Genomic DNA, 57671 nt, shown 5'->3' with positions numbered 1-57671 from the left:
TGGAAAAAACCATCGGTGGTATCAAAGACATGGGCGGCCTGCCGGACGCTCTGTTCGTGATCGACGTTGACCATGAGCGCATTGCTATCCAGGAAGCGAACAAGCTGGGTATTCCGGTCATCGGCGTTGTCGATACCAACTCCAACCCGGACGGTGTTGATATCGTCATTCCGGGTAACGACGACGCTATCCGCGCCATCGAAATCTACGCCAGCTCTGTTGCTGACGCGATTCTGGAAGCGCGTGCTGCAAACGCAACCGAAGCAGATGAGTTTGTTGAAGTGGCTGAAGAAGCCGCTGACGAACCGGCTGCCGAGTAAGCAGCACAGGCACCGGCCGCACAACAAAGGGGCCACGGCCCCTTTTTGTTAGCTCGGTCACCGGGTGGTCACCGACCGGTGTCATTATCGAATTGAACCGAACCTCGAGGAAATGAACATGGCTACTATTACTGCGGCCCTGGTAAAGGAACTGCGTGAGCGCACTGGCCTGGGCATGATGGAATGTAAGAAGGCCCTGGTTGAAGCCGACGGCAACATCGAAGCGGCCATCGACAACCTGCGTAAGGCTTCTGGTCTGAAAGCGGCCAAGAAAGCCGGTCGTACTGCAGCTGAAGGCGTCATCATCACTCGCCAGTCTGCCGACAACAGCGAAGCGCTGCTGCTGGAAGTGAACTGCGAAACTGACTTCGTCGCTCGTGACGAAAACTTCCTGAACTTCGCCAACAAAGTTGCTGATCAGGCGATGGCTGACAAGCAGACCGATATCGCTGCGCTGATGGCGGCGGGTCTGGAAGCTGAGCGTGAAGCGCTGGTTCAGAAGATCGGTGAGAAAATCGACGTGCGTCGTGCTTTCCTGATCGGCGGTGCTGGCAAAACCGTTGCAACCTACGTTCACGGCGGCCGTATCGGCGTTGCTGTTGAAATGGAAGGTGGCAACGAAGAGTTGGGTCGTGACGTTGCCATGCACGTGGCTGCGATCAACCCGCAATACGTTTCTGCCGACGACGTTCCTCAGGACGTGCTCGACCGCGAGAAAGAAGTGGTTGCGGCTCAGGCTGAGAACTCTGGCAAGCCGGCTGAGATCATCGAGAAGATGGTTGGCGGTCGTCTGAAGAAGTTCGTTGCTGAAATCTCTTTGCTGGAACAGCCGTTCGTTAAAGACCCGGACACCAAAGTGGGTAACCTGGTTAAGAACGCTGGCGCTACTCTGACCGGTTTCACTCGCTTGGAAGTGGGCGAGGGCATCGAGAAAGAGGAAGTTGACTTCGCCGCTGAAGTCGCCGCCGCTGCCAAGGGCAGCTAAGTAAGAAAAGGGCAGCTTGACTGCCCTTTTTTTTGGCTGGTGCAGACCTCGACGAGGTCACTGCCTTCGCGCAGTTCGATCGCTATACTGCACTGGCCAAGCCTGAGCTGCTCAAAGCGAGCTCATTCATTTTCCCAAAGGACGAGTTGCCATGCCGACCAAAGATTCCCACCCTCGTTATAAACGCATCTTGCTCAAACTCAGTGGCGAAGCCCTCTCGGGCGAGCAGGGTTTTGGTATCGACCCGAAAGTGCTGGATCGCATGGCGCTGGAGATTGGTCAGTTGGTGGGTATTGGTGTGCAGGTGGGTCTGGTGATCGGTGGCGGCAATCTGTTTCGAGGCAAAGCATTGCACGAGGCGGGCCTCGATCGCGTTACCGGCGATCATATGGGCATGCTGGCGACCGTGATGAATGCACTGGCGATGCGCGATGCGCTCGAACGTTCCAATATCCGCAGCCGGGTCATGTCGGCCATTCCCATGTCGGGCATTGTCGAGCACTATGATCGTCGCAGCGCGATTCGTTACCTGACTCAGGGCGATGTGGTCATTTTCTCCGCCGGTACCGGTAACCCCTTTTTCACCACCGACTCCGCTGCCTGCTTGCGTGGCATCGAGGTCGAAGCTGATCTGGTACTGAAAGCCACCAATGTGGATGGCGTTTACAGTGCTGATCCCCGAACCGTTCCGGATGCGGTAAAATACGACCGCCTGAGCTATGACGAGGCACTGGAGAAGCAGTTAGGCGTGATGGATTTGACGGCTGTCTGTCTGGTGCGGGATCATAATATGCCGGTTCGGGTATTCAACATGAACAAGCCAGGAGCCTTGGTGTCGCTGATGGTTGGCGGCAGTGAGGGTACGCTCATGGCAGAGGACATTACTGCATGATCGAAGACATTAAGAAGGAAACGGAAGCGCACAACAAAAAAGCTCTGGTCGCGCTAGACGAAGGCTTTAACCGCATCCGTACCGGCCGGGCCAACCCGTCCATCTTCGACGCGTTAAGCGTCAGCTATTATGGTGTCGACACACCCCTGCAACAGGTGGCCAATATCACCGTCGAAGACGGTCGCACCCTGGCCATTGTGCCCTGGGAAAAGAACATGGTGCCGGAAATCGAAAAGGCCATCATGAAGGCGGATCTGGGGCTGAACCCGGCCACCTCCGGTGACAAAATTCGTGTCGTTATGCCGGCGCTGACCGAAGAAACGCGCAAAGACATGATCAAGGTGGCGCGCGCCGAGGCCGAAAAAGCCCGTGTGTCCATCCGCAATGGCCGTCGCGATGCCAACGCCACGATCAAAGATCTGGTGAAGGAAAAAGAGCTGTCGGAAGATGAAGGTCGCAACGGTGAAGACGATATTCAGAAGCTGACCGACAAAGCCATCGCTACCGTCGAAAAGCATTTAGAAGAAAAAGAGCAAGAGTTGATGACGGTCTAAGACCTGACTCAAGCAAGAGAGGGGAGGCAGCATGGCAAAGCCATGTTGCCTTTAGTTTTTTCAGTCCCTGAGTGACGCTGGTTGTATGACCAGTGTGCCAAAACGCCAGGAGTTCGTTGCGCCGGGACGGCGTCGAACACTAACCGAACAATGGATCGCCTATGACCACTGCCCAAGATCAGGGAGAGCAGAGCATTCCTCGCCATCTGGCCATAATCATGGATGGCAATAATCGTTGGGCAAAAAAGCGATTGATGGGTGGGATTTCGGGTCATAAGGCAGGCGCCAAGTCCGTGCGTACCGTGGTGGAAGCCTCGGCGCGGGCCGGAGTGGAAGTGCTAACGCTCTACGCCTTCAGTTCGGAAAACTGGCGACGGCCGACGGAAGAAGTCAACGCCCTGATGGATTTGTTCCTGATGGCGCTGAACCGGGAAGTGAAAAAGCTGCACAAGAATAATCTGCGCTTGCGTATCATCGGCGATACCAGCCGGTTTAGCGCAGCCATCCAGAAAGCGATTGTTGCTGCTGAACAGCTGACGGCCGACAACACCGGCATGACGCTGGCGGTCGCGGCGAACTATGGCGGGCACTGGGACATTACCCAGGCCGCCCGTAGCTTAGCTGATGACGTCGCAGCCGGTCGGTTAACGCCGGCGGATGTGACCGAAGCAAGCTTGCAAGCGCGCGTGGCTCTGGGTGATTTGCCGCCGCCGGATTTGTGCATACGCACCGCCGGTGAGCAACGCATTTCCAATTTCTTGTTGTGGCAGTTTGCCTACACGGAATTCTATTTCACACCTGAGTTCTGGCCGGACTTCAACCAGGAATCACTGCAGCGGGCTTTTGCCAGCTATGCCAATCGAGTACGACGTTTTGGTCGAACCGATGAGCAACTGGAGCAGACGCTGAGTTCCTGATTATGTTTATACAACGCCTGATTACCTCCCTGGTACTGGCCCCGCTGATGCTGGCTGGCATTTATTTGCTGCCGGCTGACTATTTTTCGTTGTTTATTGGACTCATCGTCGTTTTGGCGGCCTGGGAATGGGCCAACCTCGCCGGCTACAGTCGGACCATCACTCGCCTGACCGTTGGTATTGCCGGTGCAGCTATATTGCTCGGTATCGATTGGTGGCGGCTTAGCGCACAGATCAGTTGGCAAACGCTGATGATCGTTGCCTTGCTCTGGTGGTTATTGGCTTTACTGCTGGTACTGACTTACCCCGGCAGCCAGACGGTGATCCGTCGTCGTTGGGTGCGCCTGTTGATGGGCGTGCCTGTGCTGGTACCGTTCTGGCTGGGCCTGAATGTTCTGAAAGGTCGTGAAGACGATGCGCTGGTGTTGACCTGGCTGATGCTGTTGGTCTGGGGCGCGGACATCGGTGCGTACTTTGCCGGCCGGGCTTTCGGAAACCGTAAGTTGGCGCCAAACGTCAGCCCCGGTAAGACCTGGGCCGGTGTTTATGGTGGTATGGCAACGTCGATTCTGGTGTCGGTGGTCGTGGCGGTGATCTTTTTGCCTCCGTTGATATCCCTGCAGTGGTTGGCGTTGGTACTGGTCAGTGCGGTGCTGGTGGCCATTTCAGTGCTGGGCGATCTGCTGGAAAGTTTGCTCAAACGCTATCGCGGTATTAAAGATTCCTCCCAATTGTTGCCCGGTCACGGCGGTATTCTCGATCGCATCGACAGCCTGTGTGCGGCAACGCCGTTGTTTTGCCTGTTATTGGTGGTGATTTCGGTATGAGTCCGGCGCGCCCGCAACGTGTCTGTGTATTAGGCGCCACCGGTTCGGTGGGCGTTAATACGCTGGATGTGATTGAGCGCCACCCGGATCGCTTTGAGTTGGTCGCCATCAGTGGTCACCGCAATATTGAACGTCTGGCGCAACAGACTCGGGCGTTTCAACCGCGTTGGGTGGTGGTGCCTGACGATGAGGCCCGCCACCAATTGCAGGATTTGCTGGGCCCGGTGACCACCGACATTCTGGTGGGCGAGGCGGCTCTGGCTGAGGTGGCTGCATCGCCGGACGTGGATGTGGTGATGGCTGCCATTGTCGGCTCTGCAGGTCTGACGTCGTCTTTGGCCGCTGCCCGCGCGGGTAAACGCTTACTGCTGGCGAACAAAGAAAGCCTGGTGGTTGCCGGTGATTTATTAATGCGCGCTGTGGCTGAATCCGGCGCGCAATTGCTGCCCATCGACAGTGAACACAACGCCATTTTCCAATGTTTACCAGCGGAGCATCGCCGTCAGGGCGTCGCGTCGGTGTTATTGACCGCCTCCGGTGGTCCCTTCCTGCATACGCCCGCCGCGCAGTTGGCTCGGGTCACGCCGGCACAGGCTGTGGCACATCCGAATTGGTCCATGGGTGCGAAAATTTCGGTCGACTCCGCCTCGCTGATGAACAAAGGACTGGAGCTGATCGAGGCCTGCTGGCTGTTTGGCCTCACGCCCGCTGACGTTGAGGTGGTGGTCCACCCGGAAAGCATCATCCATTCGATGGTGCGGTATCTGGACGGTTCGGTGATTGCGCAGTTGGGCACGCCCGATATGCGCACGCCCATCGCTTATGGACTGGGTTATCCCGAACGCATTACCAGTGGCAGTGCGCCGCTGGCATTCGATCCCACGTTAAAACTGACGTTTGATCAGCCCGACCGCCAGCGCTTTCCGTGCCTGCGTCTGGCCGAAGAGGCCATTGCGGCGGGTGGCACCTTGCCAACGGTGCTCAATGCCGCCAATGAAGTCAGCGTTGCCGCCTTTCTGGATGAGCGGCTGGGTTTTACCGATCTGGCCCGCATTAATGAGCAAACCATGGACCGGCTGGGCACCATGGCCGTGAGTTCGGTTGAACAATTGCTGGAGGTGGATCATCGGGCGCGACAAGTAGCGACCACGGTGATCAAGGAGATGAGCGCATGAGCGTGTTGAACTCTGTGGTGGGTATTCTGATTGCACTGGGCATTTTGGTGACGGTGCACGAATACGGTCATTTCTGGGTAGCACGGCGCAATGGCATTAAGGTGCTGCGTTTTTCCATTGGCTTTGGTCGGCCGTTGCTGCGCTGGTACGATCGCCACGGCACTGAATTTGCCATCGCCTGGATACCGCTGGGCGGCTACGTAAAAATGCTCGATGAGCGTGAGGCTCCGGTCGACCCGGCTGAGCGTGACCAAGCATTCAATACCAAGACGCCGCTGCAACGCATTGCCGTGGCCAGCGCCGGGCCAGCGGCGAATTTTTTGTTTGCCATTGTCGCTTTTGCCTTGTTGTACAGCCTGGGTGTGCGTGAACTGGCGTCCTATGTCGAAGCGCCTGCGCCTAACTCACCGGCAGCTGTGGCGGGGTTTTCTGAAGCGGATCGCATCACCGCCATTGACGGCCAGGATGTCGATTCGTGGCGCGGTATCAGCCTGGCGTTAGCGCGTCGGGTTGGCGACAGCGGTGCGCTGGAGTTTCAGGTTGAGCAAGCCAATGGCTCCCTGGCAACACGCTCCATTCCGGTTGAACGCTGGCTGGCGTCGGAATCTGAACCGAATCCGTTAGCGAACCTGGGGCTGTACCCGGATCGGCCGTCAACGCCGGCAGTTATCGGTGAGGTTTTTGCCGACGGCGCTGGTGCGGCAGCCGGCTTGCAAAGCGGTGATCGCATCGTCGCCGTGGATGGTCAAGCCATTGAAAATTGGCTGGACTGGGTGGCTGTGATCCAGCCCAATGGCGGGCTCGATTTGAATGTCGAGCTGATCCGCGACGGCCAGCCGATGCAACTGACACTGACGCCGAATGAGCGCCAGTTGGATGGTCAGACGCAGGGATTTATTGGCACAGCCGCCGCTCCGGTTGAGTGGCCCGAAGATCGTTTATTGACGTTTCGTGTGGCGCCCTGGACCGGCATTTGGTTGGGCTTGCAGGACACCTGGGAAATGGTGCACCTGAGTTTTGAAATGTTGGGTAAAATGCTCAGCGGCTTGGTCTCGGTTCAGCAAATTGGCGGGCCGATTTCCATGGCACAAATGGCGGGCGATTCGGTTCAGGGTGGCCTGGAAAGTTTTGTGCGTTTTCTGGCTTTTATCAGCATCAGCTTGGGCGTGGTGAATTTATTGCCCATTCCGATACTCGATGGCGGCCACATTCTTTTATACAGCATTGAGTGGTTACGCGGTCGGCCGTTGTCCGAGCGCGTGCAGATGATTGGGTCGCAGCTGGGTTTGTTGCTGGTGCTGGGGCTGATGATGCTGGCGTTTGTTAATGATCTCGGCCGTCTGGGCTGAATGTGATGGGTAGTAGGGGTAATCGTTTGAGAGTTGTTATGAAATCCGCCGGTGCAGCACTGATGACCATGCTGCTGAGTGTCGGCGCGTTGGCCGCCCCTTTTGAGTTGTCTGCTATCACCGTTAACGGACTGCAACGAGTTTCTTTGGGCTCGGTGCTGCAGGCGTTACCCATCCAGGAAGGGGATCGCGTTGATACGGATAATGCAGCCGACTGGCTGCGAGCAATTAACGATACCGGTTATTTCAATGACGCCCGCGTCTCGCGTGAAGGCGATGAACTCATTTTCGATGTGACCGAGCGTCCGGCCATTCACCGTGTGGAATTTTCTGGCAACAAATCGATCCCGACCGATTCACTTGAACGCGTTATGGAAAATGTCGGTCTGGATGAAGGCGAGATCTACAGTCAGTCGCTGTTGGAAGGCATCGAGCTGGAACTGGAGCGTCAGTACAGCCTTCAAGGCCGCTATAACGCCAGTGTTGATTTGGTGGTCACGCCCTTGTCGCTGAACCGGGTCGACATTGAACTGGATATCAGCGAAGGTCCGGTGGCGAAAGTCGATCACATTGAGATCACCGGTAACCGTATTTTCACCGACGCCGAACTGCTCGATGCCTTGCAAATGCGCGAAACCAGTTCCACGCGTTATCCGTTTCAATTTATTGCCCGTCGTAATCGCTTTGGTCAGGCTCAGCTGACCGGCGATGAATCGCGTCTGGAAAATTATTACCTGGATCGCGGTTATCTCGATTTCCGGCTGGAATCCACTCAGGTGTCCATTGCGGACAACAAATCCGCCATTACGCTGGTGTATAACGTTCACGAAGGCGAGCCCTATACGCTGTCGAATGTTGAGCTGACGGGCGATCTGGTGGGCCTGGACGACGAATTGAACGCTTTGGTAACCGCCGAACCGGGCGACACCTATTCACGTTTAACCATTGCCAATATCAGTTCCAACATCACCAATGAGCTGGGTGAGCGCGGTTATGCGTTTGCTGACGTGCGTCCGCAATTAGAACCCGATGCCGATACATTAACGGTGTCGGTGACGCTGCAAGTGAACCCGGGCCAGCCGGTCTATGTGAACCGCATTGAAATTCGCGGCAACACCGCGACCAACGATGAAGTAATTCGTCGGGAATTGCGTCAGTTGGAGCGGGGGCTGGTGATTAACCGCAATATTCGCCAATCGCGCGCGCGGTTGGAGCGACTGGGTTACTTCAGTTCGGTGAACATCAACACCCGACGGGTTTCCGGTCGTGATGATCTGGTGGATCTGGTTGTAGAGGTTGAAGAGACCACCAATTCGCAGATTACCGGTTCCATTGGTTTCTCCGATGCCAGCGGTATCTTTGCCGAGGCGCGGGTGGATCAGAAGAACTTCCAGGGTAAGGGTTATGACTTCTCAGCGTCAGTGACGGTGAATGAGAGCCAGCAGAGTTATAACCTGTCGTTCAACGATCCGTACTTCACCATCAATGGCGTCAGTCGCGGTATCGACTTGTTCTATCGTCGAACCGATTTCAGCAGTACTACCTTTGATACTTACGCCACGAACACCTTCGGTGGCCGTCTGACCCTGGGTTATCCGATCGCAGAGAATCAGCGTGTTAATTACGCCCTGGGTTACAGCCAGGACGAGCTCTTCGTCAGTGACTCAGCACCTCAGGAACTGACGGATTTTAAAGACAATAATCCAGGCACCTACGACATTGTGGATGCCCGTGTTTCCTGGGTGTACAACAGCCTGAACGGTACTTTCAAAGCCACGCGCGGCCGGCAGATGACGGTGGCTACTGAAGTGGCCACGCCCTTGGGTGATCTGACTTATTACCGTCTGACTGCCGGTGCGGAGCAGTATTTCCCTATTAACGATCAGTACAGCATTCGTCTGCACACCGATCTGGGTTATGGCGGTGGTTATGGCGAATCCAGCCAGCTACCCTTCTATAAGAACTTTTATTCCGGCGGTGTGCGGTCCATCCGCGGTTATCAGCCGAACTCGCTGGGCCCGCTGGGTACGCCACAAACCGTGGATGACGACGCCGATCCGATTGGTGGCAACATCAAAGTTGAGTATGGTGCGGAGCTGTTGGTACCGATGCCATTGGTGGAAGACCAGTCTACGTTCCGGACCTCGTTGTTTATCGATGGCGGTAATGTCTTTACCGATAACTGCCGCGCGGGTAACAGCGGTTGTGATGAAGGCGTCGACATCCGTGAAATGCGCTATGCCGCGGGTATCGATGTCACCTGGATTACGCCGCTGGCGCCATTGAGCCTGAGCTACGCCTGGCCGCTGAACGCCCAGGATGGGGACCAGGAGAAGAGCTTTGCCTTTACCATTGGTCTGTCATACTGACCGGGTTTGAGACGAAAACCATTCATCGCAAAGAAAAACGGGAGTCGCTGTGAACTTGAATCGAATCAAAGCGCCGTATGTTAGCGTACGCCGGGTTGTCCTGGCGGCACTGTGTTCTGTATCGCTGTTCGCCGGACCGGCACTGGCCGCTGAAATCGCCCTGCTGGATCAGGAATATGTGTTGTTCAACAGCCAGGTGGCGCAACAGGCCAGTGCGGCACTGAAGCAGGAATTTGCGGAAGAAGAACAGCAGGTGCAAACGCTGGAGCAATCCATTCGCCAGTTGCAAAGTCAGGCGCGTACCGATGCCGATGTTATGACGGAGCAGGAACGGTCGCGGTTGCAATCGGATTTGCAAAGCCGACTGCGTGAGCGTGAACAGCTGGTACGTCAGCTGCAACAGGTTCAGACCGAGCGTCGCAGTGCCTTTATTCGTCAGTACCAGCCTATTCTGGCGCAGTCTGTTGAAAACGTAGTGGGCGAACAGTACGACCTGATTCTGGACAAGGGTGCGGTCATTTATCATCGCAACTCGCTGGATATTACCGAAGCGGTATTGAACGAGTTTGACAGTCTGGTCGCTGAACAGGGCGGCGCGAACTGATGCTAACAGCGCGGACCTTGGCGCAACTGCTGGGCGCGCAGCTGCAGGGTGCGGCGGATCAATGGGATCAGCCGCTGACTAAGCCCGCTTCGCTCGACAAGGCCGTTAAGGGTGAACTGACCTTTTTGTCGTCGGCTAAGTACCGTCGTCAGTTAGCCGACTGCGCAGCCAGCGCGATATTGCTCAATGAGTCGGCCGTCAGTTCTGCACCGGCCGATGCCGCCTTGTTGGTGGTGGATGATCCTTATCGAGCCTATGCGCGCGCGTCCCGTGAATTTTCCCGTGAACCGCAGCCCTATGCCGGTGTACACCCCAGTGCTGTCGTCGCAGAGGGCGTTGTGATCGGAGACCAGGTTAGCATTGGCGCTCAGGCCGTCATCGAGGCGGGTTGTCACTTGGCCGACGGGGTCGTGATTGGTGCGGGTTGTTATGTTGGCGCGGGCGTCTTGATCGGTCAGCGCACGCGCTTAATGCCGAATGTGACCGTACATTACGGCGTGACCTTGGGCGAAGATTGCCGCATTCATTCGGGTACGGTACTCGGAGGCGACGGTTTCGGTTTTGCCCCCGCAGCACCCGGCTGGGAACGCATCGCCCAGCTGGGCGGCGTGACCATCGGTAATCGGGTGGATATCGGTTCTAACTGTACGGTGGATCGTGGTGCCATTGACGACACCGTGATTGACGATGATGTGATCATCGACAATCTGGTGCAGCTGGGTCATAACGTGCACCTCGGTCAGGGCGTCGCTATGGTCAGTCAATCGGGTGTTGCTGGCAGTACCGAAGTGGGCGCCGGTTGTACGATTGGCGGTCAGACGGGCGTTAATGGCCATATTAAAGTACTGCCCGGTACGCACTTTACCGGTCAGTCGATGGTGACCAAGGCGCCGGCTGAACCGGGTGTCTATTCGTCGGGTTGGCCATTGCAACCCAATACCGAATGGCGACGGACAGTGGTGCGCTTACAGAAGCTGGATAAACTGGAACAACGCTTAAAAAAATTGGAACAACAGGCGGCATCGGCCGCTGATGAAGAGGACTCCGAATGACGCTGTCGTTACCCCTGGATCATGAGGCCATTAAAACGTACCTGCCGCATCGCTACCCCTTTTTGCTGGTCGATCGGGTGACCGATCTGGTCGCGGGTGAAAGCGCTCAAGGCTACAAGAATGTCTCGGGTAATGAAGAGGTGTTCAACGGGCACTTTCCAGGTCAGGCCATTTTTCCGGGCGTGATGATTTGTGAAGCGCTGGCCCAGTTATCGGCGATTCTTGGTTTTGCCACCAGCGGCAATCGCCCGGCCGATGGCTACCTCTATTTGTTCGCCGGGTTGGATAACGTCAAATTCAAGCGTCAGGTGGTACCTGGTGATCGCCTGGAATTGCATTCCAAGCTGGTGTCAGAGCGCCGAGGCATCTTCCGCTTTGAGTGCCGGGCCGAAGTGGACGGTCAATTGGCCGCTACCGCCGATATCGTCTGCGCTGAACGGAAGCAAAGCTCGTGATTCATCCTACCGCCATTGTTGATCCATCGGCGCGTCTGGGTGAGGGCGTTGAAGTTGGCCCTTATTCCATCATTGGCGCGGATGTGGAAATCGGTGCCGACACTTGGATTGGTCCGCACGTGGTGGTTCAAGGCCCGACAGTGATTGGTCGTGGCAACCGAATTTTTCAATTCGCCAGTGTCGGTGAAGCTTGCCAGGATCTGAAATACAACGGTGAACCGACCAAGCTGATCGTGGGTGATAACAACACCATTCGCGAAGGGGTAACGCTGCACCGTGGCACCGTTCAGGATCAGGGCGAAACCCGGGTCGGCAGCAACTGTCTGTTAATGGCCTACAGCCATGTCGCGCATGATGTGGTGATGGGTGACCACGTCATCATTGCCAACGGCACTCAGTTGGCGGGCCATGTGCACGTGGGTGATCACGCCATCCTGGGTGGCAACTGTGGCATTCATCAGTTTTGTCATATTGGCGCACATGCCTTTTTGGGCGCTGGCACAACCTTGGTGAAAGACGTTCCCGCTTACCTGATGGTGCAGGGTAACCCCGCTGCGCCGCATGGAATGAATCTCGAAGGCCTGCGCCGGCGCGGATTCAGCGCCCAGGCGATCAGCGCTTTGCGCCGCGCCTACAAAACGGTGTACCGCGAAGGCCGTACGGTGCAAGACGCCCTGGTGGTGTTGGAACCTCAAGCGGCCGAGCATCCGGAAATCCAACCTTTTATCGACAGCATAGCGACGGCGACCCGAGGCATATTGCGTTGATGGCCACTGTAAAAAAGCCGACCAAGCTGCGTGTCGCGCTGCTGGCCGGTGAGGCCAGTGGCGATATTCTTGGCGCCGGTCTGATGAAGGCCTTGCGCCGCCAACACCCCAATATCGAATTTGCCGGTATCGGCGGCCCACGCATGATGGCCGAAGGTCTGGACAGCCGTGTGCCCATGGAGCGTCTGTCGGTTATGGGCTTGGCGGAAGTGCTGGGTCGATTGCGTGAGCTTTTCCGTATTCGCGCGCGCTATCGCGACTGGTGCCTGCACTGGAAACCGGACGTCTTTGTCGGTATCGATGCCCCCGATTTTAATCTGGCTCTGGAGCGGCAACTGCGCGAAGCCGGTATTCGCACCGTCCACTATGTGTCGCCGTCGGTTTGGGCCTGGCGTTCAGGTCGGGTGAAAAAGATTCGTGAGTCGGTCGACCATATTCTGACGTTGTTCCCTTTCGAGGCCGACTTTTACCGGGAACACGATGTACCGGTAACCTTCGTCGGCCATACGCTGGCGGACAGTCTGCCGCTGGAGCCTGATCAAAAAGCCGCTCGGCGCATTCTGGAAATTCCGGATGGCGAGCGTTGTCTGGCGGTCTTGCCGGGCAGTCGCGGTTCAGAAGTCAGTCGTCTGGCGCCGTTGTTTTTGCAGGCGGCCACGCAATTGCAGCATCGCACCGGGCCGGTTCGGGTGCTGATCCCTGCGGCCAACGAGCATCGCCGCGAACAGATTGAAGCGGCGGTTTTGCGTCACGGCAATGGATTGCACATTGATCTGATTGACGGTCAATCCGATACCGTTATGGCGGCAGCCGATGGCGTCTTGCTGGCATCGGGCACGGCAGCGCTGGAAGCCATGTTACTGAAACGACCCATGGTTGTGGCTTATCGGTTGAATGCGCTCACTCATCGTATTGTTCAGGCGCTGGCGACCAGTCGCTGGGCGTCGTTGCCCAATGTGCTGGCGCAGGCCGATTGGGTACCGGAGCGGTTGCAGTATGACGCCACCGTAGAACGGTTGTGTGAGGATTTGATTCATATTCTCGACAGTGCCGAATACCGTGACCAATTCGAACAACGGGCCACCTTTTTGCATCGCCAGTTAGCGCGCAACGCCGATGAACGGGCGGCTGAAGCGGTTCTGGCGGTGGCCGGTGCTGCGCCACAATGACCCAGGGCGGTTTCGATTTCGACGCAGGCATCCAGCGCGTTGCGGGTGTTGATGAAGTCGGGCGCGGACCACTGGCAGGCGATGTCGTCGCCGCCGCCGTCATTCTTGACCCACAACAACCCATCGCCGGTCTGGCTGATTCCAAAAAACTCACCGCCAAACGTCGCGAAGCCCTGGCAGAGCAGATCAAATCTCAGGCGCTGGCCTGGTGTGTGGCCCGGGCCAGCGTGGCGGAAATCGACGAGTTGAATATTCTTCAGGCCAGTTTGCTGGCCATGCGCCGCGCGGTGGCAGGCTTGTCCGTGGTGCCGGAATTTTGCCAGATTGATGGCAACCGTCTGCCCACCGGTTTGCCGTGCCCGGCCGAAGCCGTTGTCGGCGGTGACGGCAAGGTTGAAGCCATTAGTGCGGCCTCTATTCTGGCTAAGGTGCAACGCGATCAGGAACTGGTTGAACTGGATCAACGCTTTCCGCAGTATGGATTTGCGCGCCATAAAGGCTATCCGACCGCTGAACATTTGGCGGCATTGGCCGAACACGGCGTCACCGATCATCACCGTCGCAGTTATGCGCCGGTGCAGCGGGCTTTGGCCCGCGACCGCACTATCTGAACACCGCTTTATTGACACCTTTTAACGATTGGAGAGCAACGTGGCTCCGCAATTTGTTCACCTTCGAGTACACACCGACTATTCGCTGATCGACGGTCTGATCCGCCCCAAAGAGTTGGTCAAAGCGACCGCGAGTGCCGGTATGGGCGCGGTCGCCATGACCGACATCAGCAACTTTTTTGGCCTGGTGAAGTTTTATGGCGCGGCGCTGGGGTCGGGTGTGAAACCGATTCTGGGTGCGGATTTATGGATCGAAAACCCGGCGGATGAACAAGCGCCGTTTCTGATGACGGTGTTGTCGGTAAACCCGGACGGTTATCGCAATCTGACCGAGCTGATCTCCGCCGGTTACCAGCAAAATCAGCGGCATGATAAAGCGCAGGTCACGGTCGATTGGCTGATCGAGAAAAACGCCGGTCTGGTCTTGCTCAGTGGCGCCCGCCACGGCGATGTGGGCGATGCGCTCAGCCGCGGTAAGGCGGATTACGCCCGTGAATTGGCCGGTCGCTGGCAGCAGGCGTTTGGCGATCGTTATTACATGGAATTGCAACGCACCCACCGTGATCAGGATGAAACGCTGGTGCAGGGCAGCCTGCTGGTGGCACGGGAACTGGGCATTCCAGTGGTGGCGACCAACGATGTGATGTTCCTGACTCAGGACGACTTCGACGCTCACGAAGCGCGCGTCAGCATTAACGATGGTGTGGTGCTGGACGACCCGAAACGGTTGCGTCGCTATTCCGATCAGCAATACCTGAAAAGCGCGGCCGAGATGACCGAGCTGTTCAAAGACATTCCCGAGGCCATCGAGAACTCGGTGCGCATTGCCGAGCGCTGCTCGACCACAGTCAAGCTGGGTGAATATTTCCTGCCGGAATACCCGATCCCCGAAGGCATGACGATGGACGACTACTTCCGTCAGCTCAGCTTCGATGGTCTGGAAAACCGTCTGAAAACGATTCTGCCCGAAGGCACCGACGACCGCGAAGCGCGCAAGAAGGAATACACAGACCGGCTGGAATTCGAACTGGACATCATCATCCAGATGGGATTTCCAGGCTACTTCCTGATCGTGATGGATTTTATCCGCTGGGCCAAAGAACACGATATTCCTGTCGGCCCGGGCCGGGGTTCGGGTGCGGGTTCGTTGGTGGCCTATTCACTCGATATCACCGATCTGGATCCGATTGAATACGACCTGCTGTTCGAACGCTTCCTGAACCCGGAACGGGTCTCCATGCCTGACTTTGACGTCGACTTCTGCATGGAAAAACGCGACCGGGTGATTCAGTACGTGGCCGATCGCTACGGACGTCAGGCTGTGTCGCAGATCGTTACCTTCGGAACCATGGCCGCGAAGGCAGTGGTGCGTGATGTGGCTCGTGTTCAGGGTAAGGCTTACGGCCTGGCCGACCGCATTTCTAAGATGATTCCTGGTGATCCGGGCATGACGCTGCAAAAAGCGCTCGATGAAGTCGGCGAACTGAAAGAGTTCATCGCCGATGACGAAGAGGCCGGAGAAATCTGGGAGATGGCGCTTAAGCTCGAAGGGATTACCCGTCAAACCGGTAAGCACGCCGGCGGGGTGGTGATTGCACCGACCAAGCTGACCGATTTCTCGCCGCTGCTGTGCGAGCCGGACGGCACTGGCCTGGTGACCCAGTACGATAAAAACGATGTTGAAGAAGCCGGCCTGGTGAAGTTCGACTTTCTGGGCTTGCGCACGCTCACCATCATCGACTGGGCGCTGAAGATCATCAATCCGCGTTTGCAGGCCGAAGGCAAAGAGCCGATCGACATCAACACCATTCCACTGGCTGATGAACCGTCGTTCGATTTGCTCAAACAGGCCAAAACCACGGCGGTGTTCCAGCTCGAATCGCGCGGTATGAAAGACCTGATCCGTCGACTGCAGCCTGACTGTCTGGACGACATGATCGCTTTGGTGGCGTTGTTCCGTCCCGGCCCGCTGCAATCGGGCATGGTGGATAACTTCATCAACCGGAAACACGGTCGCGAGGAAGTGTCTTACCCGGACCCGCAATACCAGCACCAGTGGCTGAAAGACATTCTGGCACCGACCTACGGCATCATCCTCTATCAGGAACAGGTGATGCAGATTGCTCAGGTGTTGGCCGGTTACACGCTCGGTGGCGCTGATTTGCTGCGTCGGGCCATGGGTAAGAAAAAGCCCGAAGAGATGGCCAAACAGCGTGAGATTTTTGCCAAGGGGGCGGCCGACAAAGGTGTCGATGCCGATCTGGCCACTAAGATTTTCGATCTGGTGGAAAAATTCGCCGGTTACGGTTTTAACAAATCGCACTCGGCGGCCTATGCGCTGGTGTCGTACCAAACGCTGTGGCTGAAAGCGCACTATCCCGCCGCCTTTATGGCCGCCACGATGTCCTCGGAATTGGACAACACCGACAAGGTGGTGATCTTTATCGAAGATTGCCGTCAGATGGGCATTGATGTGCTGCCGCCGGACGTCAACGCCGGTGCTTATATGTTCACCGTGAACGATGACGATCAGATTATTTATGGTCTGGGGGCCATCAAGGGTGTGGGCGAAGGTCCGGTTGAGGCCATTGTGGCCGCGCGTGCGGACGGTCCGTTTACCGACTTGTTCGATTTTTGCCAACGCGTTGACAGCCGTAAGGTGAACAAACGGTGTATCGAAGCGCTGATTAAAGCCGGCGCTCTGGACAATTTAGCGCCGCATCGCGCCATCATGCTTGAAGCCATGGAAGACGCGGTTCGTACCGCCGAGCAAGCCGCCAACAACGAAGCGGCCGGCATGGTGGATATGTTTGGCGAAATCCAGGCGGAAGTGAAGGGCGATCCTTATGAGCCCTACCAGGGTGTATTGCAGCATTCCATCAAGCAGCGTCTGGCGGGCGAGAAAGATACGCTGGGTCTGTATCTGACCGGCCATCCCATTGATGAATACGAAGCCGAGGTGGATCGCATTGCGTCCATGCGTCTGGGCGAGTTGAATGTATCGCCGGACGAATTACGCCGTATGCGTAAGAGCACCAAGACACTGGCCGGACTGGTGCTCGGTGTCCGCACCCGCCAGACCCAGCGCGGCGATACCATGGCCATCGTGACTCTGGATGACCGGACCGGCCGCGTTGAGATGACGCTCTTTGGCGAGGATTACCAGCGCTATCGTGATCTGCTGCAGGCCGACGAAGTCATTATCGTGGAGGCGGAAGTTGGCTGGGACGACTACGCTGAACGGGCGAGAGTACGGGCGCAGAAGCTGTACAGCCTGTCTCAGGCACGGCAGGAACTGATTCGCGGCATCGAATTTACCGTGACCGAAGCGCAAACAGCGGACTTCCTGGCGCGATTGAAAAATCTGGTGCGCGCGGACCTGGGCGAAGGGCAAGGCACACCGGTCTGGGTCAATTACCAATCCGGCGCCGCCTCCGGTCAGGTACGACTGGGCGAGACGCATCGGATTCCGCTGGAAGATGAAACCTTGCACCAGCTGCGCCAGACATTCAGTAACGATGCCTATCAGTTCAGGTATCAGGATTAGTGACGGAAGACGCTGGACGGGAAACGCAGGACGCAAAAAATCCAACACAGCGTCAGGCGTCCCCCGTTAAGCGTCCAGCGGTGGTGCAAAGCGCCGCCATTGTTTCCATTTGTTCAAAGCTCAATAAGTATTGATGCTATTGCTCAATGAAAGGCGGCCTTTTAGTCTGGGCCGCGATGATTATTTCGGCATCGGCTCATAAGGAACCGGTATGAATCCAGATTATTTGGAATTTGAGCAACCCATAGCGGACCTCATCGCGAAAATCGAAGAGCTGCGTTTGGTGGGTAACCGCAACGACCTCAACATCTCTGCGGAAATTGATAAGCTCAATGCCCAGTCGGTCAAGCTGACCGAGCAGATTTTCTCGAACCTGAGCTCCTGGCAGGTTTCTCAGTTGGCGCGCCATCCCAAGCGTCCTTATACCCTCGATTACCTGAACGCGGTTTTCACCGACTTCGAAGAGTTACACGGTGACCGGCACTACGCCGATGACGCCGCCATCGTTGGTGGTGTGGCACGCTTGGAGAATCGTCCGGTGATGGTTATTGGCCATCAAAAAGGCCGCGATGTTAAAGAGAAGGTACGCCGCAACTTTGGTATGCCGAAACCGGAAGGCTATCGCAAGGCGCTGCGTCTGATGCAGATGGCCGAGCGTTTTGGCATGCCGGTTCTGACCTTCATCGATACGCCGGGGGCCTACCCCGGCATCGGCGCTGAAGAGCGCGGTCAGAGTGAGGCGATTGCCTACAATCTGCTGAAAATGTCGTCGTTGCGTACGCCGGTCATTGCCACCGTCATTGGTGAAGGTGGCTCTGGCGGTGCTCTGGCGATCGGCGTTTGCGATCACCTGAACATGCTGCAATACAGCACCTATTCGGTGATTTCGCCGGAAGGTTGTGCCTCCATTCTGTGGAAAACCGCAGAACGCGCTTCCGATGCTGCCGAAGCCATGGGGATCACCGCGCCGCGTCTGAACGAATTGGGTCTGGTTGACACGGTTATTAAAGAACCGCTCGGTGGTGCGCATCGCGACCCATCGGTCATGGCGGAGTCGCTGAAAAACCAGCTGCTCAGCCAATTGGATGATCTGACCGGCCGTCCCATGGATCAGTTGCTGGAGTCACGCTATCAGCGGCTGATGAGTTTTGGTGCCATCGAGCAGTAAAACCTCGAATTCAGCGGTCTTTTGACGCTATGCTAATGCCCTGTGCCAGGTTGATACCGGCACGGGGCATTTTTGTTTTGGGAGTCTTATGACCGCTGCCCAAGCGTTTCCATTTCGCCACTACGATCCCATTGTGGGCGATGAGTTGGCGTTGTTGCTGAACCGGTACCTGGAAGGTGACCGGGCGTTGGAGCGTGCGCCGGCTTATTTGTTCGATATCGTGCTGCTCGATGGCACCCTGGTGGGGCAGATTGACCTGCGTATTGGCCAAAGCCCGGCGTTGATTACCTATGCCGGTCATATTGGCTATGGCATTGACGCTCCTCATCGCGGTCATGGTTATGCCGCTGAAGCCTGTCGCATGCTGGTGCCGGTGGCGCTGGATCACGATATGACCGCATTGTGGATTACCTGCAATCCGGATAATCAGGCGTCTATTCGCACCTGTGAGCGGTTGGGGGCGCGGTTAGTGGAGCGCGTCCGAGTGCCGCGCTGGTCTGAATTGTGGCGTCGGGGTGACCGCGAAAAACTGCGTTATTACTGGCCGCTGGGTGCCGCGCGCTGAGACATGTCCGCATCCGTTCTTTATTCCGATCTTGACCACTATTTGCCGACCGCGACTGCGCCGCATTGGGTTGCCTACAGCGGTGGGCTCGATTCGACCGTTTTGTTGCATGCGCTCTGCGCTCGCTTAGGCGCAGACAGCGTTCGGGCGATTCATGTTCATCATGGCCTCAGCGATCAGGCTGACCTTTGGGCAGAACAGTGCGCCGATCAATGTGCTCAGCTGGGGGTGGCCCTGACCACTGCCCGAGCCGATGTTGTTAACGCCGGCCACGGCCTGGAGGCGGCGGCGCGCAATGAACGCTACCGTCAGTTCGATCGGGTGTTAGCTGGGGGGGGCACGCTGTGGCTGGCGCATCATCTGGATGACCAATTGGAAACTTTTTTTCTGCGCTTGCTGCGCGGCAGTGGACTGGCAGGGTTAAGTGCCATGGCGGCGCAGCGCGACCAAGCCGGTTATCGGTTGGTGCGTCCCTGGCTCGCCCGGCCGCGTTCACAATTGGCTGACTACGCGCACCAACATCAACTGCGCTGGATTGACGATCCCAGTAACGACGACGTTCACTTCGACCGCAACTATTTGCGGCAACAGGTGTTGCCGTTATTGGCCGAGCGCTGGCCGGGGTACCGGCAAACGGTGAACCGGTCGATCAACCACCTGCAACAGGCCGCCGCGCAACAGCAGCGCGATCTCGATGCTGAACTGGAACATCGCCTGGCGGCCGATGGCGCTTTTAAAGCGGTCGCTCTCGACGATTGGACCGATGCTGACGTGCTGGCGTTATTGCACCGCTGGCTGATGCGACAGTCGGTACCGTTACCCTCGGCAACCGTCCTGCAGCGCGTGCTGGATGAAGTGGTACGGGCGCGAGTTGATGCTCAGCCGCAAGTCGATTTTGGCGGAGGTTCGGTGCGTCGTTTTAAGACGGCGTTGTATTGGGTTCCGGATCCCATTGAGCCTGAGCCGGCACCAGGCTTTGCCGAAGGTGAATCTCATTGGCCGGGTGTGGGTCGACTGATCGTTACACAATCGACGCAGGGACCCAATCGCCTGTGCCTGAATGCGTCCTCTTTGCGCTGGGTGCTGCGCCAGGGTGGCGAATCGTTTTGGCCCGCCGGACGGCAACAGCGCCGTGACCTAAAACGCTTGTTGCAAGAATATCGCCTGGCGCCCTGGCTGCGCGATCGTTTGCCGTTGTTGTATGCCGGCGATCAGCTGGTGGCGCTGGCCGGTTTGGCCATCGAACAGGGTTTTGTTGCCGAAGAGGGTGAGCCGGGTTGGCAAATCCACTGGCAACCGTCACTTTCTAATTGAGCACTCTGGGCCTTTTTGTTAGTCTGGCCTCCCATCTTGAGTTGCCCATTCAAACCTTCGATGTAACGCCTGAAAGACCCACGTTTGGTCGGCTGGCGTTTGTTTGCGTTGGGGTGAGTGTGGGCCTGGCATTGGGCTGTTTTCAGATGGGATCACTTCTATGACGCGTTATATCTTTGTCACCGGCGGTGTGGTGTCCTCCTTAGGTAAGGGCATTGCATCGGCTTCTCTGGCTGCCATCCTGGAGGCCCGAGGGCTGAAGGTGACGCTGCTTAAGCTCGATCCCTATATCAACGTCGACCCCGGCACCATGAGTCCCTTCCAGCACGGCGAAGTCTTTGTCACCGAAGACGGCGCTGAAACCGATCTGGATCTGGGGCATTACGAGCGCTTTGTGCGCACCACCATGACCCGCCGCAATAACTTCACCACCGGTCGTATCTATCAGGATGTGCTGCGCAAAGAACGTCGTGGCGACTATCTCGGTGGCACCGTTCAGGTCATTCCGCACATTACCGACGAAATCAAGCGCCGAGTGATTGAGGGCGCTGGTGATGCCGACGTGGCGCTGGTCGAAGTGGGCGGCACCGTGGGTGATATTGAATCCTTGCCATTCCTGGAAGCTGTGCGTCAGCTCAAAGTTGAGTTGGGCAGTCGTCGTGCGTTGTCGATGCACCTGACGCTGGTGCCTTACATTGCGACCGCCGGTGAAGTGAAAACCAAACCGACCCAGCATTCTGTGAAAGAACTGCGCACCATCGGTTTGCAGCCCGATATTCTGGTGTGCCGTTCCGAGCAGCCGGTTGGTAAGGCCGAACTGCGCAAGATTGCATTGTTCACCAACGTCGAAGAGCGCGCGGTGATCTCCTTACCGGATGCCGATTCCATCTATCGCATTCCGGGCCTGTTGCATAAATCGGGTCTCGACAACATCGTCGTGGAAAAATTCGCGCTCGAATGCGATGAGCCGGATTTGAGCGATTGGGAAGATGTCTCCGATCGCAAACTGAACCCGGACGGTGAAGTCACCATCGCCATGGTCGGCAAGTACATGGAACTGCTCGATGCCTACAAATCGCTGATCGAAGCCATCGATCACGCCGGCATCCGCTCGCGCACCAAGGTCAAAATTCGTTACATCGATTCCGAAGACATCGAGAAAAACGGCACCGATGTGCTGGCTGATGTGCAGGGCATTCTGGTGCCCGGTGGGTTTGGCTATCGCGGTGTGGAAGGCAAGATTGCCGCGGCGCGTTATGCGCGTGAAAACCAGATTCCGTACCTGGGCATTTGCCTGGGGATGCAGGTAGCGGTGATTGAGTACGCCCGTAATGTGGCCGGGTTTGAAGGCGCGCATTCGACCGAGTTTGATCGTCAATCGCGTCATCCGGTGGTCGGTCTGGTCACCGAATGGATTGAAGCTGACGGCAAAAAAGTCGAGCGCGGTGAAACCTCTGATCTGGGTGGCACCATGCGTCTGGGTGGTCAGGAATGTCAGTTGAGCGACGACTCCATTTCTCATCAGTGCTATGGCAAAGACCGCATCATTGAGCGTCACCGTCATCGCTATGAAGTGAACAACCATTATGTAGAAGACTTACAAAAAGCCGGCTTACGCATCGCCGGACGTTCGGTAGACGGGGCGTTGGTTGAGATCGTCGAAATCCCCGATCACCCTTGGTACGTGGCTTGCCAGTTCCACCCGGAATTCACCTCTACACCGCGTGATGGCCACGGTTTGTTCAGTGGCTTTATTGGCGCTGTTCGGGCCCGTCGCGGCTGAGCAGGGGTAGCATTCGACGGCCAACCGCCTATAATCCGGCCGTCGCATTTTGTAACAAAATTACATTTCCAGGGTGCATAGCGCCCCTTCTTGGAACCGAGTCGCGCTGCGGCTCTGTTACGCTCAGGAGAGTCACAGATGGCTAAGATCGTTGATATCAAAGGACGGGAAGTGCTCGATTCCCGTGGTAACCCCACCGTCGAAGCCGACGTTATTCTGGAATCCGGCCAGATGGGTCGCGCCTGCGCGCCGTCTGGTGCGTCCACCGGTTCGCGCGAAGCGCTGGAACTGCGCGATGGCGATAAAAGCCGCTATCTGGGCAAGGGCGTGATGAAAGCCGTTGCCGCCGTGAATGGTCCGATCCGCGATGCCCTGCTGGGATTCGATGCGCTGGATCAGTCCGGTCTGGATAAAACCATGATCGATCTGGACGGCACTGAGAACAAATCCAATTTTGGCGCCAACGCCATTCTGGCCGTCTCATTGGCCGCCGCCAAAGCTGCGGCTGCTGACAAGGGCGTTGCGCTGTATGAGCACATTGCCGACCTGAACGGCACCGCTGGTCAGTACAGCCTGCCAGTGCCGATGATGAACATCCTCAACGGTGGTGAGCACGCGGATAACAACGTCGATATTCAGGAATTTATGATCCAGCCGGTCGGCGCCAAATCGTTCAAAGAAGCGCTGCGCATCGGTGCGGAAATTTTCCACGCCCTGAAAAAAGTACTGGGTGCGAAAGGTCTGAACACCGCTGTTGGCGACGAAGGTGGCTTTGCGCCAAACCTGGAAAGCAACGCGGCCGCGTTGGCGGCGATCGAAGAAGCGGTGGCTGCGGCTGGCTACAAGCTGGGCAGTGACATCACGTTGGCGATGGACTGCGCGGCGTCCGAATTCCACGACAACGGTCAATACAACCTGAAAGGCGAAGGCAAAGTCTTCGACTCCAACGGTTTTACCGACTATCTGGCTGAACTGACCGAGCAATACCCGATTGTCTCCATCGAAGACGGTCTGGATGAAAGCGACTGGGACGGTTTTGCCTACATGACTCAGAAGCTGGGCAACAAAATCCAGCTGGTGGGTGATGATCTGTTTGTGACCAATACCAAGATCCTGAAAGAAGGCATCGACAAAGGCATCGCCAACTCCATTTTGATCAAATTCAACCAGATCGGTTCGCTGACCGAAACGCTGGCTGCGATCAAGATGGCGAAAGACGCTGGTTACACCGCGGTGATTTCCCACCGTTCCGGTGAAACCGAAGACGCCACCATCGCCGATCTGGCAGTGGGCACGGCTGCCGGTCAGATCAAGACGGGTTCGCTGTGCCGCTCCGACCGTGTTGCCAAGTACAACCAGTTGCTGCGCATCGAAGAAGCACTGGGCGATAAGGCGGTCTACAACGGCCTGAAGGAAATCAAAGGCCAGGGCTGAAACGCCGGTTAAGAAAACCAAACAGCGGGGGCCAGGTGCCCCCGCTGTTATTTGGGTCCAGATAGATCACCGCGCCCCGGCGTGGCACCCAAGGGCGTTTTCGGTCAGAATAGCCGCAGTTTTTAGACAGTGGATTGATCGCCATGCGTTGGCTGCAACTGGGATTGTTGTTCTTGTTGGTGGTATTGCAATACCGCCTCTGGTTGGGAGAGAACTCCTGGCCGGAAGTGCATCGGCTTGATACCGAGATTGCCACCCGACAGGCTGAGATTGATCGCCAGCAAAGCCGTAATGATGTGCTCGAAGCTCGGGTAGATGACCTCAAATCCGGGCTCGACGCCGTCGAAGAACTAGCGCGCAACAACCTGGGTTTGCTCAAACCCGGTGAACTGTTCTATGTCATTCCTGCCGAAGAGGCTGATCGGTGACGCCTCGCCTATGACGCTCCATCTGTTGTTACCAGCCGCGGGTATTGGTCAGCGGTTCGGCCACTCAACGCCTAAACAGTACTGCCAACTTGCAGGCAAAACCGTCGCTGAATGGACACTGGATCTGTGGCAGCACGTGGCCATCGATGGCCAGCGCCTGATCGTATTACGTGAAGACGATGCCGTTGGTCTGGATATGGTTCAGCAGCATGCTTCATTGCAGCCGGTGACGGGTGGCGCGGAACGCGCTGATTCTGTATTGGCGGGGCTGAACGCATTGGACACCGGTGCGGATGACTGGGTGATGGTGCACGATATCGCCCGACCCTGCGTACGCACCGCCGACATCGACCGGCTATGGCACCATTGCCAGAGCACTGGCAATGGCGCGATTTTGGCGCGGCCATTGACCGACACCATTAAGCGTCAACATGACGGTCGGGTGAGCAGTCTGGACCGACGCCAACTCTGGGCGGCAATGACGCCGCAATGTTTTCCGGTCATCGCTCTGCGCGAGGCCTTAACAGAAGCGCTGGCCGCAGGTGACTCCATTACCGACGAAGCCTCTGCACTGGAACGCATCGGTGTTCCGGTTGATTTGGTTGAAGGGGCGGCGGACAACATCAAATTGACCCGCGCTGATGATTTGGCGTTGGTCGAATTCTATTTACGACAACAAGGGCGTTTGGCATGAGAGTCGGACAGGGTGTGGATGTCCATCGGTTTGATGAGCAATCCGAAGCCACCACTATTCGTTTGGGCGGCGTGGATGTGCCGGCGCCGCATGCGTTGCTGGCGCACTCAGACGGTGATGTGTTGTTGCACGCCGTCTGCGATGCGTTGCTCGGAGCAGCCGGGCTGGGCGATATCGGTGAGCATTTTCCCGACACCGACCCGGCCTGGGCGGGTGCGGACAGCCGAGCATTGCTCAAAGACGTCGATAACACCGTCCGGCAGCGTGGCTGGCGGTTGGTGAATCTCGACGTCACCCTGATCGCCCAGACACCGCGCGTGGGTGACTATAAAAGTGCCATCCGTGCCAGCATTGCTCAGGTGCTCAATGTCGATTTGGAGCGCATTAACGTTAAGGCAACCACCACCGAGAAACTCGGATTTGTCGGTCGCAAAGAAGGTGTCGCCGCTGAAGCGATCTGTTTGCTGGAGCCAGCTTCATGACGTTGCCACTGTGGCCGCGCGCCTGGGGTGAACCTCTCGGGCAGGGCCGTTTGAAGGCCGAGCCGGCGGATTTTCAAGTGACCGAAGTGCTGCCTGAAACACCGTCGGGTGACGGCGAGCACCTTTGGCTGACCATCGAAAAAACCGGACAAAATACAGCCTGGCTGGCCCGTCAACTGGCGCGTTGGGCCGATTTGCCACCGCGTGCCGTCAGTTACGCGGGCTTAAAAGATCGCCATGCGGTCACGACCCAGACGTTTTCACTGCATTTGCCAGGACAGGCCGATCCCAGCCAACCCTTGCTGATAGATGGCGTGCGTATCATCGAGCGCCAGCGCCATCACCGAAAACTGAAAACGGGCCAGTTGGTCGGTAATGAGTTTCGCATTCGCCTGCGCGATTTCAGCGGTGATGCCGACGCCGTCGCTGAGCGCTGGCAACGATTGGTTGAGCATGGCTTTCCGAATTATTTCGGTCCGCAACGCTTTGGTGATGGCGGCGCCAATCTGGAGCGCGCCCGCGACTGGTTTGCCGGTGGTAAGCCACCCCGGCGTGAGCACCGGGGCATTCATCTGTCGGCGGTGCGCTCTTACTTATTTAATGAACTGCTGGCACGGCGTGTCGAAGCCGGTAACTGGAACCAGTGGTTGCCCGGTGACTATTTGCAATTTCGCGAAGGTCAGGGCGGTTTTGTATGCCTGCAGGCGCAAGAGCATGACCTTGATCGGGTACAGCAGGGCCAACTGTCGCCCACGGCCAGTATGCCGGGTCGGATTAAAGACTCACTGGGGCCATTGGATGACCGCGAAACCCAAGCTCTGGCTGATGAATCTTTCTGGCTTGACGGCCTGACCAAGCGCGGTATTGAACGCGGCTTGCGCAAATTGCGTGTTTACGCCGAACGTGGCGTCCTGACTTGGCAGGACGGCGATCCCATCTTTACCTTTTTCCTACCAGCGGGCAGTTACGCCACCACAGCATTGCGCGAAGTGGCGACTTGGAACGAAGACGATGAACGTGACTAGGCAGACCCTTGGCGCAGGAGTGCGCTGTTCATGAACCTAAGAGGCATTGGCATGACGTCGGAGCGGACCCGGCGGCGTTTAATCGAGCGGCTGTTCGAAAAAGGCATTCGGGATCCCAAGGTGTTGGAGTGTTTTAACCAGGTGCCACGCCACATCTTTGTGGACGAAGCGCTGGGTCACAAAGCCTACGAAGATACCGCCGTGCCAATTGGTTACGCTCAAACGTTATCGCAACCTTATATAGTGGCACGCATGACTGAGCTGGTGTTATCAGCGCGTCACCACGAGCGAGTGCTGGAGATTGGCACCGGGTCGGGATTCCAGACGGCGGTGCTGTGCCAGGTGGTCGATGAAGTGTTTTCGGTAGAGCGCATTGCGCCGCTGCAACAAAAGGCTCGACAACGCTTACGCGAACTGAAGATCCACAACGCGCGATTGAAGCTGGATGACGGCTTTTTAGGTTGGCCGGATGAAGGCCCATTCGACGTCATCATTGGTACGGCAGCACCCGAAGCGCCGCCACCGGAATTGATCAACCAGCTGGTTCCGGATGGTGGGCGGTTGATTCTGCCACTGGGGAGCGATGTTCAGTACCTGACCGTGATCGAGCGCGAAGGCGATGACATCCATACTCATCAGATCGAACCGGTGCGTTTCGTACCGATGTTAAACGGTGTACAGAGAGATCTATGAAACAGCAGTTGCAGTGGTTCGCGAAAGGCGCGGTGATGGGGATTGCCGATGCGGTGCCTGGGGTTTCCGGTGGCACCATGGCGCTGATTACGGGTATTTACGAACGACTGATTGCTGCTCTGGCGGCGTTGCGTCTGGATACCGCTCGTCAGGCGTGGAGTGGCGATTGGGCCGGTGCCTGGCAGCGCATCGACGGCGCTTTCCTGCTCAGCTTGGGGTTGGGCATTCTGCTCAGCTTGTTCAGTACCCTCAGTTTGATGCATTTTCTGTTGGCTCAGGCACCGCAATTAGTGTGGGCGTTTTTTGCGGGCCTGATCGTGGCATCGCTGGTGGTCTTGATGCGCCGTCACCGCTGGCAACCCATTGATGCGCTGCTGATGGCGCTGGGAACCATAATTGCCGCGGGCATTGCGCTGTCGACCTCGTTGCAATTGGCCCCCACGCCCTTTTGGTTGGTGGTTGGCGGCGCTCTGGCCATATCGGCCATGCTGCTGCCGGGCGTTTCCGGCAGTTTCATTTTGTTGTTGCTGGGGATTTATCCGGCGGTGGTGCAAGCGGTCAGCGATGTTGATGTGATGACGATTGCCTGGGTTGCGCTGGGCTGCCTGGTTGGATTATTGGCGTTCAGCCGTCTATTGAATGCTTTGTTGGCGCGATGGCACGACCGGGTGCTGGGTTTTATGCTCGGTTTTGTGTTGGGTGCGTTGATCAAAGTCTGGCCCTGGCAGGCCAATGGCGAATGGCTGCGTCCGCAGAGCTATTCGTTATTGACCGGTAATCCGGCCTGGCTGAGCGGCTGTTTGATCGTGGCATTGCTGGGTGTCGCCGCCGTTTTCGTGCTTACACGGAAAACCCGGATCTGAATTTGTCAATTTTCAAAGCCGATTGGGCTCACAAAATTCCATAAGTCCCTAAAGGTTCTTAGATTAAATTTTCCTAATAAACGTTTTGTATGCTGGCTTTGAGAATAATACGGTGTTATGAACAGTGTTGGGTTGGCCTCGACCGGAGATAGAAGCGGAGATTAATGACTTGAGTGGAAACTGTCGAAAGGCGTCAAAAATCATGACAGTTGCCTGTTTTGGACTGGTGCTAAGTGCCTGTCTGAACAACCCGGCCTACCGTTCTCTTGACGGCGATTCTTCGCCGTTCACAAGCCGTAACAATACCAATTCTGCCAGCGCCAGCATTGATCGGCCCGATCGTTATCGGGTGCGCTCCGGCGACACACTTTTCTCCATCGCATTCCGCTACGGGCTCGATTACCGCAAGCTTGCACGGGCTAATAATATCGATTCCAACTACACCATTTTTGCCGGTCAAATGCTCGAATTGAAGGAGTCCGGAGGCTCTGTTGGTGCCAGTTCTAGTACCAATTCGAGCCGAAGTTCGGGTCGCAGTGCTGGGGCCTCTTCTTCGGTTACAAACGTTAACAGTCAAAATTCCGGCGTCAATGCATCCACGTCCGCATCCGCTGCAGCGCCCAATATTCAATGGGTCTGGCCACACGACGGCACTATAGTGCGAACATTTAATGCTAATGTATCCGATCGAAAAGGCGTTGATATCAGGGGGCAGTTTGGAGATTCTGTCAAAGCCGCCGCCGAGGGGTCAGTTGTCTACGCAGGCAATGGACTACCCGGCTATGGCAACCTGATCATTCTCGAACACAGTAACGCCTTGTTGAGCGCTTACGCCTTCAACCAGGAATTGCTGGTCTCTGAACAAGATCAGGTGCGCAGAGGGCAGGAGATTGCCCGGATGGGCAGGCAGGACGATCAACCTGGCCTGCACTTCGAAATAAGGCGGGAAGGCAAACCGGTGAACCCCGAGCAGTATTTACCACGGAGGTAGCCGGTTTAAGTCTGGCCTAGGTCGGTCGATAGAACCGACATACGACGCACAGGTGAATGACTATGGCAGCACTCAGGGAACACGATTCCGCTGTGGCGGAAGACCAGTTCAAGCAGTACCAGGATATGCTCGATTCTTCGAGCTTTGATGAAAACCTGGCTTCTCTAAAAGAAGACCCTGATGCCCGGCAACTCGACGAGGACGTCGACAGCGATGCTGAGGAATCGGAATTCCGTGACGCGCTAAGCAGCAATGCTGGATTGCAGCGCTCGCTGGACGCTACGCAGATGTACCTGAATGAAATCGGCTTTTCTCCGTTGTTAAGTCCGGAGGAAGAGGTCTATTTCGCACGCTTGGCTCGCAAAGGCGAGCCGGCAGGACGCAAACGCATGATTGAAAGCAACTTGCGTTTGGTGGTCAAAATTGCACGACGGTACTTGAATCGCGGCCTGACGCTGCTTGACCTGATCGAAGAAGGCAACCTGGGTTTGATCCGGGCGGTTGAAAAGTTCGATCCGGAACGCGGTTTCCGTTTTTCCACCTACGCAACTTGGTGGATTCGTCAGACCATTGAGCGCGCCATCATGAATCAGACACGGACCATCCGTCTGCCGATTCATGTGGTGAAAGAGTTGAATGTTTATCTGCGAGCAGCGCGTGAGCTGACGCAAAAGCTGGATCACGAGCCAACGGCCGAAGACATTGCCGAGCTGCTTGAGCGTCCGGTGGAAGATGTGAAGCGTATGCTGGCGCTGAATGAACGGGTTACGTCGGTGGATACACCGATTGGTCTGAGTTCAGAAAAAAGCCTGCTGGATACCATCGCTGATGAAAAGTCGGCCGATCCGTCCGAGACGTTGCAGGAAGAGAACATGAGTTCCAGCATCGACGGCTGGTTGGACGAACTGTCCGAGAAGCAGCGTGAAGTGGTGGCTCGACGCTTTGGTCTGCGCGGCTACGAAACCAGTACGCTGGAAGAGGTGGGTCGCGAAATTGGTCTGACGCGTGAACGCGTTCGTCAGATTCAGGTTGAAGCTCTGCGTCGCCTGCGAGACATCATGGAAAAACAAGGGTTGTCAGCCACGGCCTTATTCGGAGCCTGAATCCGGCGCTTGCGGCCAGCAATCCGACAAAAAAAGAGCGCTTTGAGCGCTCTTTTTTTTGGGCTTTTAAAAGGCGATTAACGTTCCAATGCTGCCAGCTTGCCCGGTTGACCGTCGGCTTCGGCAGCGCCCGGCAACGGATCCCGGCGTTCATTGATGTTCGGCCAGACTTCCGACAGCTCGGCGTTCAGCTCAATAAACTCAATCTGGTTGGCGGGGACTTCGTCTTCAGAAACGATGGCTTCGGCCGGGCACTCAGGTTCGCACAGTGCACAGTCAATGCATTCGTCCGGATGGATGACCAGGAAGTTCGGGCCTTCGTAAAAGCAATCCACCGGGCACACTTCCACGCAATCGGTGTATTTGCACTTAATGCAGTTCTCGATGACAACAAAGGCCATGCAACGACTCTCCCCAATCGAATTCGTAAGGTGTGCGTATTCTAGTGATACCCCCAAGCCCTCTCAAGCCGCCACTAAGACGAAAAGGCCAGTTTTTTATCGCCTGGAGGAATAAAAACTCAATTTACTCTAAGTATTGAGTATCGTTCTTATTTGACGCGTCGGTTTTTGTCTTTCAGTGTGTGTTGTTGCTCGTGCAGCCAGTTCAGGGCTTCCAGCGGTGTCATGCCATTCAGATCGAGTTGTTCCAGCGCTTCGAGTAACGGATGCGGCGCACTTGCGAATAAATCGTTTTGCAACGGTGTGTCCTGAACGGCAGCCTTCGGCGGTGTCATCGTGGGTGCGCCGTTGGACACTGATGAGACGCTTGGGCCACCTTCAAGTTCCGATAACTTGCTGCGAGCCGCATCAATAACGCCGCCGGGCACACCCGCCAAACGGGCCACCTGAATACCGAAACTCTGGCTGGCTGGACCGGGTTGAACGCGGTGCAAAAATACCAGGCGGTCGTCGTGCTCGGTTGCATCCAGGTGCAGATTGCGCGCGTTTTCGTAGTGATCAGGCAGGGCTGTCATTTCAAAATAGTGGGTAGCAAAGAGCGTTAGTGCCCGCTGGCGGCTGGCCAGTTCTGAGGCGGCTGCCCAGGCCAGTGACAGACCATCGAAGGTTGAGGTACCGCGCCCCACTTCGTCCATGATGACCAGGCTGTTCGGGGTGGCGTTGTGCAGAATGTTGGCGGTTTCGGTCATTTCCACCATAAAGGTTGAGCGGCCACCAGCGATGTCGTCCGAAGACCCCATGCGCGTGAAGATGCGGTCAATATTGCCAATGCGAGCGGCAGAGGCGGGAACGAAGCTGCCTATATGGCCGAGCAGGGCAATCACCGCAGCCTGACGCATAAAAGTACTTTTACCGCCCATATTCGGACCGGTAATCACCAGCGTGCTAACGTCGCTGTCGAGTGTCAGATCATTGGGCACAAAGGGGCTGTCGGTGACGGCTTCGACGACCGGGTGACGACCTTCACTGATGTGCAGTTCAGCCGCATCGGTCAGCTCGGGCGCGTTCCAATTAAAGCGGTCCGCACAGTTGGCCAGACACACCAGGGTGTCGAGTTCGGCCAGCGCGTGAGCCATGCTTTGCAGGTTGGCCAGATCGTCAGCCAGTTCCTGGACCAACGCCTCATAGAGAAATTTTTCCCGCGCCAAAGCCCGGCTTTTGGCGCTCAGTGCCTTGTCTTCGTATTGCTTGAGTTCGGGCGTGATAAAACGTTCGGCGTTTTTCAGTGTTTGACGACGGATGTAATCGGTTGGGGCTTCGCGCGCCTGGGCTTTGCTGATTTCGATGTAATAACCGTGCACCCGGTTGTAGCCGACCTTGAGCGTTGGCAGGCCAGTGCGCTCGCGTTCCTGTTTTTCCAGTTGCAGCAGAAAGTCGCTGGCGTTGGAGTCGATGCCCCGCAGTTCGTCCAGTTCGTCGTCGAATCCCGGCGCGATGACGCCGCCATCGCGAATCACCACCGGTGGGTTGTCGATGAGCGCGCGACCGAGTACATCTTGCCAATGCGGTTGCTCGTGCAGCGCTTCAGCGAGCTGTTTCAGGCGCGGGGAATCGAGCGCAGCCAGATCGGTTTGCAGCAACGGCAATTGCGTCATGGCTTCGCGCAGACGCACCAGGTCGCGTGGTCGCGCCGAACCCAGAGCGACGCGCGACAGCACGCGTTCGATGTCACCGATGGGTTTGAGTAAGGCCGCGATGCTTTCAAACGCAAAGTCGTCGAGTAAGGTTGCTATCGCGTGCTGGCGTTGGCGCAGTTCGTCGCGGTTGCGCAACGGCCTTCCCAGCCAGCGCCGTAATTGACGGCTGCCCATGGCAGTGGCGCAGTGGTCCATCAATTGAAAGAGGGTGTTGTCTTCTTCGCCGCGCACGTTGAGGTCGATTTCCAGATTGCGGCGCGAGGCGGCATCGAGAATGACAGAGTCGTCGTGACGTTCGGGCAGGATCGCGCGAATGTGTGGCAGCGTGCTTTTTTGCATGTCGCTGGCGTAGGTCAGCAGGCAGCCCGCCGCACGCAATGCCAGCGGCATATCCTCAACGCCGAAACCGCTGAGATCTCGCGTGCCTAACTGAGTGGTCAGGCGTTCGCGGGCGGAATCGAGATCAAACAACCAGACGGGTTGATGGCGCATGGCCGTGCGGGTCGACAATTCAGGTGCAGGGTCGTCTTCGGGTAACAGTAATTCGCTCGGACGCAGGCGTTCCAGTTCGGCTATGAGCGCTTCCTGACTACTGAGCAATTGCACCGTAAACCGGCCAGAGGCCATATCCAGAGCGGCCAGACCGAAACCCTTATCACGTTCGATTAACGCAACCAACAGGCTTTCCTGGCGATCGTTCAAAAACGCTTCATCGCTTAAGGTGCCGGGTGTCAGGATGCGCACCACTTTACGTTCAACCGGACCTTTGGCCGCAGCGGGATCGCCAATTTGTTCGGCGATGGCAACCGTATGGCCTTGGCGAACCAGCCGGCCGATATAGCCTTCGGCCGAGTGGTACGGAATGCCGGCCATGGGAATGGGCTCGCCGGCGCTTTGGCCGCGTTGCGTCAGGGTGATATCGAGCAGTCGTGCGGCCTCTTTGGCATCGCCGTAGAACAGCTCGTAAAAATCGCCCATGCGATAAAACACCAGATCGTCCGGATGCTGACCTTTGATCTTCAGGTACTGTTGCATCATAGGGGTGTGTTGATTTTTACTGGCGGTTTGCGACATGCGGCTTGGGATTCTTGGTTGGTCTGAAAAGAGCCGCTCATGGTATTCGAATCGGTGTCGGGATGAAACGTATGACCCACGACGAACAGATCATTGTTCGAATTGCGCAACACCTGCTGTCGGTTGGCGGACGGCTGGCGACCGTGGAGAGCTGCACCGGTGGTCTGATCGCTGCAGGGGTCACGGATCAAGCCGGCAGTTCGGATTGGTTTGAAGGCGGTTGGGTGACTTACTCCAACGAACTTAAACAGGCGTTGGGTGTGCCTGCTCAGGCCATTGAACAGGATGGCGCTGTCAGCGAACGAGTCGTGCGCGCCATGGCTGAAGCGGGTCAGCGTCAGGCGGGCGTTGACTACGCTGTCGCGGTGACCGGTGTTGCCGGACCGGGTGGCGGCAGTGTGGAAAAACCGGTCGGAATGGTTTGGATCGGCTGGGCATTGGCCCAGCAAACCCACGCAGAATGCTTTCAGTTTGATGGAGATCGCGCTGCGGTTCGTGAGCAAACGGTCCGCGCCGCCTTATCGGGTTTGTTGGAACGGTTAGCTAACGAAAATTGAACTTGTCGGTGCGGGGCGACCTGTGCCAGAATACTGTTCATTCATACAGTAAAAGGTGTTGGCGAGTCTGACACCCGTCGACAGCCTCAGGGGGAACACCATGGACACCAATAAAGAGAAAGCGTTATCCGCCGCGTTAAGCCAGATCGAACGTCAGTTCGGCAAAGGTTCAGTGATGCGTATGGGCGACCAGAAGCACGTATCGGTGCCGTCGATCTCCACTGGCTCCCTGGGGCTGGATATCGCATTGGGCATTGGCGGTTTGCCAAAAGGCCGGGTTGTGGAAATTTACGGCCCGGAAGCCTCAGGCAAAACCACCTTGACGCTGCAAGTTGTGGCGGAAGCTCAGAAGGCGGGTGGCACCTGTGCGTTTGTCGACGCTGAGCATGCACTGGATCCATCCTACGCCAACAAGCTGGGTGTTAACGTCGACGACCTGCTGGTGTCTCAGCCCGATACCGGTGAGCAGGCGCTCGAAATTGCCGACATGCTGGTTCGCTCCAATGCGGTTGACGTCATCGTGATCGACTCAGTAGCAGCCTTGGTACCTAAGGCTGAAATTGAAGGTGAAATGGGCGATATGCACGTGGGGTTGCAGGCCCGTTTGATGTCCCAGGCGCTGCGTAAGATCACCGGTAATATTAAGTCCGCAAACTGTCTGGTGATCTTTATTAACCAGATTCGTATGAAGATCGGTGTGATGTTCGGCAGCCCGGAAACCACCACCGGTGGTAATGCGCTGAAATTCTATTCGTCTGTTCGCCTCGATATTCGCCGCACCGGCACCATCAAAGAAGGTGACGAGGTTGTGGGTTCTGAAACCCGTGTCAAGGTGGTCAAGAACAAGGTGGCGCCACCGTTCAAACAGGCTGAATTCCAGATTCACTATGGTAAGGGTATTTACCATATGGGTGAGGTCATCGACCTGGGCGTTAAGCTGGGACTAGTTGAAAAGTCGGGTGCCTGGTACAGCTACCAAGGCGATAAGATCGGTCAGGGTAAGGCCAATGCCGCTAAGTATCTGGAAGATAATCCAGAAGTGGCGCAGGCCATCGAAGCCAAGATTCGTGAAGCCTACCTGGTGACCAACAAAGCACCGGATGACGCTGAAGCGGCTGATAAGCCGGAAGGCGCTGACAAACCTCAAATCGAAGCGTGACTCGATAGTGCACGCGGGCGGTAATCGCTGCCGCCCGCGCGCTGGTTGCTATGGCTGATACTCCCTGGAATTCCGCGTTAAATCTTTTGGCTCGTCGCGAACACAGTCGTGTCGAATTGGCGCGCAAGCTTGAACAGCGCTTTCCGGACCAGCCAGAAGCCATAACTGAGGCTCTGGATCGCCTGATGGAACAAGGGCTGCAGGACGATCAGCGCTTTGCTGAAGCCTTCTTTCGCAGTCAGCTGGAGCGCAATCGTGGCCCCATTCGCATTCGTCACGAAGCGCGACAGAAGGGCATCGCTGAAGCCATGGAATCCCAATTGGCGGAATCCGATGTTGACTGGTACAAATTGGCGTTGGATGTGGCCACTCGTAAGTTAGGCCGTGACGATCCGTCTCAACCTAAGGTTCAAGCGCGCCTGGCACGATTCCTGGCTTATCGCGGCTTCGATGGCGAATGCGTACGAAACGTTCTGTCTCAATTGCGTGAAACGCCCTCCAGTGACGATTTTGAGTTCGTCGATTAACCCCTTTTATCGCCTCAAAACCCCTAGTCTACTGGTGTCCTCAGAACCTTCTGTGTAACATTAGCGCCCTTTGAAACGACTGCATTTTTGCAAGACAGCCAGTCGTTTTGTCACTCTTTTCCAAGGTGCGGTCCAACAAGCAGGGCACGCGACCGGTGCGGTAAAGGACGCAAGTTAGACAATGAAGACTTCTGAAATACGCCGACGCTTCCTCGATTATTTTGTCAGCCAGGGCCATGCCGAAGTAGAGAGTGGTTCTCTGGTACCGGGCAATGATCCGACCTTGTTGTTCACCAACGCCGGTATGGTGCCCTTTAAAGACGTATTCTTGGGCCAGGACAAGCGTTCCTACAGCCGTGCTGTCACGTCTCAGCGCTGCGTGCGCGCTGGCGGTAAGCATAACGACCTGGAAAATGTCGGCTATACCGCTCGCCACCACACCTTCTTCGAAATGCTGGGTAACTTCAGTTTTGGCGATTACTTTAAGCATGATGCCATCCGTTTTGCGTGGACATTCCTGACTCAGGAGCTGGGTCTGCCCAAAGAACGCTTGTGGGTGACGGTCTATCACGATGACGACGAAGCGGCGGATATCTGGATCAACGAAATCGGCGTGCCGGCCGATCGCCTGTCGCGACTGGGCGAGAAAGATAACTTCTGGTCCATGGGCGATACCGGACCTTGCGGTCCGTCCTCAGAAATTTTCTATGACCACGGCCCGGAAGTGCCGGGCGGTCCTCCGGGCAGCCCGGATGATGATCTCGATCGTTACATCGAAATCTGGAACCTGGTGTTCATGCAGTTTGATCAGGCAGCCGATGGTACTCGCACGCCGTTGCCGCGCCCATCCATCGACACCGGCATGGGCTTAGAGCGCCTGGCGGCGGTACTGCAGCACGTGCATTCCAACTACGAAATCGATCTGTTTCAGAACCTGATTCGCGCAGTGATGGACGTCACCGGTTGTGATGACGTTGAAAACCGTTCCCTTCGGGTGATTGCTGACCATATCCGTTCAACAGCGTTTTTGATTATCGACGGCGTGGTGCCGTCGAATGAAGGCCGTGGCTATGTGCTGCGCCGTATTATGCGTCGCGCCATTCGTCATGGTTATAAGTTGGGCCAGAACCAGCCCTTCTTCCATCAATTGATTGATGCACTGGGCCAGGAGATGGGTGAAGCCTATCCGCAGTTGCTCAGCATGAAAGAGCATTTGCAGAAAGTGATTTTGCTGGAGGAAGAGCAGTTTGCCCGCACGCTCGATAATGGCATGCAGGTACTCGAGACGGGCATTGCTGAGCTCAGCGGCAAAACGCTGCCCGGTGAACTGGTGTTTCGTCTGTACGATACCTACGGCTTCCCGGCTGATTTGACCGCCGACGTCGCGCGTGAACGCGATCTTGAAATCGACATGGCCGGTTTCGAAGAGCAGATGGAGGCGCAGCGACAGCGCGCACGTTCGGCCAGTAAATTCCGGATGGACAAAGACCTGGATCTGCAATTGCCTGGCAGCACCGACTTCCTCGGTTACGACAGTCTGGTGGGTGAAGGCCGGGTCATTAAATTGCTGCAAACCGGTGAGTCCGTGGACCAGCTGAACGCTGGCGATGATGGCGTCATTATTCTGGATCGCACCCCATTTTACGCAGAGTCGGGTGGCCAGATTGGCGACCATGGTCAATTGAGCGCAGCGGGCGTTGAGATCGTGGTTGACGATTGCACCAAGCTGCAAGGCCATCATCTTCATCAAGTTCGGGTGCAATCCGGTTCGGTGACATTGGGCGACACCTTACAGGCGACTGTGGCGCGCGCTGAACGTGAAAACACCATGCGTCATCACAGTGCGACGCACTTGCTGCATGCGGCCTTGCGCGAAGTCCTGGGCGATCACGTTCAGCAGCGTGGCTCGTTAGTGACTTACGACAAACTGCGTTTTGACTTCTCTCACCTGGAGGCTGTTACAGCCAAGGAATTGCGTCTGATCGAACAGCGCGTCAACGAGCAGGTGTTTGCCAACACCGAGGTGAGCACAGAATTGATGCCCATCGAGCAAGCCAAGGCGAAAGGTGCCATGGCGTTGTTTGGTGAGAAATACGATGACGAAGTCCGGGTGTTGACCATGGGTGTCGACAACTACTCCATCGAGCTTTGCGGAGGTACGCACGTTCGTCGGACCGGTGATATTGGTCTGGTGCGCCTGGTCTCAGAAACCGGTATCGCTTCCGGTGTGCGTCGCATTGAAGCCGTTGCCGGCCCTTATGCTCTGGCAGACGTTCATCTGCAAGAAGATCGCCTGGATCAGGTATCGGCTGTCTTTAAGACCGGTGCCGACCAGGTGGTTGATCGAGCATCGCAGGCGCAGCAGCGTGTGCGTGAACTGGAACGTACGGTTGAACAACTGAAAACCAAGCTTGCTTCCAGTGCCGGAACGGACTTGGCCGCCAGTGCGGTAGAGATTGGTGGTATCAAGGTGTTGGCGGCGGTACTCGATGGCGCCGATGCAAAAACTTTGCGGACCACGCTCGATCAGTTGAAAGACAAACTGCAGACAGCGGCCATCGTCTTGGCGGCGGTCAATGACGGAAAAGTGCAGTTAGCCGCCGGTGTGACGAAAGACAGTATCGGTCGCCTGAAAGCCGGTGACCTGGTGAACCAGGTCGCCAGCCAGGTTGGCGGTAAGGGCGGCGGTAAACCGGATATGGCCATGGCTGGCGGCAGCGAGCCGGAAAAACTGGCCGATGCGCTGGCGTCAGTGCCAGCCTGGGTCGAACAACAACTGGGCTGAGCAAGTTGCTCAGCCTGAAACAGCATCCTGCAGTCGGGAACGAAACGGATGGCGTTATACGTTCATAAGTACGGCGGCACATCAGTCGGTTCGGTCGAGCGCATCGAACACGTCGCCGATAAAGTAAAAGCCGCTCGCGATGCCGGTGACGACATCATTGTGGTCGTCTCTGCGATGAGTGGTGAAACCAATCGTCTGGTCGACCTGGCGAAAGGGGTCACCGAGCAACCCAATCCTCGTGAGATGGATGTGCTGTTGTCGACGGGCGAGCAAGTCACCATCGCTTTGTTGACCATGGCGCTGCATAAGCGCGGTTGCGCGGCGCGTTCCTATACGGGCGATCAGGTACGCATTCTGACCGACAGCGCTCATACCAAAGCTCGCATTCGGCACATCGACGTCGATGCCATGCAGAAAGACCTCAAAGCCGGCCGTGTGTTGGTGGTTGCTGGCTTTCAGGGTGTTGATGAGCTGGGTAATACCACCACGCTGGGCCGGGGTGGTTCCGATACCACCGCGGTTGCGTTGGCGGCGGCCCTGAAAGCCGATGAATGCCGAATCTATACAGATGTTGATGGCGTCTATACCACCGATCCACGTGTGGTTGACAGTGCCCGTCGTCTGGAGCAAATCACCTTTGAAGAAATGCTGGAAATGGCCAGTCTCGGGTCGAAGGTGCTGCAGATCCGTTCGGTCGAATTTGCAGGCAAATACAATGTGCCGCTGCGCGTGCTGTCCAGCTTTGAAGACGGCCCCGGTACTCTGATTACGCTGGAGGAAGAGAGCAAGATGGAACAGCCCGTCATTTCAGGCATTGCCTTCAATCGGGACGAAGCCAAGCTGACCGTTCTGGGTGTTCCCGATATCCCGGGCGTTGCCAGTCGTATTCTGGGACCGGTGAGCGCGGCGAATATCGAAGTCGATATGATTGTCCAGAACGTGGCCGCCGATAACACCACCGACTTCACCTTCACCGTACATCGCAACGATTACGAGCGCGTTCAGCAGGTGCTGAGCGAAGTTGCCAATGATCTGGGGGCACGCGAAGTGCGCGGCGATTCAGCGATTGGCAAAGTCTCAATCGTTGGCGTGGGCATGCGCTCACACGCCGGCGTGGCATCGAAAATGTTCGATACACTCGCAGCCGAGAACATCAACATCCAGATGATCTCCACCTCAGAGATTAAGGTGTCGGTTGTGATTGCTGAAAAATACCTTGAATTGGCAGTGCGTGCCCTCCATTCAGCATTCGAACTGGATGAGCCTGCAGAAAGCCGCTAAGGTTTCTCAGCATTAAGGATTAAGAAACAGTGCCGTTCGCTGCCCCGATCGGCATTGTGGTTCGACTGAAATTGAGTCGGCCATTGTTAGGTGTAAGTGGTCTTTTCGCGGGGACGTTTCGGGCATTGGTCAATGCGACTAATGGCAGATGGCGAACCTGACGAGAGCTGGATAATGAGAAGTTCCAGATAACTTAGGAGATATTCGATGCTTATTTTGACTCGCCGTGTGGGTGAAACCCTGATGGTGGGTGACGAAGTCACTGTCACCGTGCTTGGCGTCAAAGGGAATCAAGTTCGTATTGGTGTGAATGCCCCCAAAGATGTTGCAGTGCACCGCGAAGAAATCTATCAGCGCATTCAGCGCGAAATGGGTCAGCCGGAAGGTGACGAAGAGGTTTAAGCCTCGGATCTCTAGCTGCCGCCGCTTACCGGATAAGTTGAGCTAATCGCTTAATTTTATTGAGTTTTTTCCTTTCATTTTGGAAATAACGTGGTAAGATGCGCGCCGTTGTTCGGAGAGATGGCCGAGTGGCTGAAGGCGCGCCCCTGCTAAGGGCGTATGGGAGAAATCTCATCGAGGGTTCGAATCCCTCTCTCTCCGCCATTTGCTCTTTCAGTGCTTCTTGATTTCAAGAACACTGTCGCAGCAAAATCGATGATCGGTCGTTGACCGGTCATCGCGTTAAGCGCCCGTAGCTCAGCTGGATAGAGTACCTGGCTACGAACCAGGCGGTCGCACGTTCGAATCGTGCCGGGCGCGCCATTTTCAAGGTCAACTGGACCACTCAGGTTGGGTTGATAACGCTCTCGCTTCAAAAGAGCCTAAAGACGAAGCACTTCGCGCCCGTAGCTCAGCTGGATAGAGTACCTGGCTACGAACCAGGCGGTCGCACGTTCGAATCGTGCCGGGCGCGCCATTTCCTTTCCCCGTTAGTTTCCTGTTTTCTCGTCTCGTTAAGCTGCCAGTTTGGCCGCGCTGCGTAAGTCATTGTCCAGACGTTGGATGTCCGCTTCACCTCTGACCCGTTGCCACAGTTGCTCGGCTTCGGGATGGACCTGTCGTAAGTGATTCAGCCATTGCTTAAGGCGGCCAGCGCAGTAACGCTCCGGCATGGAGAGACGTACTTCTTGCCAAAATTCACCGATCAACGGAGCCAGTTGATGCCAGCTTGTTGTGTCAGCGGTGCTGGATTGCCGAATTCGAAAGGCCAGATCCGGGTTGCGAATGGCACCTCGTCCCAACATCACATCCTCAGTACCCACGATGCTAGTGCAGCGTCGGTAATCGTCGGGTGTCCAGATATCGCCGTTGGCGATCAGCGGCAAGCGGATGTGTTCCGCCAGGTCCGCCAGTTGGTCCCAGTGCGCCGGCGGTGCATAACCCTGGGCTTTGGTGCGGGCGTGTACCGTCAATTCGGTCGCGCCGGCGCTTTCAATGGCTTGAGCGTTTTCAATCATCAGACTGGCGTCGTCATAGCCCAGTCGCATTTTGGCAGATACGACCACCTCTGCCGGCAAAGCCTGGCGGACTGAGCGAACCACTCGAAAGAGAGTCTCCGGCTCACGCAGCAAAATGGCGCCACCTTGACTGCGGTTCACCGTTTTACTGGGGCAGCCAAAGTTAAGGTCCACACCGTGGGAGCCGAGTTCGATGGCCTTTTGAGCATTGGCGGCCATGGCATCCAAGTGATTGCCTAGCAGCTGTACTCGGACCGGGGTGCCGCTGACGGTTGTGCCCTGATTCAACAGTTCCGGGCAAACGCGATGGAAAACGCTGTCCGGCAGCGGACGGTCCACCACACGAACAAATTCCGACACCACCCAGTCGAAGCCGCCTTGGGCGGTGATGAGGCGGCGTAGAAAGTGGTCGGCCAGGCCTTCCATGGGAGCAAGTATCAAGCGCATAGGCGTCGGAATCGGTGGTTTTCAATGCGCCGAAAGTCTAGTCAAACACAGGGCTGGATCAAGAGAAAAAGCGCTGTCAATTCAAGATCTTGCAATGAATTGTTGTGAAAGTTGCCGAACCGGCGTTGGTTGCTTGTGTTCTTATTCTTAGGGTAACCTTTAGCGCGCTTGGGAGTGTCCGCCGGCTGGTCGCGGATAACAAATAAGTACAATGACAGGCCGTTTAAGTGCCCGTCTGAAAACCCAACAGCCCGGCCGTCCAGGGTCCCGGCCATCTCGAATCGGTCGGACCGAGTGCGTCTGCCGGTAGAGCAAGGACCTGTGCTATGTCTAATTTGATGATGAACGGACTTGAGCTGATGCTGCTAGGCATGGGCACCGTCTTCGTCTTCCTCACCGTCCTGGTGATTGGCACCTTTGTGATGTCACGACTGATCATGCTGGCGCCGGGAAACCCTGAACCTGAATCCAAACGCGCTGGCCGTAGTGGCCGCGATGATCTGTCAGAAGTCGCAGCAGTTGCTGCTGCGGTTAAGGCGGTCCACGGACGCTGAATCTGACACAGCATTACGAATTCCACCCTAAGGGCGAGCACCATGACGACTCATAAAAATCCAATTCAACTGACTGACGTCGTATTGCGCGACGCTCATCAGTCGCTGTTCGCGACCCGCCTGCGTCTCGACGACATGCTGCCGATCTGTGAAAAGCTCGATCAAATTGGCTATTGGTCGGTCGAATCCTGGGGCGGCGCCACCTTTGACGCCTGTATTCGCTACCTGGGTGAAGACCCTTGGGAGCGCATTCGTGAATTGAAGAAGGCGATGCCCAATACCCGTCAGCAAATGTTGCTGCGCGGCCAGAATTTACTGGGTTACCGCCACTACGCCGATGATGTGGTTGATCGCTTTGTGGAGCGTGCGGTCACTAACGGTGTGGATGTCTTCCGTGTATTTGACGCCATGAACGACCCACGCAACCTGCAGCGGGCCATGGCGGCGGTTAAGAAAAATGGCGCCCACGCTCAAGGCACGATCTCTTACACCACCAGTCCCGTGCACAACACCGACGCCTGGGTTGAGCTGGCTCAGCAGGTTGCCGAGATGGGCGCCGATTCGCTGGCGATCAAAGACATGGCCGGCATCTTGACGCCATACGATGCCTACGAATTGGTCAGCCGTTTGAAAGCAACGCTCGATATTCCGATTGCGCTGCATTGCCACGCAACGGCGGGTTTGTCGTCGATGACCATCATGAAAGCCATTGAGGCGGGCATTGACCGGGTCGACACCGCCATTTCATCCATGTCGATGACTTACGGCCATTCGCCGACCGAATCAATCGTTGCCATGTTGCAGGGCACTGACCGTGATCCTGGCTTTGATCTGCATAAGTTGGAAGAAATCGCCGCCTATTTCCGCACCGTGCGTAAAAAATACGCCGATTTTGAAGGCCAGCTGCGCGGTGTGGATTCGCGCATCCTGGTGGCTCAGGTGCCGGGTGGCATGCTGACCAATATGGAAAGCCAGCTGAAAGAGCAGGGCGCCGGCGACAAATTCGATCAGGTGCTTGAGGAAATTCCACGCGTTCGCGAAGACCTCGGGTACATCCCCTTGGTGACACCGACGTCTCAGATCGTTGGTACGCAAGCGGTGCTTAACGTGCTCACCGGAGAACGCTACAAGTCGATCTCCAAAGAAACTCAGGCCATTCTCAAAGGTGAGTATGGTTCGGCGCCGGCTCCGTTTAACAGTGATCTGCAAGGTAAGGTGCTCGATGGTGCTCAAGCCATTACCTGCCGTCCTGCGGATCTGATTGAAGCCGAGATGGACCGGCTCAGTGAAGAGTTGGCGGACATCGCTAAAGAGAAAGGCTTTCAGCTGGCAGACGCGGCCGTCGATGATGTGCTGACCTATGCCCTGTTCCCTCAGATTGGCCTGAAATTCCTGGAAAACCGTGGCAATCCGGATGCCTTTGAACCGGCACCAACGCAAGCCAGTGCCAGCGCAGCAAAGGCGGGCGGTGACAGCGGTACGTACACCGTCGAAGTGAATGGCAAATCCTATGTTGCTGAGGTGGATGCCAGTGGCGATGTCAGCGTCAGTATCAACGGTAAAGCTTATAAAACGCGCATCAGTGAAGGGGGCGAAGTGACGGCATCGGCCGCAGCGCCCGCAGCCAGCGGCCTGGATATTCCAGCGCCTCTGGCGGGTAACATCTTCAAAGTGCTGGTGCAGCCGGGCGACAGCGTGGAAGAGGGTGAAGTCGTGATGATCCTCGAAGCGATGAAAATGGAAACCGAAGTCAGTGCGCCACAGGCGGGCACCGTCAGTGCGGTTTCGGTTAAGGCGGGCGACTCAGTGTCCGTCGGCGACACCCTGCTGACGCTGTGAGGATGGCATGGATAAACTGAATCTGTTGTTGAGTCAGTCGGGCTTCGCCAACCTCACCATCGGCCCGTTGTCGATGATTGTGGTTGGCCTGGTGCTGATCTTTCTGGCCATCCGAAAAGGCTTTGAACCGCTGCTGTTATTGCCCATAGGCTTTGGCGCCATTCTGGTCAATATTCCGGAAGCGGGCATGTATGCCGCGCCGGTTTACGATGCCCAGGGCCATTTGGTCGCTGCCGGCGGGCTGCTGTATTACGTCTACCACATCGGTATCGAAAGCGGTGTCTTCCCATTGCTGATCTTTATGGGTGTCGGTGCGATGACCGATTTTGGCCCCATGCTGGCCAACCCGAAAACGCTGTTCCTGGGCGCTGCGGCTCAGTTCGGCATTTTTGGCACCATCATCGGTGCCGTCTGGATGAGTTCGATGGGCTGGATGGATTTCTCGCTGACCGATGCCGCCGCCATTGGCATTATCGGTGGTGCGGACGGGCCGACTTCCATCTTTATTGCCAGTCGCTTGGCGCCAGAACTGCTCGGTGCCATTGCTGTTGCAGCATACAGCTACATGGCGTTGGTGCCGTTGATTCAGCCGCCGATCATGCGTTTGCTGACTACCAAGAAAGAACGCGCCATTACCATGACGCAGCTGCGAGTGGTCTCCAAGCGTGAGAAGATCATCTTCCCGTTGCTGGTGCTGGTTCTGGTGGCGCTGTTTCTGCCGTCGGCCACACCGCTGCTGGGCATGTTCTGTTTCGGTAACCTGATGCGTGAAAGCGGCGTTGTCGATCGTTTAAGTGATACCGCTCAGAATGCGTTAATGAACACCGTCACCATTTTTCTCGGTCTGGCGGTCGGCTCAAAACTCAGCGCTGAAGCCTTCTTGAACGTTGAAACATTAGGCATTCTGCTGCTGGGGCTGGGCGCTTTCTGCGTAGGTACGATGACCGGTCTGTTGATGGCCAAGCTGATGAACATCTTCAGTAAAACACCGATCAACCCCTTGATCGGGTCGGCCGGTGTTTCTGCGGTACCGATGGCCGCCCGGGTTTCCAACAAGGTCGGGTTGGAAGCCAACAACCAAAACTTCCTGCTGATGCACGCCATGGGGCCGAATGTGGCTGGTGTGATTGGTTCTGCTGTGGCAGCGGGCGTGTTGCTGGCCTATCTGGGCTGAATTCGCTGGCTTGACTGTAAACGCCGCCATCGGGCGGCGTTTTTCGTTCTGGGCGGCTATTTGGTCGTTCGCCCGGCCATGGCATACTGCCGTTTTGATTTTTCCCCTTTAAGGATGGTTCATGGAAATTCTGGCGTCTTTTTCGGCCCTGACCTGGTTCTTTATGGTGGCGATTCTGGGCTTGTTGCTGTATTTCCACGGTCCCGTTTATTCAGCGCATACCGCTAACTACACCCCCAGTATTCTGACCTCTATCGGCATCTTCGGTACCTTTATCGGGGTGGCGTTGGGGCTGGCAGGTTTTGATACCACCGATATTCAAGCCAGCGTTCCCGATTTGCTGAACGGTTTAAAAACTGCGTTTTGGACGTCCATTGCCGGTCTGGCCGGTGCGTTGACGATAAAGTTCCGTTACGCCATTTCCAGCATGAGAGTTCGGGCACATCGCGAAGCCAAGCAGACGGCGACCATGGACGATCTGGCCTGGCATCTGGAGCGCATTTCTAACCATCTCAGTGGTGAGGATGATGAAGCGCTAACGGTGATGCTTAAAGACCAGCATCAGGCACAACTGGCCCGCCAGCAGGAAATGGTGGATGTCATCCGTAACTACCAGGCGGACATGACCGAAGCCAACAAAACGGCGCTGCAAGAAGCCATTGGCCATGTGATGCGTGAATTTAACACTCGCATTGAAGAACAGTATGGCGAAAACTTCCGCCGCCTGAACGAAGCCGTCGGTCGAATGGCCGAATGGCAACAGCAGAACCGTGAGCAAATCAACGAACTGGTCGAGAGCAATAAGATCAGCGCTGAAAGCGCGCGTGCCGGTGCCGAAGCGTTCGAGCGACTGATCAAACAGACGCAGTCTTTCACCAGCGTCGCCGAAGATATGGAAACGTTGCTCTCGGCACTGCGCACCCAAAGCGAAAACCTGCGCGACTATCTGTCGACCTTCTCGTCATTGGTGGCCGATGCCCATCAAGGGCTACCGCAATTGGAAAATCGCATTTTGCAATTAACCGATACGCTGCGAGACGTGGTAGAAGGGCAGGGCGCACAGATGCGGCAATTGCTCGAAGACGCCGCCGGTGGCATTCGCGATACCAGCGAAAAAGTGAACGAAGCGTTGGTCAACGGCACCGCCGCCGCTCAGACCCGTCTGGGCCAGCAGTTGAATGAATTGCTCGAACGTAATGACGTTCAGATCAAAAAACTGGACGAGGCGATGGAAGCCGAGTTGAACAAGGCATTGAAATCCTTCGGTTACCAATTGACCGCCTTGTCGGAGAAGTTCGTTAACGACTACACGCCGCTGACCGATCGACTGCACGATCTGATTAAGGCCGCGGAAGCGTCCAAATGAACAGCAATCAAGAACACATCGAACAGGAAGAACATTGGGTTTCGGTCAGTGACTTGATGGCCGGCTTGATGATGGTTTTTCTGCTGGTCGCCATTGTGTTTATGGTCAACGCAGAAATAGAACGCAACAAAGTACGCGATGTGGCGATTTTGTATGACCGCTTACGAACCCAGCTGTACCAGGATCTGGTTAATGAGTTTGCACCGGATCTGGATCGCTGGGGGGCGGAAATCGATCCGGATTTGAGCATTCGCTTTAACCGTGAAGAGCTGACTTTTGCTCAGGGCGAAAGTAACTTACGGCCGGAATTTGAAGGCATTTTAAGCGAATTCTTCCCGCGCTATTTGCGCATCATTACGTCGGAAAAATATCGCCATGATATTGCCGAAGTGCGTATTGAAGGTCATACCTCCAGCGGTTGGGCCGGTCAAAGTGAAGACGATGCCTACATTTTGAATATGGGCTTGAGCCAGGCGCGCACTCGTTCAGCGCTCGACTATGTGTTGAATTTGAACGCTGTCGAAACGGAGCGTGACTGGCTGAAAGAACATATGACCGCTAATGGACTGTCGTCTTCAAAACCGGTACTGAATGCCAATGGCAATGAAGACTCCGATCGTTCCCGGCGCGTCGAATTTCGAGTGCGGACGGACGCTGAAAGTCGCATTGCATCCATTCTTGAGAGCCAGCTGTAATGGAGTTGGAAGACTTTCTGCAGTTCGAGCCGTTTAACCAGTTGCGTGCAGCCATGGGCACCGACAAGTTAGGTTACTTTGAACTGTTCGATCCGGCCATCCATGTGACCGGTGAAGAGCGTTCGCAGTTGGATCGCCAGGGTCTGACGTTGCCCAGCCATCAGGTGGGCCGTTTGCTCGATCATACGCTGTGCTATAAAAACACTCGGGTGGTGCTGGTTGGTCAGGGCTGCTATCACCTGTCACACTGCGAGTCGTTGCAAGCGGGTGATGAAGTGACCATTGCCACCAGTGCATACCCGCTGAATCCGGTACTTTCTGTGTGTCCGTCCTGTTTACAGCTGTTGGGCTATCAGGGGTACGACGCCCAAAAGGCGCGTAAAGAAGGGTATAACGCCCGGGTTCTGGCTGACTTTTCGTTGCCACAGTTTTGGCAAGAGTATCCGCCTTACCCCATCAAGCGCGACCGTGAGTTGGTCAAAGCGCTGGACTGAATCCCTGTCTGCTCTGTCACGGATATTCAACCGGGTTCGGTTATACTGCCGCGCCCACCTTTTGATGAGGAACCGCATGTCTCGCCTTCGCCTTCTGGTTGTTTCATCTATGGTCGCCCTGCTCAGCGGTTGTGCGGCCATGCAACTGCCTGACAATTTGTCGGGTGCCATTCTCGACAGCGATGATTTACAAACCGTCGAAGACGGTTTGCCCAGCTATTTGCTGATGATTGACGCTCTGGTGGAAACCTACCCTAAAAGTGAAGAAATGAAGCGGACGGCGGCGACCTTGAACGGCGCTTACGCCGGCGTGTTTGTTGACGTGGAAGCGGTTGAACGTCGCCAGAACATGACCGCCAAAGCGCTGAATTATGCGTTCGATGCCTTCTGTACTTATGACAAAGATGCCTGCGAGCTGCGCGATGTACCGCCCGATGAACTGGCGTCTGTATTGTCGCAATGGGACGGCGAAGACGATTTGCCGTATCTCTACACATTGGGCACCACCTGGGCTGGCTATATCCAGGCGCACAGTGACGACTGGTTGGCCGTCGCTGAATTGGGGCAGGCACAGTCTGTTCTGGAGCAGGCGGTGAGCATTGAGCCAGGTTATGAAAAGGGCACCGTGCTGCTTTATCTGGGCGTGATGAATTCCATTTTGCCGCCGAGTCTGGGGGGCAAGCCCGACGTCGCTCAGGATTATTTCGAGCGTGCTCTGACAGCGGCCGACGGCGACAACCTCATTATTCAGGTTTACTACGCTTCGCAGTATGCGCGATTGTTGTTTGATCGGGAGCTGCACGACCGTTTGCTTCAGGAAGCATTAAGCAGTGATCCCTATGTTGAAGGACTGACGCTGCAGAACATTTATGCGCAGCAGGAGGCCGCTCGTTTGCTGGCCAGTGCTGACGACTATTTTTAAAGGATTGAATCAATGACAACAGCCCCAGTGCGTAACCTCATTGCGCTTGCTTTAGTGTCGCTGACCACTCTGGCCAGCGCCACGACCTTAAAAATTTCCACTCAATACCCCGACGGTAATGCGGTTTTGAATGAACTGCGTCGAGCCGGGCAGGCGATCGAAAGCCGTACCGAAGGCCGGGTCTCGGTGCGGTTTTATCCTGGTGGTGTGATGGGTGACGACCAGGCGGTACAACGTAAGATTCGTATCGGTCAGTTGCACGGAGCCCTGGTGCAAAGTGGCGCTTTGGCGAACGCTTATCGCGATGCACAGGTACTGAATGCGCCTTTGCTGTTTCGAAACTATCAAGAAGTGGATGTGGTCCGCGATGAGGTGGACCCCATTATCACGGCCGGGCTATCGGACAATGGCTGGAAGACGTTTGGTCTGATTGAAGCCGGTTTTGCTTATGGTATGAGTCAGAACCCTATTCTGACGCTGGGCGATCTTGAACAGCAAAAACTGTGGTTACCGGCCAATGATCCGCTGTCGGAACAGGTGGCTCGGGCGTTCGATATTAATCCCATCGTGCTCAATATTGGCGACGTTCTGACCGGATTGCAGACCGGTGCGATCGATGCCATTGTCGCCCCGCCGGTCGGCGCCATTACCTTGCAATGGTACAGCCGACTGGACTATCTGACCGACGCGCCCTTTATGTACACCTACGGTGTGTTAGCACTGCATGAACGTGCGCTCCGTGGCGTCTCTGATGCCGACCTTGCGGTTATCGATGATGAATTCGCGACGGCCAGTCAGGTCATCGACAGCCAGACACGCGAGGACAATCGCCGAGCACTGGAAGCCTTGCAGCAGTTAGGAATTGAGGTGCTGCATCCGCAAGCGGAAGATCGTCAGGCATTGGAGCGTGAGTCGACTCGCGCCACTCAGCGTTTGATCGAAGAAGGTCAGTTTTCGCAGCAGATTTTTGATCGGGTAGAAGCCTTATTGATGCAGGTGCGCAGCGAATCATGAAGTGGTTTCGGCGTCTGGATTCTGGTCTGGCTTGGGTTGAAACCGTCTTATTGGCGATGACGCTCTTTATTATGATCGGTTTGGCGGTGCTGCAAATCGGTCTGCGTAATCTGGTTGGTACGTCTTGGTTCTGGATCGATCCGGCGAATCGGTTGCTGGTATTGTGGCTGGCATTGCTGGGCGCAATGGTGGCTACACGCAAAGGCGAACACATAGCCATCGACGCCTTACGCCATTATGTCAGTGGTGTTTGGTCAGTGGTGGTTGAACGCTTAGCCGCCAGCTTTGCGGCAGTTCTGACCGGCATCATGGCCTGGCAATCGACGCGCTTTGTCATCGATGAATACCGTTTTGATACCACCACCTTTGCCGAGCTTCCGGCTTGGCCTTTTGAGCTGATTATGCCTGTTGCCTTTGGTCTGATGGCGTTGCGTTTTGCCGGTCAGGTACTCGCGGGCCGCCCGGAGGTGAGTCATGTCTAGTTTGATGTCGGCCGTGATTGCGGCTTTTGCGGTGCTGGGCGCGCCCTTATTTGTGGTCATCCTGGCTGCCGCAGCCTGGGGGTTCTGGGCCGCGGATATCGACTTGATGGTGTTACCGATCGAGCTGTACCGGCTGACTGAAAACACGCTGTTAATGGCATTGCCCCTGTTTGCCTTTGCTGGCTATTTGCTCAGTGAAAGTCGTACTGCTGATCGGTTGGTTCGGGTATCCAATGCGGCACTGGGCTGGTTGCCCGGCGGCAGCATTTTGATAGCGCTGCTGGCGTGTGCCTTTTTTACCATGCTCACTGGTGGCTCGGGTGTCACCATCGTCGCCTTGGGGGCATTGTTGGTCCCAGCACTCACTCGTGCCGGTTACAGTGAACGCTTTTCACTGGGTCTGGTGACGACCTCCGGCAGTCTGGGCCTGTTGTTGCCGCCAGCGATTCCGTTGATTCTTTATGGCATCGTCGCACAGCAAATGGACATCAGTGGTGTCGCCATTCAAGACCTCTTTTTGGCGGGCCTGATTCCGGCGTTGCTGATGATTTTGGCACTGTGGGGGCTGGGGTTGTGGCAGCAACGTCATCAATCGGTGCCGCTGGTGCCATTCAATGCGCGCGAGTTGGGCGCCGCTCTTTGGGAAGCCAAGTGGGAACTGGGCATCCCGGTGATTGTGATCGGTGGTCTGTTCAGTGGCTGGTTGGTGGTGTCCGATATTGCCGCCATTACAGCGCTTTATGTATTGGTCATTGAAGTCTTGGTCTATCGCGAAGTGCCGGTTCGGCGCCTGGGCAGCATTGCAACCGAAGCCATGAAAGTGGTCGGTGGCATCCTGCTAATTTTGGGTGTGGCGCTGGCGTTTACCAACCTGATGATTGACCTGCGGATACCCGATCATGTGTTTTCCTGGGTCAGTACGCATATCGACAGTCGTTGGGCGTTCTTGCTCTTTCTGAACGTGGCGCTGCTCGTGCTCGGTGCTGTGCTGGATATCTTTGCGGCGTTGATCATTATTGTCCCGCTGATTTTGCCGGTTGCGCAGCAATACGGTATCGATCCGGTCCATCTGGGTATTATTTTCGTCGCGAATATGCAGATTGGCTATTTCACGCCGCCGGTCGGCATGAATCTGTTCATCGCCAGCTATCGTTTCAAGCGCTCAATCACTGAACTATATCTGGCAACGCTACCGATGATGTTGGTGCTGATGGCCGTGGTTCTGCTGATCACCTATTGGGAAGGCATGGTGCTTTGGCTGGTACGCTAAGCGGGTCCGGCCAATCTCTAAAAAGTTACGCTAAACGTTTGACTCCATTGAGAAAATCGCTAAAATGCGCAGCACTTTCGAGGCAGCAAAGACGCTTTTGAGGCGCCTGAGCCGCTCGCAAGTATCCAGCCGGAAGGCTTAAAATTCAGCGTTATGGGCTGGGTCGCGAGCTGGAATGCCAGCCCAGTCGACTCTCGTCCGTTCCGCCATTTTTCGTCTTATTGCTAAGGGTTAGGTCGTAAGCTGGTATGACAGTCCAGCGGAGTAACGACCAACCATCATCCGTTCATTCCGTCTTTTCTCATTTTTTCCCTGCTTGTAACTTTGTCCGGCTGTTCAGCTAGGACGATTCGCTTTTCTGTTTGCTATCCATTCCTCTCGTTTTTGCTAGCCTGTCGTATGGCGTCGATGGGGTTACTGTTTCTAGCAGCGACCAGTTCTTGCTTGACTCTAATGACCCCCTGTGGTGCCATTCGCGCAATTAAAACAACTGTTTGAAACGGGTGAAAGAATCGCCATGTCCAGTGCTTATCCTGCTCTGTTCCAACCTCTCGATGTCGGCCCCTTTGTCCTGAAAAATCGTTTTTTGATGGGCTCGATGCATACCGGCCTGGAAGAAGCCAAAGGCGGTTTTGAGCGCATGGCGGCGTTCTATGCCGAGCGTGCTCGTGGTGGTGTGGCGTTAATCGTCACCGGCGGCATTTCGCCCAACGACGAAGGTGTGACCTATCCCGGTGGCGCCAAGCTGACCAACGATGATGAAGCCAACTCTCACCGGCTGATTACTGATGCAGTACACGAAGCAGGTGGCCGTATTTGTATGCAGATTCTGCATACGGGTCGCTATGCGTATGTGCCACACAATGTGTCGGCCTCTGCCTTGCAAGCGCCGATTAATCCCTTTCAACCGAAAGAGTTGGACGATGCGGGGGTGGAACGCACCATTGACGACTTTATTCGTTGCGCCCGGTTGGCCAAGCAGGCTGGGTACGATGGCGTCGAAGTGATGGGGTCAGAGGGGTATCTGATTAACCAGTTCACGGCGCCTCGGACCAATCATCGCGATGATCGCTGGGGCGGCGAAAACGAAGGTCGCATCAGCCTGGCTGAACACATAGTGCGGGGCATTCGCGCGGAATGCGGTGATGATTTTCTGGTCGTCTACCGGTTGTCGATGATTGATCTGGTCGCGGATGGCAACACCTGGGATGAGATCGTCGATCAGGCTCACCGCATAGAAGCCGCTGGCGCGCATCTGCTCAATACTGGCATTGGCTGGCATGAGGCGAGGGTGCCGACCATCGTCACGTCGGTTCCGCGGGCTGCCTTTGTTGCGGTGACCGAACGCATTCGTAAAGAAGTCGGAATTCCTGTGGTGGCCTGTAACCGCATTAATACGCCGGAGGTGGCTGAACGCATTGTCGCCAGTGGCCAGGCGGATATGGTGTCGATGGCGCGGCCGTTCCTGGCCGATGCCGACTTCGTGAACAAGGCTGAAGCGGATGATGCGGATGCCATCAATACTTGCATCGCTTGTAACCAGGCTTGCCTTGATCATGTGTTCGAGTTGAAGCCGGCTTCCTGCCTGGTTAACCCGCGTGCCGGTCGGGAAACCGAGTTGAACTATTTGCCCGCTAAACAGGCCAAGCGTGTTGCGGTGGTCGGTGCCGGCCCAGGTGGGTTATCAGCGGCCGTGGTGGCGGCTCAGCGCGGGCACCACGTGACGTTGTTTGACGAACACGAGGTTATCGGTGGTCAGTTCAATCTGGCCCGACGCATTCCCGGTAAAGAAGAGTTCAGTGAGACGTTGCGATATTTCCGAGTTCATCTGGAGCGCTTGGGCGTAGTGCAGACACTGGGGCGCACCGTCAGCGCTGAAGAATTGGCGCAATTCGATGAGGTGATTGTCGCTACGGGAATTGTGCCGCGCACACCGGCCATCGATGGCATTGATCATCCGTCCGTGGTGTCATATGTCGATTTGGTGTCCGGCAAAGTTAAACCGGGTCAGAACGTCGCTGTGATTGGCGCAGGCGGCATTGGTTTTGATGTCGGCGAAGTGCTGGTGCACGGAGAGGTAAGCCCGAGTCTGGATATCGATGCGTTTGCTCGTGAATGGGGTGTCGATTTCAACGTGACCGGTCGAGGTGGTTTGGTTGCACCGCAGCCCGAACCCAGCCCTCGCCAGGTTTGGCTGTTGCAGCGTAAGTCATCCAAGTTGGGTAAAAATTTGGGTAAAACGACGGGTTGGGTCCATCGCGCCACCTTGAAACACAAGGGCGTTGAATTCCTCTCTGGCGTTGACTATCAACACATCGATGACGATGGCCTGCACATCCGGGTTGAAGGCGAGGCTCAGACGTTGCCGGTCGACCAAATTGTCATCTGCGCCGGTCAGGAATCCCGTCTCGATCTGTTCGATGCGCTCGAAGCGATGGGTAAAACGTCGCATCGTATCGGTGGTGCGTTTAAAGCCGGCGAACTGGATGCCAAGCGCGCCATTCGCCAGGGCGCGGAAGTCGCAGCCGAGTTGTAAGGCGAAAGCCGGTCTAACCCGCTGGCTGTGTTACACTGCGCGGCTTTCAATAGCCAGAGACTTCCATGGCCAAGATCAATTGGTTTCCCGGCCATATGGCCAAGGCGCGGCGTCAGATCGGCGAGCTGATGCCGAAGATCGATGTCGTTATCGAAATCCTCGACGCCCGCCTGCCACAATCCAGCATGAACCCCATTCTCGGTCAGGTGCGCGGTGACAAACCGGTCGTGCGTCTGCTGTCGAAAGTCGACCTGGCTGACCCGGACATCACCGAAGCCTGGCGTCGGCATTTCAGCGAAGAGCACAATATCTCCGTGCTGCCGTTGGAAATTACCGATCGTCGCCAGATCAAACGCGTTCCCGATTTGTGCCGCAAACTGGCGCCTTACCGAGGCGGTGTTGGTAAGCCGGTTAGAGCCTTGGTCATGGGCATTCCCAACGTGGGCAAATCGACGTTATTAAACGGCCTGGCTGGGCGCCGCATTGCCAAGGTGGGTGATGAACCGGCGGTTACGCGTCGCCAGCAACGCATCCAAATCGCCGATGACTTCACCTTAATGGATACACCCGGCGTGATGTGGCCATCGCCCGACAGTGAAGTCGGTGGCTATCGTCTGGCCGCCTCTGGCGCGATTCGCGACACCGCGGTCGAATACGAAGACATTGCTTTGTTTGCTGTCGATTACCTGATGCAACGCTACCCGGAGCGTCTCCAGGAACGCTACAAGCTCAATGAACTGCCCGACAGCGCTATGGATTGCATGGCCGCGATTGCCCGTCAACGCGCTTGTGCGCCGGGCGGCCATGTCGATTGGCATCGAGTCAGTGAGATTGTGTTGAAGGAATTGCGTGGTGGTGTTTTAGGCCGCATCAGCCTGGAAGAGCCGGGCCGCGAAGTGCCGTATCGGGATTTGGAAGCGGACGATCAGTCAACTTTCTGATGCCCCATCAACGCCCGGATATGCGCCTCAGCACTGTCGGCCAGTGCCTTCAGGTGATAACCACCTTCGAGCATTGACACGATACGACCGTCACACACTTCTTCGGCTACTTCGACGATACGGCGGGTGATCCAGTCGTAGTCGTCGGTCTGCCAGTTCAGTTGGCCCATGGGGTCGAGTGTGTGGGCGTCGAAACCGGCGGAGATAAAGATCATTTCCGGCTGGTGATCCAGCAGCGCCGGTTTCCAGCGTGTTTCCCAATCGGCTTTTAAATCGTCCGCAGTGGCGAAAGTGATTTGCGGGGAAAGTACGATGTGCGGGTGTTCGCTGGCCCAGTGAGAGTTCGGATAAAACGGGTGCTGGAAGCTGGAGCAGACCAGAATTTCCGGCCGGCTTTCAAAGGCTTCAATGGTGCCGTTGCATTGGTGTACATCGAAGTCGATAACGGCTACGCGTTTCAAGCCGTGTTCGGCAATCGCGTGGGCGGCGGCTACGGCGATGTTGTTAAAGAAACAAAAGCCCATGGTGACGTCGGGTTCGGCGTGGTGGCCCGGCGGGCGAATGGCGCAGAAGGCGCGTTGGTATTCGCCAGCCATGATGGCATCAACAGCGCCGGTGCCGGCACCCACAGCGCGATAGGCGGCTTCCCAGGTGTAAGGCCCCATCAGCGTGTCGGGGTCGGCCAGGATTAATCCGTGTTGGGGGCTGATTCGTTCGAGCTGTTCAATGTAGATATCGCTGTGCACGCGGCGCACGGTTTCAGGGCCATCGAGGCGAGCCTCACGTACGTCGAGCTGATGGATCAGGCCGGTATCGTCCAGTCGGCCAAGAATCGCTTCCAGGCGCTGCGGCGATTCCGGATGGCCGTCGCCCATGTCGTGCAACTGACACACCGGATGATGGATGAGCGCTGTTCGAATCATGCGGCTGGTCCATTGAAAGGATGGGCAGTATAAGGCTAGTCTTGTCGCGATTCATCCCGACTTTGGTGGTACCGTGCCCGACCTCAGTGCCTTTTTCCAGCCCAAAAGCGTTGCTGTTTTGGGCGCATCAGAACGACCCGGCAGTATGGGCGCTGTGGTCACCACCAATTTAAAAGACGCGGGCTTCGAAGGCCGTATCTATGGCGTAAACCTCAAAGGTTACGACAGCGTCTTTGGCTTCCCCTGTTACCGCTATGTCCGGCAGATTCCCGATCCGGTCGATCTGGCGTTGATCTGCCTGCCGCCGGAAACCATTTTACGCGTGTTGCCGCAGCTTGGCCGCAAAGGTATTAAGGCAGCCATCATCCTGACCGGTGGCCTGTCGCGCCGTTTGGCGGTGGAGCAAAAGCGTCGCAACCGTCGCATTGAAGAGCTTGCTCGGGAACTGAATATTCGCGTGCTTGGCCCCCATTGTTTGGGTGTGTTGGTGCCGGATGCCCACCTCAATGCGAGCTTTGCCCACATTGATGCGCAGCCGGGGCGATCAGCCTATGTGGGGCATTCGGCGGCGCTTGGGTCGGCTTTGCTGGATTGGGCCGGGGCGCGCGGCATTGGTTTCTCACACTTTCTTACCGCCGGTTCGAGTGCGGATTTGCGCATCTCTGACATCGTTGATCACCTGTCCACTGACCGTCGTGTGCGCGCCATTCTGATCCACCTGGAGCAGATTCGCGATGCCAACCGTTTGCTGATTGCCATGCGGGCGGCGGCGCGCTCAAAAAAGGTGTTGGCGATTCGCACTCAGGTGCAGGACAAGCTGCCGCCGGGTCTGATTGACCGTCGCGCGGTCGATGATGAATTTTTTGCGCGCGCCGGGGTGCTTCAGGTCGACAGTGTCGATGGTCTGTTCAGTGGCCTGGAAGTGTTGTCGCGGGCGCGGCCGTTGCATCGGCCTAATCTCGCCATCGTAAGTAACGGTCTGGGTCCGGCGATGCTGGCACGACAACAACTTCAGGTGTTGGGTGGGCACTTAGCGCCGGTCGATAACGTCAGCGAACGACTCACCGATCTATGGTACGCCGACGAAACCGGCTATAACCCGGCCATTTTGCCCGCCAACGCCAGCGGTGATGACTATGTGCGAGTACTCACTGAGCTGGAGAAGGAGGGCGCCATTGGCGGCATTCTGGTGGTTCATGGTCCAAACCGACGGTCGGATCCCACCGAAGTGGCCAATAAGCTGTTGCCCTGGGTGAAACGCAGCCGCCGCTTGGTACTGACCTGCTTTTTGGGCGGCGTTAGCATTGGCCCCGCCCGAGCGGCTTTTGATGCCGCAGGCCTGTTGAATTTCGATTCCCCCAACGATGCGGTTGAGGCGTTTTTCACCCTGGCCAAGCACGAAATGGCGCAGGAACGGTTGCGGGAAACACCGACCTCAATGGCGCTTGGTTTCCAACCCGATCGGGACCAAGCATTACAGCTGTTCCGTCAAGCAGAAGACAACAAGCGTCGCTATTTCACCTGGGCCGAAGCCCGGATGCTGATGCGGCTTTACGGTTTTCAGATGGTGGATTCCACCTTTGGCGTCGATTTTGAACGCGTTTTGGAACGCTTAACCAGCCGCTATTTTCCGGCGTCATTGCGTCTGGTTCATGAAGCCTATTGCTACCCCTTTGCCTATAACGAAACGCCCGCCGAACGCTGGCGTGGTGTGCGTATTGAACTGAACTCGGCCGAAGAACTGCGCGACGCTCGCGCGGAACTGGAAGCAGAAAAAGCCGAACGGTTCCCCAACAGCCGAACACTCGGTTGGGGCGTTCAGCCGATGCGCCGCAAAATCGACCATCTGCAGTTCAGCCTAGGTATGACGCGTGATGAAGCTTACGGCCCGTTGATTCTCTTTGGTGAGGGTGGGTCACGTGCCGATATGCTGGCCG

Annotated in this window: 52 protein-coding genes and 3 tRNA genes (2 of these 55 running past the window's edge); 51 read left to right on the top strand and 4 right to left on the bottom strand. The window is 56.4% G+C overall.

What is annotated here, in order from left to right:
* The 29 genes from rpsB to rpoS all read left to right on the top strand — a co-directional run.
* A protein-coding gene (gene rpsB, locus BGP77_RS16920) for a 30S ribosomal protein S2 (RefSeq protein WP_108165872.1) crosses the window boundary here: on the top strand, nt 1-320 show its end. The gene continues 430 nt to the left of window position 1, outside the view; the window shows 320 of its 750 coding nt (coding positions 431-750); the start codon falls outside the window, past its left edge; the stop codon is at nt 318-320.
* Nucleotides 321-438: 118 nt separating this feature from the next.
* The gene (tsf, locus tag BGP77_RS16915; protein WP_108165871.1) at nt 439-1305 is read left to right on the top strand and encodes a translation elongation factor Ts; all 867 of its coding nucleotides are present in this window, start codon (nt 439-441) and stop codon (nt 1303-1305) included.
* A 151-nt stretch (nt 1306-1456) separates the two neighbouring features.
* Nucleotides 1457-2197 (top strand): UMP kinase, encoded by a 741-nt coding sequence (gene pyrH, locus BGP77_RS16910; RefSeq protein ID WP_108165870.1) that lies wholly within the window; start codon nt 1457-1459, stop codon nt 2195-2197.
* Entirely contained in the window at nt 2194-2751 is a 558-nt protein-coding gene (gene frr, locus BGP77_RS16905) for a ribosome recycling factor (RefSeq protein ID WP_108165869.1), read from the top strand. The genes pyrH and frr overlap by 4 nt, the downstream gene beginning before the upstream one ends.
* Nucleotides 2752-2912: 161 nt before the next feature.
* Entirely contained in the window at nt 2913-3668 is a 756-nt protein-coding gene (uppS, locus tag BGP77_RS16900) for a polyprenyl diphosphate synthase (protein ID WP_108165868.1), read from the top strand.
* A gap of 2 nt (nt 3669-3670) precedes the next feature.
* Nucleotides 3671-4495: a phosphatidate cytidylyltransferase gene (locus tag BGP77_RS16895; RefSeq protein WP_108165867.1), complete on the top strand. Its 825-nt coding sequence runs from the start codon at nt 3671-3673 to the stop codon at nt 4493-4495.
* Nucleotides 4492-5670 (top strand): 1-deoxy-D-xylulose-5-phosphate reductoisomerase, encoded by a 1179-nt coding sequence (gene ispC, locus BGP77_RS16890; RefSeq protein WP_108165866.1) that lies wholly within the window; start codon nt 4492-4494, stop codon nt 5668-5670. Before BGP77_RS16895 ends, ispC begins: the two co-directional genes overlap by 4 nt.
* A complete protein-coding gene (gene rseP, locus BGP77_RS16885) occupies nt 5667-7019 on the top strand; it encodes an RIP metalloprotease RseP (RefSeq protein ID WP_108165865.1) in 1353 nt (450 codons plus the stop codon). Before ispC ends, rseP begins: the two co-directional genes overlap by 4 nt.
* A 38-nt stretch (nt 7020-7057) precedes the next feature.
* Nucleotides 7058-9388 (top strand): outer membrane protein assembly factor BamA, encoded by a 2331-nt coding sequence (gene bamA / locus BGP77_RS16880; RefSeq protein WP_158269415.1) that lies wholly within the window; start codon nt 7058-7060, stop codon nt 9386-9388.
* A 49-nt stretch (nt 9389-9437) separates the two neighbouring features.
* Nucleotides 9438-9992: an OmpH family outer membrane protein gene (locus BGP77_RS16875; RefSeq protein ID WP_108165863.1), complete on the top strand. Its 555-nt coding sequence runs from the start codon at nt 9438-9440 to the stop codon at nt 9990-9992.
* Nucleotides 9992-11044, top strand: a complete 1053-nt coding sequence (lpxD, locus tag BGP77_RS16870) for a UDP-3-O-(3-hydroxymyristoyl)glucosamine N-acyltransferase (protein ID WP_108165862.1) — start codon at nt 9992-9994, stop codon at nt 11042-11044. The genes BGP77_RS16875 and lpxD overlap by 1 nt, the downstream gene beginning before the upstream one ends.
* A complete protein-coding gene (gene fabZ, locus BGP77_RS16865) occupies nt 11041-11499 on the top strand; it encodes a 3-hydroxyacyl-ACP dehydratase FabZ (protein ID WP_108165861.1) in 459 nt (152 codons plus the stop codon). Before lpxD ends, fabZ begins: the two co-directional genes overlap by 4 nt.
* Complete coding sequence (gene lpxA / locus BGP77_RS16860; protein WP_108165860.1) at nt 11496-12266, top strand: acyl-ACP--UDP-N-acetylglucosamine O-acyltransferase; 771 nt, start codon at nt 11496-11498, stop codon at nt 12264-12266. Before fabZ ends, lpxA begins: the two co-directional genes overlap by 4 nt.
* Nucleotides 12266-13435, top strand: a complete 1170-nt coding sequence (gene lpxB / locus BGP77_RS16855) for a lipid-A-disaccharide synthase (protein WP_108165859.1) — start codon at nt 12266-12268, stop codon at nt 13433-13435. Before lpxA ends, lpxB begins: the two co-directional genes overlap by 1 nt.
* Nucleotides 13432-14046, top strand: a complete 615-nt coding sequence (gene rnhB, locus BGP77_RS16850) for a ribonuclease HII (RefSeq protein WP_108165858.1) — start codon at nt 13432-13434, stop codon at nt 14044-14046. Before lpxB ends, rnhB begins: the two co-directional genes overlap by 4 nt.
* A gap of 40 nt (nt 14047-14086) precedes the next feature.
* The gene (gene dnaE / locus BGP77_RS16845; RefSeq protein ID WP_108165857.1) at nt 14087-17593 is read left to right on the top strand and encodes a DNA polymerase III subunit alpha; all 3507 of its coding nucleotides are present in this window, start codon (nt 14087-14089) and stop codon (nt 17591-17593) included.
* Between the two features lie 211 nt (nt 17594-17804).
* Complete coding sequence (gene accA, locus BGP77_RS16840; RefSeq protein ID WP_108165856.1) at nt 17805-18761, top strand: acetyl-CoA carboxylase carboxyl transferase subunit alpha; 957 nt, start codon at nt 17805-17807, stop codon at nt 18759-18761.
* Nucleotides 18762-18849: 88 nt separating this feature from the next.
* Nucleotides 18850-19326 carry a GNAT family N-acetyltransferase gene (locus tag BGP77_RS16835; RefSeq protein WP_108165855.1) on the top strand — a complete coding sequence of 159 codons (477 nt, stop codon included), beginning with the start codon at nt 18850-18852 and terminating at the stop codon, nt 19324-19326.
* 3 nt (nt 19327-19329) lie between these two features.
* Entirely contained in the window at nt 19330-20640 is a 1311-nt protein-coding gene (gene tilS / locus BGP77_RS16830) for a tRNA lysidine(34) synthetase TilS (protein WP_108165854.1), read from the top strand.
* Nucleotides 20641-20800: 160 nt separating this feature from the next.
* On the top strand, nt 20801-22423 hold the full coding sequence (locus BGP77_RS16825; protein WP_108165853.1) for a CTP synthase: 1623 nt from the start codon (nt 20801-20803) through the stop codon (nt 22421-22423).
* A 138-nt stretch (nt 22424-22561) separates the two neighbouring features.
* A complete protein-coding gene (gene eno / locus BGP77_RS16820) occupies nt 22562-23857 on the top strand; it encodes a phosphopyruvate hydratase (RefSeq protein ID WP_108165852.1) in 1296 nt (431 codons plus the stop codon).
* A gap of 143 nt (nt 23858-24000) precedes the next feature.
* The gene (gene ftsB / locus BGP77_RS16815) at nt 24001-24285 is read left to right on the top strand and encodes a cell division protein FtsB (RefSeq protein ID WP_108165851.1); all 285 of its coding nucleotides are present in this window, start codon (nt 24001-24003) and stop codon (nt 24283-24285) included.
* 10 nt (nt 24286-24295) lie between these two features.
* Nucleotides 24296-24979, top strand: coding sequence for a 2-C-methyl-D-erythritol 4-phosphate cytidylyltransferase (gene ispD / locus BGP77_RS16810; RefSeq protein WP_108165850.1), 684 nt, complete (start codon nt 24296-24298; stop codon nt 24977-24979).
* Nucleotides 24976-25461 (top strand): 2-C-methyl-D-erythritol 2,4-cyclodiphosphate synthase, encoded by a 486-nt coding sequence (gene ispF, locus BGP77_RS16805; RefSeq protein ID WP_108165849.1) that lies wholly within the window; start codon nt 24976-24978, stop codon nt 25459-25461. Before ispD ends, ispF begins: the two co-directional genes overlap by 4 nt.
* On the top strand, nt 25458-26486 hold the full coding sequence (gene truD / locus BGP77_RS16800; protein WP_108165848.1) for a tRNA pseudouridine(13) synthase TruD: 1029 nt from the start codon (nt 25458-25460) through the stop codon (nt 26484-26486). Before ispF ends, truD begins: the two co-directional genes overlap by 4 nt.
* Nucleotides 26487-26516: 30 nt before the next feature.
* Entirely contained in the window at nt 26517-27179 is a 663-nt protein-coding gene (locus BGP77_RS16795; RefSeq protein WP_199224295.1) for a protein-L-isoaspartate(D-aspartate) O-methyltransferase, read from the top strand.
* A complete protein-coding gene (locus tag BGP77_RS16790) occupies nt 27176-28042 on the top strand; it encodes a DUF368 domain-containing protein (protein WP_108165846.1) in 867 nt (288 codons plus the stop codon). Before BGP77_RS16795 ends, BGP77_RS16790 begins: the two co-directional genes overlap by 4 nt.
* Before the next feature lie 202 nt (nt 28043-28244).
* Entirely contained in the window at nt 28245-29033 is a 789-nt protein-coding gene (locus BGP77_RS16785; RefSeq protein ID WP_108165845.1) for a peptidoglycan DD-metalloendopeptidase family protein, read from the top strand.
* 62 nt (nt 29034-29095) lie between these two features.
* Nucleotides 29096-30136: an RNA polymerase sigma factor RpoS gene (gene rpoS / locus BGP77_RS16780; RefSeq protein ID WP_255414363.1), complete on the top strand. Its 1041-nt coding sequence runs from the start codon at nt 29096-29098 to the stop codon at nt 30134-30136.
* Between the two features lie 77 nt (nt 30137-30213).
* Here the strand turns inward: rpoS and fdxA are convergent, their stop codons facing one another.
* Complete coding sequence (gene fdxA / locus BGP77_RS16775; RefSeq protein WP_108165844.1) at nt 30214-30537, bottom strand: ferredoxin FdxA; 324 nt, start codon at nt 30535-30537, stop codon at nt 30214-30216.
* Between the two features lie 149 nt (nt 30538-30686).
* A complete protein-coding gene (mutS, locus tag BGP77_RS16770; RefSeq protein WP_108165843.1) occupies nt 30687-33308 on the bottom strand; it encodes a DNA mismatch repair protein MutS in 2622 nt (873 codons plus the stop codon).
* 62 nt (nt 33309-33370) lie between these two features.
* Here mutS and BGP77_RS16765 point away from each other — a divergent pair, with 62 nt between their 5' ends.
* The 9 genes from BGP77_RS16765 to BGP77_RS16725 all read left to right on the top strand — a co-directional run bounded on the left by BGP77_RS16765 (nt 33371) and on the right by BGP77_RS16725 (nt 40536).
* Nucleotides 33371-33865, top strand: coding sequence for a CinA family protein (locus BGP77_RS16765; RefSeq protein ID WP_255414362.1), 495 nt, complete (start codon nt 33371-33373; stop codon nt 33863-33865).
* Between the two features lie 100 nt (nt 33866-33965).
* Nucleotides 33966-35024, top strand: a complete 1059-nt coding sequence (gene recA / locus BGP77_RS16760) for a recombinase RecA (protein ID WP_108165842.1) — start codon at nt 33966-33968, stop codon at nt 35022-35024.
* Between the two features lie 50 nt (nt 35025-35074).
* Complete coding sequence (locus BGP77_RS16755; protein ID WP_108165841.1) at nt 35075-35551, top strand: regulatory protein RecX; 477 nt, start codon at nt 35075-35077, stop codon at nt 35549-35551.
* A gap of 181 nt (nt 35552-35732) precedes the next feature.
* Nucleotides 35733-38336, top strand: a complete 2604-nt coding sequence (gene alaS, locus BGP77_RS16750; protein ID WP_108165840.1) for an alanine--tRNA ligase — start codon at nt 35733-35735, stop codon at nt 38334-38336.
* A 48-nt stretch (nt 38337-38384) separates the two neighbouring features.
* Complete coding sequence (locus tag BGP77_RS16745; RefSeq protein ID WP_108165839.1) at nt 38385-39617, top strand: aspartate kinase; 1233 nt, start codon at nt 38385-38387, stop codon at nt 39615-39617.
* A 207-nt stretch (nt 39618-39824) separates the two neighbouring features.
* Nucleotides 39825-40019 carry a carbon storage regulator CsrA gene (gene csrA / locus BGP77_RS16740; protein ID WP_108165838.1) on the top strand — a complete coding sequence of 65 codons (195 nt, stop codon included), beginning with the start codon at nt 39825-39827 and terminating at the stop codon, nt 40017-40019.
* Nucleotides 40020-40133: 114 nt separating this feature from the next.
* A tRNA-Ser gene (locus BGP77_RS16735) sits at nt 40134-40223 on the top strand.
* 82 nt (nt 40224-40305) lie between these two features.
* Nucleotides 40306-40382, top strand: a tRNA-Arg gene (locus tag BGP77_RS16730).
* A gap of 77 nt (nt 40383-40459) precedes the next feature.
* Nucleotides 40460-40536, top strand: a tRNA-Arg gene (locus BGP77_RS16725).
* Between the two features lie 37 nt (nt 40537-40573).
* Here BGP77_RS16725 and BGP77_RS16720 read toward each other — a convergent pair.
* Nucleotides 40574-41524 (bottom strand): tRNA-dihydrouridine synthase, encoded by a 951-nt coding sequence (locus BGP77_RS16720; RefSeq protein WP_108165837.1) that lies wholly within the window; start codon nt 41522-41524, stop codon nt 40574-40576.
* 326 nt (nt 41525-41850) lie between these two features.
* Between BGP77_RS16720 and BGP77_RS16710 the strand changes: the two genes are divergently transcribed.
* From BGP77_RS16710 to ylqF, 12 genes are all read left to right on the top strand, one after another.
* Entirely contained in the window at nt 41851-42078 is a 228-nt protein-coding gene (locus tag BGP77_RS16710; RefSeq protein WP_108165835.1) for an OadG family protein, read from the top strand.
* A 42-nt stretch (nt 42079-42120) separates the two neighbouring features.
* Entirely contained in the window at nt 42121-43917 is a 1797-nt protein-coding gene (gene oadA, locus BGP77_RS16705) for a sodium-extruding oxaloacetate decarboxylase subunit alpha (protein ID WP_108165834.1), read from the top strand.
* Between the two features lie 7 nt (nt 43918-43924).
* A complete protein-coding gene (locus BGP77_RS16700) occupies nt 43925-45091 on the top strand; it encodes a sodium ion-translocating decarboxylase subunit beta (RefSeq protein WP_108165833.1) in 1167 nt (388 codons plus the stop codon).
* Nucleotides 45092-45212: 121 nt separating this feature from the next.
* The gene (locus BGP77_RS16695) at nt 45213-46457 is read left to right on the top strand and encodes a hypothetical protein (RefSeq protein WP_108165832.1); all 1245 of its coding nucleotides are present in this window, start codon (nt 45213-45215) and stop codon (nt 46455-46457) included.
* The gene (locus tag BGP77_RS16690) at nt 46454-47152 is read left to right on the top strand and encodes an OmpA family protein (RefSeq protein WP_108165831.1); all 699 of its coding nucleotides are present in this window, start codon (nt 46454-46456) and stop codon (nt 47150-47152) included. The genes BGP77_RS16695 and BGP77_RS16690 overlap by 4 nt, the downstream gene beginning before the upstream one ends.
* Nucleotides 47152-47646, top strand: a complete 495-nt coding sequence (locus tag BGP77_RS16685) for a hypothetical protein (protein ID WP_108165830.1) — start codon at nt 47152-47154, stop codon at nt 47644-47646. Before BGP77_RS16690 ends, BGP77_RS16685 begins: the two co-directional genes overlap by 1 nt.
* 76 nt (nt 47647-47722) lie before the next feature.
* Nucleotides 47723-48568, top strand: coding sequence for a TRAP transporter TatT component family protein (locus BGP77_RS16680; protein ID WP_233252382.1), 846 nt, complete (start codon nt 47723-47725; stop codon nt 48566-48568).
* A gap of 12 nt (nt 48569-48580) precedes the next feature.
* The gene (gene dctP / locus BGP77_RS16675) at nt 48581-49582 is read left to right on the top strand and encodes a TRAP transporter substrate-binding protein DctP (protein WP_108165828.1); all 1002 of its coding nucleotides are present in this window, start codon (nt 48581-48583) and stop codon (nt 49580-49582) included.
* Nucleotides 49579-50064, top strand: a complete 486-nt coding sequence (locus tag BGP77_RS16670; protein WP_108165827.1) for a TRAP transporter small permease — start codon at nt 49579-49581, stop codon at nt 50062-50064. Before dctP ends, BGP77_RS16670 begins: the two co-directional genes overlap by 4 nt.
* Nucleotides 50057-51334 carry a TRAP transporter large permease gene (locus BGP77_RS16665; RefSeq protein WP_108165826.1) on the top strand — a complete coding sequence of 426 codons (1278 nt, stop codon included), beginning with the start codon at nt 50057-50059 and terminating at the stop codon, nt 51332-51334. The genes BGP77_RS16670 and BGP77_RS16665 overlap by 8 nt, the downstream gene beginning before the upstream one ends.
* Nucleotides 51335-51851: 517 nt before the next feature.
* Complete coding sequence (locus BGP77_RS16660; protein WP_108166018.1) at nt 51852-53870, top strand: NADPH-dependent 2,4-dienoyl-CoA reductase; 2019 nt, start codon at nt 51852-51854, stop codon at nt 53868-53870.
* A 65-nt stretch (nt 53871-53935) separates the two neighbouring features.
* Nucleotides 53936-54811 (top strand): ribosome biogenesis GTPase YlqF, encoded by an 876-nt coding sequence (gene ylqF / locus BGP77_RS16655; RefSeq protein WP_108165825.1) that lies wholly within the window; start codon nt 53936-53938, stop codon nt 54809-54811.
* Here ylqF and BGP77_RS16650 read toward each other — a convergent pair.
* On the bottom strand, nt 54796-55734 hold the full coding sequence (locus tag BGP77_RS16650; protein ID WP_108165824.1) for a histone deacetylase family protein: 939 nt from the start codon (nt 55732-55734) through the stop codon (nt 54796-54798). The two genes, ylqF and BGP77_RS16650, sit on opposite strands and share 16 nt — an antisense overlap.
* Before the next feature lie 73 nt (nt 55735-55807).
* Here BGP77_RS16650 and BGP77_RS16645 point away from each other — a divergent pair, with 73 nt between their 5' ends.
* Nucleotides 55808-57671, top strand: the 5' portion of a protein-coding gene (locus BGP77_RS16645) for a GNAT family N-acetyltransferase (RefSeq protein ID WP_108165823.1). The gene runs 785 nt beyond the window's last position; 1864 of the gene's 2649 nt are visible here — the first part of the coding sequence; the start codon lies at nt 55808-55810; its stop codon lies off the right edge, out of view.

Source organism: Saccharospirillum sp. MSK14-1, assembly GCF_003054965.1.
Classification (GTDB): Bacteria; Pseudomonadota; Gammaproteobacteria; order Pseudomonadales; family Natronospirillaceae; genus Saccharospirillum.
Note: the sequence above shows the minus strand (reverse complement) of the source record. Positions and strands in the feature narration are given on the sequence as shown.

Coding starts and splice junctions, on each gene's coding strand:
- rpoS (WP_255414363.1), top strand. CDS start 29,096: ATGGCAGCACTCAGGGAACACGATTCCGCTGTGGCGGAAGACCAGTTC.
- mutS (WP_108165843.1), bottom strand. CDS start 33,308: ATGTCGCAAACCGCCAGTAAAAATCAACACACCCCTATGATGCAACAG.
- ispF (WP_108165849.1), top strand. CDS start 24,976: ATGAGAGTCGGACAGGGTGTGGATGTCCATCGGTTTGATGAGCAATCC.
- tsf (WP_108165871.1), top strand. CDS start 439: ATGGCTACTATTACTGCGGCCCTGGTAAAGGAACTGCGTGAGCGCACT.
- BGP77_RS16665 (WP_108165826.1), top strand. CDS start 50,057: ATGTCTAGTTTGATGTCGGCCGTGATTGCGGCTTTTGCGGTGCTGGGC.
- BGP77_RS16755 (WP_108165841.1), top strand. CDS start 35,075: ATGGCTGATACTCCCTGGAATTCCGCGTTAAATCTTTTGGCTCGTCGC.
- pyrH (WP_108165870.1), top strand. CDS start 1,457: ATGCCGACCAAAGATTCCCACCCTCGTTATAAACGCATCTTGCTCAAA.
- accA (WP_108165856.1), top strand. CDS start 17,805: ATGAATCCAGATTATTTGGAATTTGAGCAACCCATAGCGGACCTCATC.
- oadA (WP_108165834.1), top strand. CDS start 42,121: ATGACGACTCATAAAAATCCAATTCAACTGACTGACGTCGTATTGCGC.
- csrA (WP_108165838.1), top strand. CDS start 39,825: ATGCTTATTTTGACTCGCCGTGTGGGTGAAACCCTGATGGTGGGTGAC.
- alaS (WP_108165840.1), top strand. CDS start 35,733: ATGAAGACTTCTGAAATACGCCGACGCTTCCTCGATTATTTTGTCAGC.
- recA (WP_108165842.1), top strand. CDS start 33,966: ATGGACACCAATAAAGAGAAAGCGTTATCCGCCGCGTTAAGCCAGATC.
- BGP77_RS16790 (WP_108165846.1), top strand. CDS start 27,176: ATGAAACAGCAGTTGCAGTGGTTCGCGAAAGGCGCGGTGATGGGGATT.
- uppS (WP_108165868.1), top strand. CDS start 2,913: ATGACCACTGCCCAAGATCAGGGAGAGCAGAGCATTCCTCGCCATCTG.
- rseP (WP_108165865.1), top strand. CDS start 5,667: ATGAGCGTGTTGAACTCTGTGGTGGGTATTCTGATTGCACTGGGCATT.
- BGP77_RS16680 (WP_233252382.1), top strand. CDS start 47,723: ATGTCTCGCCTTCGCCTTCTGGTTGTTTCATCTATGGTCGCCCTGCTC.
- BGP77_RS16690 (WP_108165831.1), top strand. CDS start 46,454: ATGAACAGCAATCAAGAACACATCGAACAGGAAGAACATTGGGTTTCG.
- BGP77_RS16835 (WP_108165855.1), top strand. CDS start 18,850: ATGACCGCTGCCCAAGCGTTTCCATTTCGCCACTACGATCCCATTGTG.
- BGP77_RS16895 (WP_108165867.1), top strand. CDS start 3,671: ATGTTTATACAACGCCTGATTACCTCCCTGGTACTGGCCCCGCTGATG.
- truD (WP_108165848.1), top strand. CDS start 25,458: ATGACGTTGCCACTGTGGCCGCGCGCCTGGGGTGAACCTCTCGGGCAG.
- BGP77_RS16710 (WP_108165835.1), top strand. CDS start 41,851: ATGTCTAATTTGATGATGAACGGACTTGAGCTGATGCTGCTAGGCATG.
- BGP77_RS16685 (WP_108165830.1), top strand. CDS start 47,152: ATGGAGTTGGAAGACTTTCTGCAGTTCGAGCCGTTTAACCAGTTGCGT.
- BGP77_RS16700 (WP_108165833.1), top strand. CDS start 43,925: ATGGATAAACTGAATCTGTTGTTGAGTCAGTCGGGCTTCGCCAACCTC.
- fdxA (WP_108165844.1), bottom strand. CDS start 30,537: ATGGCCTTTGTTGTCATCGAGAACTGCATTAAGTGCAAATACACCGAT.
- ispC (WP_108165866.1), top strand. CDS start 4,492: ATGAGTCCGGCGCGCCCGCAACGTGTCTGTGTATTAGGCGCCACCGGT.
- dctP (WP_108165828.1), top strand. CDS start 48,581: ATGACAACAGCCCCAGTGCGTAACCTCATTGCGCTTGCTTTAGTGTCG.
- BGP77_RS16720 (WP_108165837.1), bottom strand. CDS start 41,524: ATGCGCTTGATACTTGCTCCCATGGAAGGCCTGGCCGACCACTTTCTA.
- eno (WP_108165852.1), top strand. CDS start 22,562: ATGGCTAAGATCGTTGATATCAAAGGACGGGAAGTGCTCGATTCCCGT.
- BGP77_RS16785 (WP_108165845.1), top strand. CDS start 28,245: ATGACAGTTGCCTGTTTTGGACTGGTGCTAAGTGCCTGTCTGAACAAC.
- BGP77_RS16765 (WP_255414362.1), top strand. CDS start 33,371: ATGAAACGTATGACCCACGACGAACAGATCATTGTTCGAATTGCGCAA.
- BGP77_RS16745 (WP_108165839.1), top strand. CDS start 38,385: ATGGCGTTATACGTTCATAAGTACGGCGGCACATCAGTCGGTTCGGTC.
- BGP77_RS16695 (WP_108165832.1), top strand. CDS start 45,213: ATGGAAATTCTGGCGTCTTTTTCGGCCCTGACCTGGTTCTTTATGGTG.
- fabZ (WP_108165861.1), top strand. CDS start 11,041: ATGACGCTGTCGTTACCCCTGGATCATGAGGCCATTAAAACGTACCTG.
- bamA (WP_158269415.1), top strand. CDS start 7,058: ATGAAATCCGCCGGTGCAGCACTGATGACCATGCTGCTGAGTGTCGGC.
- BGP77_RS16795 (WP_199224295.1), top strand. CDS start 26,517: ATGAACCTAAGAGGCATTGGCATGACGTCGGAGCGGACCCGGCGGCGT.
- ylqF (WP_108165825.1), top strand. CDS start 53,936: ATGGCCAAGATCAATTGGTTTCCCGGCCATATGGCCAAGGCGCGGCGT.
- BGP77_RS16650 (WP_108165824.1), bottom strand. CDS start 55,734: ATGATTCGAACAGCGCTCATCCATCATCCGGTGTGTCAGTTGCACGAC.
- tilS (WP_108165854.1), top strand. CDS start 19,330: ATGTCCGCATCCGTTCTTTATTCCGATCTTGACCACTATTTGCCGACC.
- ispD (WP_108165850.1), top strand. CDS start 24,296: ATGACGCTCCATCTGTTGTTACCAGCCGCGGGTATTGGTCAGCGGTTC.
- BGP77_RS16670 (WP_108165827.1), top strand. CDS start 49,579: ATGAAGTGGTTTCGGCGTCTGGATTCTGGTCTGGCTTGGGTTGAAACC.
- lpxB (WP_108165859.1), top strand. CDS start 12,266: ATGGCCACTGTAAAAAAGCCGACCAAGCTGCGTGTCGCGCTGCTGGCC.
- rnhB (WP_108165858.1), top strand. CDS start 13,432: ATGACCCAGGGCGGTTTCGATTTCGACGCAGGCATCCAGCGCGTTGCG.
- lpxD (WP_108165862.1), top strand. CDS start 9,992: ATGCTAACAGCGCGGACCTTGGCGCAACTGCTGGGCGCGCAGCTGCAG.
- BGP77_RS16660 (WP_108166018.1), top strand. CDS start 51,852: ATGTCCAGTGCTTATCCTGCTCTGTTCCAACCTCTCGATGTCGGCCCC.
- ftsB (WP_108165851.1), top strand. CDS start 24,001: ATGCGTTGGCTGCAACTGGGATTGTTGTTCTTGTTGGTGGTATTGCAA.
- frr (WP_108165869.1), top strand. CDS start 2,194: ATGATCGAAGACATTAAGAAGGAAACGGAAGCGCACAACAAAAAAGCT.
- BGP77_RS16825 (WP_108165853.1), top strand. CDS start 20,801: ATGACGCGTTATATCTTTGTCACCGGCGGTGTGGTGTCCTCCTTAGGT.